Below are 54,118 nucleotides of genomic sequence, written 5' to 3'. Positions count from 1 at the left end.
CGCCCGGTTACATTCCGAACCCGGAAGCTAAGCCTTTCAGCGCCGATGGTACTGCAGGGGGGACCCTGTGGGAGAGTAGGACGCCGCCGAACAATCTTTCAAGGACCCCTGGTCCCAGCGTTCATGCTGGGACCAGGGGTTTTTTGTTTTTCCCGAAGCGCGTCGCCTGGTCGACTGCGCGAGAATGTCTGTGGTACCCGAAGACAGGAGTCACACCCATGTCCACCAACTCTCCCGACGATCGTCCGGAGCGCGAGCCGCGTCGCCGGGACGGCGGTGACAGGGGCGGTTACCGCGGTGGTCGTGACGACCGGTCCGGTTCCGGCGCACCTCAACGCGACAACGACCGCGGCGGCCGCCGTGACGACAACAGGCCGTCCTCCGGTGCCGGCACCGGTGGTGGCTTCCGTCGTGACGACCGGGGCGGCGACCGTGACCGTGGTCCGCGTCGGGATGACAGCCGGCCTTCCGGTGGTGGTTTCCGTCGTGACGACAACCGGGGCGGTGGCTCTGGTGGTGGTTTCCGTCGTGACGACAACCGGGGCGGTGGCTCTGGTGGTGGTTTCCGTCGTGACGACAACCGCGGTGGTGGCTCTGGTGGTGGTTTCCGTCGTGACGACAACCGCGGTGGTGGCTCCGGTGGTGGCTTCCGTCGCGATGACAACCGCGGTGGCGGCTCCGGTGGTGGCTTCCGCCGTGACGACCGCGATCGGGATCGCGACCGTGGTCCCCGTCGTGATGACGACCGTGGTGGGTACCGGGGTGGCTCGCAGCAGCGTGATGACCGTGGTGGCCGTCCCAGCGGTGGCTTCGAGCGGCGTGATGACCGTCCCCGTGGTCCGCGCCGTGATGACGACCGCCCCTCCGGTGGCGGCTTCCGCCGTGACGACAACCGGGGCGGTGGCTCCGGTGGCGGCTTCCGTCGCGATGACAGCCGGCCTTCCGGTGGCGGTTTCCGCCGTGACGACAACCGTGGTAGCGGCTCCGGCGGTGGCTTCGAGCGGCGTGACGACCGCCCTCGCGGTCCGCGTCGTGATGACGACCGTCCCTCCGGTGGCGGTTTCCGCCGTGACGACAACCGCGGCGGTGGCTCCGGTGGTGGCTTCCGGCGTGACGACAACCGGGGCGGCGGCTCCGGTGGTGGTTTCCGCCGCGATGACAACCGGGGTGGCAGCACCGGCGGTGGCTTCCGCCGTGACGACCGCGACCGTGATCGTGCGCCCCGTCGTGATGATGACCGTGGTGGCCGTCCCAGCGCTGGCTTCGAGCGGCGTGATGACCGTCCCCGTGGTCCGCGTCGTGATGACGACCGGCCTTCCGGTGGCGGCTTCCGCCGTGACGACAACCGTGGTGGCAGCACCGGCGGTGGCTTCCGCCGTGACGACCGCGATCGGGATCGCGACCGTGGTCCCCGTCGTGATGACGACCGTGGTGGGTACCGGGGCGGTCAGCAGCGGGATGACCGTGGTGGCCGTCCCAGCGGTGGCTTCGAGCGGCGTGATGACCGTCCCCGTGGTCCGCGCCGTGATGACGACCGCCCCTCCGGCGGCGGCTTCCGCCGTGACGACAACCGTGGTGGCGGCTCAGGTGGCGGCTTCCGCCGCGACGAGGGCGACCGGGACCGGGGCGGATACCGGGGCGGCCAGCGCGACGACCGGGACCGTGGTGGTTTCCGGGGCCGCGACGACCGGGACCGCGACCGCGAGCCGATCAAGCGGCTGCCGATTCCGGACGACGTCACGGGCGACGAGATCGACAAGGACGTACGCCAGGAGCTCATGAGCCTGCCGAAGACCCTTGCCGAGGACGTCGCGCGCAACCTGGTCATGGTGGCCCGGCTGATCGACGAGGAGCCCGAGGAGGCGTACGCCTACGCGCGCATCGCCCTCCGGCTCGCGTCCCGGGTGGCGGCCGTGCGTGAGGCGGCCGGGTTCGCGGCTTACGCGACGCAGAAGTACGCCGAGGCGCTCGCCGAGTTCCGGGCGGCCCGGCGGATGACCGGGTCCGTGGACCTGTGGCCCGTCATGGCGGACTGCGAGCGCGGACTCGGGCGTCCCGAGCGGGCGATGGCCATGGCCGGCGAGCCCGAGGTGCAGAAGCTGGACAAGGCCGGGCAGGTCGAGATGCGGCTGGTGGCCGCCGGCGCACGCCGGGACATGGGCCAGATCGACGCCGCCATCGTGACACTCCAGAGCCCCGAGCTCGCGTCCAACTCCGTCCAGCCGTGGACGCCGCGGCTGCGGTACGCCTACGCGGACGCGCTCCTGGAAGCGGGACGCGAGGACGAGGCGCGGGAGTGGTTCGGGAAGGCGCTGGAGGCCGACAAGGACGGCTCCACCGATGCGTCGGACCGGCTCGCCGAGCTCGACGGCGTCGAGTTCGTCGACGTCCTCGGTGGGGACGAGACGGACCCGGCCGGGGAGGCCGACGAGGCCGCTCCTCGTGCCGAGGAGCGCTCCGACGACCACGACGACGTTGACGTTGACGAGGACGACGACGAGGACGACGACGAGGACGGCCACGACGACGAGGACGACGTCGACCCGGACGATGACCAGGACGGTCCTGCGGACGGTTCGGTCAAGGCCTAGCGGCTGACGAGGAGGGGCGGCACTCCGATCGGAGTGCCGCCCCTCCTCATGTCGGTCGACGGATCAGTCGAGGGTGAGGCTCCGCATGACCAGGCCCGTGGCCGGCTTCGGGCCGAACGACGTCGACTTGCGGGGCATCCTGACACCCTGCCGGGCCAGGTCCCGGACGACCTCTTCGCGTACGGGATGCATCAGGACCGCCGTGGCGCCGAGGCGTTCGGCCTGTTCGACGGCTGCCGCGGTGTCGTGGATGTAGCCGATGTGCTCGGGCGCGTCGGGGATCCGCCACACGTCGTCGAGCAGCGCGGAGTGCAGGACCGTCGCGTCCAGGGTGCGCCAGGCGTCGGGGCGGTCCGTCCGGACGGTGCGGGCCAGCAGGGCCGGGTCGGGGCGGTCCACCAGATGGAAGCCGCCGTCGCCGGCCAGCAGGAACGCGTTGCCCTCGGTCGCCGCTTCGGCCAGCGCGTCGAGTGCCCGGGGGAGCGGCCCGTGGACCGGCTGGACGCGGAAGAGGCCGGTCAGCGCCTCCAGGGCCCGGGAGACCGGCAGCTTCCGCAGGAGCCGGTGGATGGCGCGGACCTGGAGCGGGTGGCGGGCCGTGTCGACGAGGAGCACCAGGCCGTAGCCCCACGGCCCCGGCGCGGGCTGCTCCCGCTGGAGCTGGAGATAGGTGGCCCACCGGTGGTGGCCGTCCGCGATGAGCGCCTGATGCCGGGCGAGGTCTGTCTTGATCTCGCTCCGCTCGGACGGATCCGTCACGGCCCAGAGGCGGTGACGGAAGCCGTCCTCCGTCGTGGTGGCGAGCAGCGGTTCCCGCAGGACCGTGCGGTCGATCACCGCTGCGGCCCCGGCCGGCGTGCCCTCGTCGCCGCGGTAGGTCAGCAGCAGCGGTTCGAGATGGGCCCCCGTCGTACGCATCAGCTCCGCGCGGTCCGCGACGACGTCGTCCATGACGTCCTCGTGGGGCAGCACGATGCCCTCGTCGGCAGGGGAGAGAGCCAGGGCGCCGATCACGCCCCGCTGGAGGATCTCGTCGTTCCGCTGCTCGTAGACGTACAGCACCGGGTCCGGGTCCGGGGCGATGACCCCCTCGGCCAGCCAGCGGTCCAGCGTGGCGGCGGCCTGCCGGTGCCGGTCCCGGGCGGTGTCGGCCTGGGGGAGGATGAGGCGCACGATGTTGTGCGGATCCGCGGACTCCAGGTGGTGCAGCCCGTCGGGCCGGACGACCACGTCGTACGGCGGCGAGGTCACGGCGGCAAGGCTGCCGACCCGCTCGGGGACGTATCGCAGTCCGCGGAACGGGATCAGCCGCAGCCCCTGGTCGACGGGACCTGAAGTGTTCATCAGGGCATCGTATGTGTGCAGAGGGCATGCGCGATGATCGGGGCAGAAGCAGGAAAGAGGAGCGATCCATATGAGCCACCAGCAGGACAGGTCCCGCCCGTCGGGGAGCAGCACGGCGCTGAGCGAGGCGTACGACACGGCTCTCCTGGACCTCGACGGGGTCGTGTACGCGGGCGGCGAGGCCATCGGCCACGCCGTCCCGTCGCTGGCCCGAGCGCGGTCCGGGGGCATGCATCTCGCGTACGTCACCAACAACGCGCTGCGGACGCCGGACGCGGTGGCCGAGCACCTGACGGAGCTCGGGGTGCCCGCCGAACCCTCCGACGTGATCACTTCCGCGCAGGCCGTCGCCCGGCTGGTCGCCGATCAACTGCCGCCCGGAGCCCGGGTGCTGGCCATCGGCGGCGAGGGGCTGCGGGTCGCGCTGCGGGAGCGCGGGCTGGTGCCGGTGGAGTCGGCGGACGACGACCCGGCGGCGGTGGCCCAGGGGTACGGCGGGCCGGACATGCCGTGGGGGCGGTTCGCCGAGGCGAGCTACGCGATCCGGCGCGGGCTGCCGTGGTTCGCGTCCAACACCGATCTGACCATCCCGAGCGCCCGCGGCATCGCGCCCGGGAACGGGGCCGCGGTCGAGGTTGTACGGATCGCCACCGGGGCCGAGCCGCAGGTGGCCGGGAAGCCGTTGCCGCCGATGCACCGCGAAACCGTGCTGCGGACCGGGGCCGAGCGGCCGCTCGTCGTCGGCGACCGGCTGGACACCGACATCGAGGGCGCGTTCAACGGCGGAGTGGACTCGCTGCTGGTGCTGACCGGGGTGACGGACGCGGCGCAGTTGCTGGCCGCTCCGCCGCAGCACCGGCCGACCTATGTGGACCGGGACCTGCGGGGGCTGCTGACCGGGCAGCCCGAGGTCGTGCCGGTCGGTGACGCCCACCGGTGCGGGGGCTGGACGGCGTCCGTACGCGGCGACGAGCTGGTCCTGGAGGGCGGGAGCGGGGGCGAAGGCGACCCGCTCGACGGGCTGCGGGCGCTCTGCGCGGCGGCCTGGGCCTTCGCCGGTGCGGGTGTGTGCGGGCTGGAGTCGGGGAAGGCCATCGCCGGGCTCGAGCTCTGAACCGGTCCCCGGCGCCGCCCTACGCCCCCTGCCCGAGAGGGTGTTGAGGTGGGGGCGGCGGCCAGGAACCAGCGGCGCGAAGAGGAAGATAGGCTAACCTAACTTGGTGCTGCTCGGTGGTCTGCCCGTGCCCGGCGCCGAGCCGCTCCGCCTCACCGACTCCGGGAGTACGACCATGCAGCGCCTCACCGCAGAATCGGTGACCCTCGGCTACGACCAGCGGGTCATCACCGAGAACCTCTCGGTGGAGATTCCCGACAACTCCTTCACCGTGATCGTCGGGCCCAACGCCTGCGGCAAGTCGACCCTGCTGCGGGCTCTCGCCCGGATGCTGAAGCCGAGCCGGGGACAGGTGCTGCTGGACGGTCAGACCATCCACCAGCTGCCCGCGAAGAAGGTCGCGCGGACGCTGGGGCTGCTGCCGCAGTCGTCCATAGCCCCCGACGGGATCACCGTCGCCGACCTCGTCGCCCGTGGCCGGTATCCCCACCAGGGGCTGCTGCGGCAGTGGTCGCCGGAGGACGAGCGGGTGGTCAACGAGTCGATGGAGTCCACCGGCGTCGCGGAGCTGGCCGAGCGCTATGTCGACGAGCTGTCCGGGGGTCAGCGCCAGCGGGTCTGGATCGCCATGGCGCTGGCCCAGCAGACGCCGCTGCTGCTGCTCGACGAGCCGACGACGTACCTCGACATCCAGCACCAGATCGATGTCCTCGACCTGTGCGCGGAGCTGCACGAGACCCAGGGCCGCACCCTGGTGGCCGTTCTCCACGACCTGAACCACGCCGCGCGGTACGCCACGCATCTCATCGCGATGCGGGAGGGCGAGATCGTCGCGGAGGGGGCGCCTTCGGAGGTCGTCGACGCGGAGCTGGTGGAGCGGGTGTTCGGGATGCGCTGCCAGGTGATCGACGATCCGGAGACGGGGACGCCGCTGGTCGTGCCGGCGGCGCGCAAGGCCCGCAAGACCGGGAAGGTGGCCGCCTGAGGGCGGTGGGAGGCCGCCGGCGGCGGCCCCGGCGGGCACCGGGTCCCTCGTGCGCCGGACGGGCTTGATCCCGCGGGCTCGGCCGCTACAGCAGGGATCTCAGTTTCAGCAGGTCCCGGAAGCCCGCCTCCAGGCGTACGCGGCCCGAGGCCCACGCCTTCGCGAAGTTCAGGTCGCCGTCCACCAGCGCCACCAGGTCGTCACCCGTCATCGCGAGCCTGATCTCGGCCTTCTCCCGGGGCGGCCCCTCGACCGTGTCCCGCACCTGGATCCGGCCATCGGCCAGCCGGCCGGTGAACGTGATGTCGAGGTCCTGGATGTGACAGCTCAGCGAGCGGTCGAGGGCAGCGGTGCTGCGCACGTCGCCCTCGGCGGCTGCGAGGTTGTCGGAAAGTCTTCTCAGTGCGCTGCGGCACTCCGCCATGGTCGCCATCGTGCTCGACGGTACACCGGCCCGTCGATGTAGCGTTTCGGCATGAGCGACTGGATGCCGGAGGCGGGAGCGCCGCCCGTGAGCACGCCCGAGAAACCGGTGACCGGGGAGCCGGTGACCGGAGAGCCGGAGCTGCCGCCGGACGGGCCCGTGACCGACGCGCCCTCCTTCGAGCCCGCGGCGCCCGCGCCCCTCGGGGTCGTGCGCACGCCCACCGGCCACGCGGCGGTGGACGCCCGGCTGGAGCGGCTGGCCGACGCGGACCACCTCCCGGCGGACGGGCACATCGAGGTGTACGAGGATGTACACCGTGGGCTGCGGTCCGAGCTGACCTCGCTGGACGACCGTCCCGCCGCGGTACCCGGTCCCGTACCCACGCCTTCGCAGAACACGCAGAACACGCAACACGTGCAGAACACGCACCACACGCATCACGACAACAGGAGCTGAGCCGAACGTGGCAGGAGTGGCACGTCGCCGCCTCGACGCCGAGCTGGTACGCCGCAAGCTCGCCCGCTCGCGTGAGCACGCGAGCCAGCTGATCGCCGCGGGGCGGGTCACCGTCGGCCGCACCACCGCGACCAAACCCGCCACCCAGGTCGAGACGGCCGCCGCGATCGTCGTCACCCAGGACGACGGCGCCCCCGACTACGTCTCGCGCGGCGGCCACAAGCTGGCCGGGGCGTTCGCCGCCTTCGTCCCGCTGGGGCTGGCGGTGGAAGGGCGGCGCGCGCTGGACGCGGGGGCGTCGACCGGCGGGTTCACCGACGTGCTGCTGCGGGCCGGCGCCCGGCAGGTCGTCGCCGTCGACGTCGGCTACGGGCAGCTCGCCTGGTCGCTGCAGTCCGATGAACGGGTCGTCGTCAAGGACCGTACCAACGTGCGGGAGTTGACCTTGGAGGCCATCGACGGGGAGGCGGCCGACCTGGTGGTGGGGGACCTGTCCTTCATTCCGCTGGGCCTCGTGCTGCCCGCCCTCGCCCGCTGCGCGGCGCCCGACGCGGACCTGGTCCTCATGGTCAAGCCGCAGTTCGAGGTCGGCAAGGAGCGGCTCGGCAGCGGCGGGGTGGTGCGCAGCCCGGAGCTGCGTGCCGAAGCGGTACGTGAAGTGGCGCGCCGGGCCTGGGGGCTCGGCCTCGGCGTACGAGGGGTGACGGCCAGTCCGCTGCCCGGCCCGTCGGGGAACGTCGAGTACTTTCTGTGGCTGCGGGCCGGCGCACCTGAGCTGGATCCCGCGGATGTCGACCGTGCAGTGGCGGAGGGGCCCCGGTGACGACGAATACGGCACGAACAGTCTTCCTTTTGGCGCACACCGGCCGTCCGGCCGCGATCCGCAGCGCGGAGCTCGTCGTGCAGGGGCTGCTGCGCAACGGGCTCGGCGTCCGGGTCCTGGCGACCGAGGCGGCCGATCTGCCGCTGCCGGACGCCGTGGAGACGGTCACGGACACCAGCCCCGCCGCCGTCGACGGCTGCGAGCTGCTGATCGTCCTCGGCGGTGACGGCACTCTGCTGCGCGGCGCGGAGTTCTCCCGCGCCTCCGGCGTGCCGATGCTCGGCGTCAACCTCGGTCGCGTCGGCTTCCTCGCCGAGGCCGAGCGCGACGACCTCGACAAGGTGGTCTCCCGGGTCGTCACCCGCGACTACGAGGTCGAGGAGCGCATGACGATCGACGTCCTCGTGCACAGCAACGGCGACGTCGTGCACACCGACTGGGCGCTCAACGAGGCGGCCGTGCAGAAGGTGTCGCCCGAGCGGATGCTCGAGGTGGTCCTGGAGATCGACGGCCGTCCGGTCACCGGGTTCGGCTGCGACGGGATCGTCTGCGCGACCCCGACCGGTTCGACCGCGTACGCCTTCTCGGCGGGCGGTCCGGTCGTCTGGCCCGAGGTCGAGGCGCTGCTGATGGTCCCGATCAGCGCCCACGCCCTGTTCGCCAAGCCGCTGGTGACCTCGCCCACGTCCGTGCTCGCCGTCGAGGTCCAGCCGCACACCCCGCACGGAGTGCTGTGGTGCGACGGCCGGCGGACCGTGGAACTGCCCGCCGGCGCCCGGGTCGAGGTACGGCGCGGGGCGGTGCCCGTACGGCTGGCGCGGCTGCACCAGGCGTCGTTCACCGACCGTCTGGTGGCGAAGTTCGCGCTGCCCGTCTCGGGGTGGCGGGGCGCGCCCCACTGACGGTGACCGACGCGGTCCGACGGCCCCCGTAGCCCTCGGGAATCCTCGGGAGAGTGAATCCGGGAGCGGGGGCCGTCGCGCGTCCGGCCCGGGACCTCGTAAGGTCATGTCCGTGTTGGAGGAGATGCGGATACGGTCGCTCGGAGTCATCGACGACGCGGTGGTGGAGCTGTCACCCGGTTTCACCGCGGTGACGGGTGAGACCGGCGCGGGCAAGACCATGGTCGTCACGAGCCTCGGGCTGCTGCTCGGTGGGCGCGCGGACCCCGCCCTCGTACGGGTCGGGGCCAAGGCCGCGGTCGTCGAGGGCCGGATCACGGTGTCCGAGGGCGACGCGGCGGCGCTGCGGGCCGAGGAGGCCGGGGCGGACCTCGACGACGGTGCGCTGCTCATCAGCCGTACCGTTTCGGCGGAGGGACGCTCACGGGCCCATCTCGGCGGCAGATCCGTGCCGGTGGGGGTGCTCACCGAGCTCGCGGACGAACTTGTCGCCGTGCACGGGCAGACCGACCAGCAGGGGCTGCTCAAGCCCGCGCGGCAGCGGGGGGCCCTGGACCGGTACGCCGGGGACGGGGTGGAGGTCCCGCACGCCAAGTACGCGGCGGCCTACCGGCGGCTGCGGACCGTCGCCGCGACCCTGGACGAGCTGACGACCCGGGCCCGGGAGCGGGCCCAGGAGGCGGATCTGCTGCGGTTCGGCCTGAACGAGGTCGCGGCGGTGGAGCCGCTGCCGGGCGAGGACGTCGAGCTGGCCGCCGAGGCGGAGCGGCTCGGGCACGCCGAGGCCCTCGCCTCCGCCGCCGCCCTCGCGCACACCGCGCTGGCGGGGAACCCGGAGGACCCGGAGAGCGTCGACGCGACGACCGTCGTCGCGGCCGCCGGGCAGGCCCTGGACGGGGTCCGGGCGCACGATCCGGCGCTGGCCGCGCTGGCCGACCGGATCGGCGAGATCTCGATCCTGATCGCCGACGTCTCCGGCGAGCTGGCCGGGTACGCCGACCAGCTGGAGGTCGACCCGCTGCGGCTGGCCGCCGTGGAGGAGCGCCGGGCCGCGCTGACCACCCTGACCCGTAAGTACGGCACGGACATCACGGCGGTGCTCGGCTGGGCCCAGGAGAGCGCCGGCCGGCTCACCGAGCTGGAGGGCGACGACGAGCGGATCGGCGAGCTGACCGTCGAGCGCGACGGGCTGCGGTCCGAACTCTCCGTACTGGGGCAGGCGTTGACCGACGCGCGGACGGAGGCCGCCGCCCGGTTCGCGGAAGCGGTGACCGAGGAGCTGGCCTCGCTCGCGATGCCGCACGCCCGGGTCTCCTTCGCTCTCCGGCAGATCGAGGCGGCGGACGAGGCGTCCGGCATCGACATCGGCGGGCGCAGCGTCCTCTACGGCCCGTCCGGCGCGGACGAGGTCGAGCTGCTGCTCGCCCCTCACCCGGGCGCCCAGCCCCGGCCGATCGCCAAGGGAGCGTCGGGCGGTGAGCTGTCCCGGGTGATGCTCGCGGTCGAGGTCGTCTTCGCGGGCTCCGACCCCGTGCCGACGTATCTCTTCGACGAGGTCGACGCGGGCGTCGGCGGCAAGGCGGCGGTCGAGGTCGGCCGGCGGCTCGCCAAGCTCGCCCGGTCCGCGCAGGTGGTCGTCGTGACCCACCTGCCGCAGGTGGCGGCCTTCGCCGACCGGCAGCTGCTGGTCGAGAAGACCGTGGACGGCTCGGTGACCCGCAGTGGCGTCACCGTCCTGGAGGGCGAGGACCGGGTGCGGGAGCTGTCCCGGATGCTGGCGGGCCAGGAGGACTCGGAGACGGCCCGCGCCCACGCCGAGGAGTTGCTGGCCACGGCCCGCGCCGACGGGTGAGGGCAGGAGCCCGGGAGCGCGTCGCCGGGGTGCTCGCGGTGGCGGCGGGAAGCCGAAAGGCGGCAACTTTGCGCCTCGATATTCACCCGTGAGGGTGGTGAGGTGTGGCCGGTTGTCGCCGCGCGTGCGGCAGCAACGTTACGGCGGTCCCGGAACGTGCGTACGGACTGGCATCCTTGGCGCTGTCCTTACCGCCGACTCCGGAGCCCCGGGGAGCCAATCAACGTGTCACAGCTGCGTACGGTCCAAGTCCTGGGCGGCGGCAGTGCGGGCAGCAGCGCGCACGTCGGGTCGCTCGCCGCCGGGCTGGTGGCGCGCGGGGTCCAGGTGACCGTCTGCGCCCCGCCCGCCGTGGACCGCGCCTACGACTTCACGGCGACCGGAGCCCGTTTCCTTCCGGTGCCCCGGCGCAGCGACCCGGCCGCCGTCGCCGCGCTGCGGGCCGCCTGCGTGGGCGCGGACGTTGTCCACGCCCACGGACTCCACGCGGCCGCCCGGACCGCCCTCGCGCTGAGCGGACGCGCCGTGCCCCTGGTCCTGACCTGGCACACGCGGCGGTACGCGGAAGGCGCCCGCCGCCAGATCCTGCACCTGCTGGAACGGCGCGCCGCACGCGCGGCGGCCGTGGTCCTCGCCCCCTCGTCGGACCTGGTGGACCGGGCCCGCGAGCGAGGCGCCCGCGATGCCCGGCTGGCCCCCGTCGCCGCCCCGCCCCCGCGCCCGGCCGGCGTCGGCGACGACGGCAAGGCTCGGGCCGAACTGGGCGCGGTGGACCGGCCGTTGCTGATGGCCGTCGGCAGCCTCGTACCGCATCACAGTTTCGGCACCCTGCTGGACGCGGCCCGCGTCTGGCGGCGCCTGGACCCCGTGCCGCTGCTCGTCATCGCGGGGGAGGGGCGCGACCGGGACGCCCTGCAACGGCGCATCAGGGACGAGGACCTGCCCGTCTCCCTCATCGGATGCCGGGACGGGGTCGGGGAGTTGCTCGCCGCCGCCGACCTGGCCCTGCTGCCGAGCCGCTGGGAGGGCCGCTCCCTGCTGGCGCAGGAGGCGCTGCGGGCCGGGGTGCCGCTCGTCGCCACCGCGGTCGGCGGCGTGCCCGAACTGGTCGGCGGGGCCGCCGAACTGGTGCCGTACGGCAACGCCGAGGCTCTCGCCCGTACGGTCGTGAGGCTGCTCGGGGACCCGCAGGCGCGGGCCCGGCTGGCCGAGGCCGGGCGGGCGCAGGCGGCGGGCTGGCCGACCGAGGACGACACGATCGCCCAGGTGCTCAGCGTCTACGACGAGTTGGCGCAGCCGCTGGCGACGGGGCGGGCGCGCTGAGCGGACCCGCCCGCCGGTCCGGGGCTCAGTTCGTGTGGCGGCGGGCCCGCAGCGCCAGGCTCAGGGCCAGCACCGTCTGCGGGTCGTCCAGGTCCGTGCCCAGCAGCTCGCCGATCCTGGCCAGGCGGTTGTAGAGCGTCTGGCGGTTGAGGTGCAGCTCGCGCGCGGTCTCCGCTTTGCGGCCCGCGTGCTCCAGATACGCCTGGAGCGTCGGCAGCAGCGGCGGGCGCGAGGTGCGGTCGTGCTCGCGCAGCGGACCGATCGCCCGGTTCACGAACGCCGCCAGGTCCGGATGGTCCCGCAGCCGCCACAGCAGCAGGTCGATGTCCAGCCGCCGGGCGTCGTACCAGGGCCGGTCGTCCAGGCCCTGCGCGGCCGTCGCCGTCTCCGATGCGTGCCGCAGCCCCGCGCCCGCCGCGGCCCAGCCGCCCGGGACGCCGACCACGACCACCGGCGGCTGCGATCCGGCCCGGTCGAGACCGGCCCGCTCCACCCCCGCCCGCAGCGCCGCCGCCACCCGGTCCGCGACCGCCGTGCGCTCGCCCTCCGAGCGCAGCCCCAGCAGCAGCGGAACCCGCCCCTCCACGGGCCGTACGCCGAGCAGCACCGGAACGCCGACCGAGGCCAGCTCCTCCAGGACCGCGCGGGCCAGCAGCGACCAGTTGCCCGACGGGGACAGCTCGGGGGCCAGCCGCATCACCACCGGGAGCAGCGGGGTGTCCCCGGGGCGGAAGCCGAGCACCCGGGCCTGGGCGGGGGCGTCCTCGGGGGCGATCCGGCCCTCGGCGAGGTCGGTGAGGAAGTCGCCCCGGCCCCGGGCCGCCAGCTCCTCCTCCTGCCGGGCCTGCATCAGGACGACCGCGAGGAGGCCCGCCGCGCGCTCCGCCGCCATCCGGTGCACGGTCGCCAGCGGCCCGGACACCGCGAGCAGCACCAGCCTCGCCCGTACCGAACCGGTCTCGGGGCCGCCGCCGGGCACGTCCACCAGCACCGCGCCGGTCGGCGGGCTCTCCCGGGCCGCCCGGTCGCCGCGCATGCCCTCCCAGACCTGGAGCGGGTCCGCGCCCACCGGCCCGGTACCGGTGGACGCCGCGTACAGGAGCTGGCCGTCGGGCGTCTCCAGGAAGACCGGGTTGGCGGTGAAGTCGGCGAGGATCCCGAGGACCTGCGGCACGCCGCCCCCGTCGAGCAGCGCCCGGGTGGCGCGCCGGTGCACCTCCTCCGCCTGCTGGAGCAGCGCGTAGTGACCGTTGACGATCTCGGTGTGCACCTCCTCGGTCACCGCGACGAACGGCACCTCGCGGTGCAGCTGGACCAGCGGAAGCCCGGCCGCGCGGGCCGCGTCCACGATGGAGGCGGGCAGCCGGCCGAAGCGCGGTCCGAGCTCCACCACCAGGGCGGCGATGCCCCGGTCGGCGAGGCGGCGGACGAAGGCGCGCTGTTCGGCGGGGCGGGCGCCCAGGCCCAGGCCGGTGGTCAGGAGCAGCTCGCCGCCCTTGAGGAGGGAGGCGATGTTCGGGACCTCGCCCGCGTGCACCCAGCGCACCGTGCGGTTCAGCCGGTCGGCGCCCGCCACCACCTCCGGGAGCCCGGCGCGCAGCCCCGGCAGCTCCAGCGCCCGCTGCACGGTGATTCCGCTGTGGCTCTCCACGTACCCGGCCCGCTTTCCCCTGGTGCCCTGCCCGTGTCCCGGGCGGTCGTCCGGTTCCGGACTGTCCTGTTCAGGACGCTACCGCCCGGGACGCGGGGTACGCATGGCAGGGGAGGAGGAAAGCCCGTGCTCAGGCCTGCGGCCGGGGCCGCGCTCAGGCTTGTGCTTCAGGCCCGTGCTTCAGGCCCGCGCTCAGGCGGCGTGGGAGGCCGTGGCCGTCGTGGACGCCCCGGACGCGATGCCGAACTCCGGGTGGACCCGCACCCACCGGGTGCTCGGTGCCGCGTAGTCGTCGTCGTTGGAGTGCACCGCGCGCGGGGAGTCGGCTGGCCCCTGTTCGAGCGCCACCGGACCTTCCGCTACCAGGGCGTACTGCGCTCGGTCACCTACACCCCGGGCGCGCCGGGTCCCGACGCGCCGGAGGCGGTGGCCGCGGTGCTCGAGGAGGCGGCAGCGGCCTTCGAGTGAACGGGCCCGGACAGCAGTCCCGCGAGCGTGCCCCGGCTGCGCCGCAGCGCGTCCATCCGCTCGTCCATCGCGGCCAGCTCGCCGTCCAGGATCTCCCGCAGCTCCGCACACCAGTCGAACCCCGGCTGCTCGCCCCGGGCGCACGGCAGCACCTCGCGGATCACCTCGGTGGACAGGCCGGCCCGCAGCAGCGCGCGGATCTTCGCCACGGCGAGGACCGCGTCCCGGTCGTAGGCGCGATAGCCGTTCGCCCCGCGCCGGGCCTCCAGCAGCCCCTGCGCCTCGTAGTACCGCAACGACCGCGCGCTGACGCCCGTCCGCCGGGACAACTCCCCGATCAGCATGTCTCCCCCGACCCTCCGCGCTTGACCTTGTCACCGGTGTCAAGCCCTAACGTCCGGACCATGAACGAAGATTCCCCGCACGTCGTGCACCTGAACGGCCGGCCGGCGACCACCGACGACCTCGCGCCGCTCGCCTTCGCCGGCCACGCCCACTTCACCGCGGTGCAGATCCGCGGCGGCCGGGTCCGGGGCCTCGACCTCCACCTGGAGCGGCTGCGGACCGCGTCGGTCGAGCTGTTCGGCCGGGCCCTGCCCGATGACCTGGTCCGCTCCCACCTGCGTACCGCACTCCGCGACGGTCCGGCGGACCTCTCGCTGACGGCCACGGTCTCCTCCACCGCCGGCGAGTTCACCGCGGCCGACGCGGACCTGGCGCTGCTGGTGCGGACCGGGCCGCCGTCGTCCGGCCCCGGCGGCCCGCTGGCGCTCGCCGCGGTCGGGCACGAGCGGTTCCTGCCGCACGTCAAGCACGTCGGAGAGGTGGCCAAGACGCATCTCCTGCGGCAGGCCGTCGCCGACGGCTTCGACGACGCGGCCTTCCTGGACCGGGAGGGCCGGTTCAGCGAGGCGACGATCTGGAACCTGGTGTTCTGGGACGGCGAGGCGGTGGTGTGGCCCGAGGCCCGGATACTGACCGGCACCATGATGGGCGTCGTCCGTCGGCGGCTGGACCGGCTGGGAGTCCCGCAGCGGAGCGCCGCGATCACTCCGCAGGACCTGCCGGCTCTCGCCGGTGCGGCCGTGATGAACTCCTGGACGCCGGGCGTGGCGGTCCTGCGGATCGGCCCGGCCGAGCTGCCGGCCGCACCGCGGTTCCTGGCAGCGCTCCACCGCGCCTACGAGGCCGAACCGCCCACCGCACTCTGAGTCGACGCGCGCCTGAAGGCACCGGTGGCCGCACCCGGAGGAACCGGGGCGGCCACCAGGAGGACGAACCGTGCCTCAGCCCACGTACGCGCCGCTCGCCGTCAGCCGCAGCGCCGTGTCGATCAGCGGGACGTGGCTGAAGGCCTGCGGGAAGTTCCCCACCTGGCGCTGGAGGTTGGAGTCCCACTCCTCCGCGAGCAGCCCCAGGTCGTTGCGGAGCGACAGCAGCTTCTCGAACAGCTGGCGCGCCTCGTCGACCCGGCCGATCATCGCGAGGTCGTCGGCCATCCAGAACGAGCAGGCCAGGAACGCGCCCTCGTCGCCCGCCAGACCGTCGACGCCCGCGTCCTCGCCCTCCGTCGGATAGCGCAGGATGAAGCCGTCCTCCGTGGACAGCTCCCGCTGGATCGCCTCGATGGTGCCGATGACCCGCTTGTCGTCCGGCGGCAGGAAGCCCATCTGCGGGATGAGCAGCAAGGAGGCGTCCAGCTCTTTCGACCCGTAGGACTGGGTGAAGGTGTTGCGCTCCTTGTCGTAGCCGCGCTCCAGGACGTCCCGGTGGATGTCGTCGCGCAGCTGGTGCCACCGCTCCAGCGGGCCCTCGACGTCCCCGGACTCGACCAGCTTGATCGTCCGGTCGACCGCTACCCAGGCCATCACCTTGGAGTGCACGAAGTGCCGGCGCGGCCCGCGCACCTCCCAGATGCCCTCGTCGGGCTCCTCCCAGTGCTTCTCCAGATACTCGATCAGCTTGAGCTGGAGGCCCATGGCGTAGTCGTTGCGGGTGAGCCCCGTCATGTGCGCCAGGTGCAGGGCCTCGGTGACCTCGCCGTACACATCGAGCTGGAGCTGGTTGGCCGCGCCGTTGCCGACGCGGACCGGGCCGGAGTTCTCGTAACCGGGCAGCCAGTCCAGCTCCGCCTCGCCGAGCTCGCGCTCGCCGGCGATGCCGTACATGATCTGGAGGTTCTCCGGGTCGCCCGCCACCGCCCGCAGCAGCCACTCGCGCCAGGCGCGGGCCTCTTCCCGGTAGCCGGTGCGCAGCAGCGAGGAGAGGGTGATCGCGGCGTCCCGCAGCCAGGTGTAGCGGTAGTCCCAGTTCCGTACGCCGCCGATCTCCTCGGGGAGCGAGGTGGTCGGCGCGGCGACGATGCCGCCGGTCGGGGCGTACGTCAGCGCCTTCAGGGTGATCAGGGAGCGGACGACCGCCTCCCGATAGGGCCCGTGGTACGTGCACTGATCGACCCATTCGCGCCAGAACAGCTCGGTCGCCTCCAGGGACCCCTCGGGGTCGGGGAGGGCGGGCGGCTCGTGGTGCGAGGGCTGCCAGCTGATCGTGAACGCCACCCGGTCGCCGGGACCGACGGTGAAGTCGGAGTAGGTGGTCAGGTTCTTGCCGTAGGTGTCCGCCTCGGTGTCCAGCCAGACGGAGTCCGGCCCGGCGACGGCGACTGTGCGGTTGTCGACCTTGTGCACCCAGGGCGTCACCCGGCCGTAGCTGAAACGCATCCGCAGTTCCGAGCGCATCGGCACCCGGCCGCTGACGCCCTCCACGATCCGGATGAGCTGCGGCGCGCCGTCACGCGGGGGCATGAAATCGGTCACCCGTACGGTGCCGCGCGGCGTGTCCCACTCCGATTCCAGGATGAGGGAGTCGCCGCGATAGCGCCGCCGGTCGGCGAAGGCTGGTTCTGTTCCTTCCGCTCTCGCGGGGCCCAGGCGCCAGAAGCCGTGTTCCTCGGTGCCCAACAGGCCCGCGAAGACGGCGTGCGAGTCGAAGCGGGGCAGGCACAGCCAGTCCGCTGTGCCGTCCCGGCAGACCAGGGCTGCGGTCTGCATGTCTCCGATGAGTGCGTAATCCTCGATGCGCCCGGCCACGTGCGTCTCCAGTCGAACGGCCATGTCGCCCCGTCAAAGGGCGCTTACTGCGGGTCAAGGGGGTCGTAGGGTCTTTCACCCGGGAAGATCCGACGAGTTCCTGTACCGGTGGGCGGCCTGGGTGGTGCCGCCGCCCGGCCGTCTCGGCAGCGAGTGTTTGAGCAGGATACGACGCACCACGAAGATCCGCGCGACGGTCTTCGCAACATCTCTGAGCTGATCGGGTGGGACGTGAAGTGCCTGAGGTGATGGTGTGACGTCCCTGTGCAGGGTGTGGCCGGAAGCAGCCTCCCGCCGTCGCTGTTACCCTGGTAGCCCGTGGACCGGTGGTCGTTCGCGACAGCGCACGAGGCCCCCGAACCGCAGCGACGGCACCCCCGGAATCCCCGGTTCGGCTGCCGGTACGCACCTCACAACCGCGACCACGGGAGCCCCCTTTGGCTATGCAGCCCACATCCACGACGACCAAGCACATCTTCGTCACCGGGGGTGTCGCCTCCTCCCTCGGCAAGGGTCTGACTGCCTCCAGCCTGGGTGCCCTGCTCAAGGCACGGGGCCTGCGGGTCACCATGCAGAAGCTCGACCCCTACCTCAACGTCGACCCCGGCACGATGAACCCCTTCCAGCACGGAGAGGTGTTCGTCACCAACGACGGCGCCGAGACCGACCTGGACATCGGCCACTACGAGCGTTTCCTCGACGTCGACCTCGACGGCTCCGCCAACGTGACCACCGGCCAGGTGTACTCGCAGGTCATCGCCAAGGAGCGGCGCGGCGAGTATCTGGGCGACACCGTCCAGGTCATCCCGCACATCACCAACGAGATCAAGCACCGCATCCGCCGCATGGCCACCGACGACGTGGACGTCGTCATCACCGAGGTCGGCGGCACGGTCGGCGACATCGAGTCGCTGCCGTTCCTGGAGACCGTCCGCCAGGTCCGCCACGAGGTCGGCCGGGACAACGTCTTCGTCGTGCACATCTCGCTGCTGCCCTACATCGGCCCCTCCGGCGAGCTGAAGACCAAGCCCACCCAGCACTCGGTGGCCGCCCTGCGCAACATCGGCATCCAGCCGGACGCCATCGTGCTGCGCGCCGACCGCGAGGTCCCCACCGCCATCAAGCGCAAGATCTCGCTGATGTGCGACGTCGACGAGACCGCCGTGGTGGCCTGCCCGGACGCCAAGTCGATCTACGACATCCCCAAGGTGCTGCACACCGAGGGCCTGGACGCCTATGTCGTGCGCAAGCTCGACCTGCCGTTCCGGGACGTCGACTGGACCACCTGGGACGACCTGCTGGACCGGGTGCACAACCCCGACCACGAGGTCACCGTCGCGCTGGTCGGCAAGTACATCGACCTGCCCGACGCCTATCTCTCGGTCACCGAGGCGATCCGGGCCGGCGGCTTCGCCAACAAGGCCCGCGTCAAGGTCAAGTGGGTCACCTCCGACGACTGCCGGACCGCCGCCGGCGCCGCCGAGCACCTGGGCGACGTCGACGCGATCTGCATCCCGGGCGGCTTCGGCGAGCGCGGTGTCGACGGCAAGGTCGGCGCCATCCGCTACGCCCGCGAGAACAGGGTCCCGCTCCTCGGGCTCTGCCTCGGCCTCCAGTGCATCGTGATCGAGGCGGCCCGCTCGCTCGCCGAGATCCCCGACGCCAACTCCACCGAGTTCGACGCCGCCACCTCCCACCCCGTCATCTCGACGATGGAGGAGCAGCTCGCCTACGTCGAGGGCGCGGGCGACCTCGGCGGCACCATGCGGCTCGGCCTCTACCCGGCCAGGCTCGCCGAGGGCTCCCTCGTCCGCGAGGCCTACGACGGCCAGCCGTACGTGGAGGAGCGCCACCGCCACCGCTACGAGGTCAACAACACCTACCGGGCCGAGCTGGAGAAGAAGGCCGGACTGGTCTTCTCCGGCACTTCGCCGGACAACAAGCTCGTCGAGTACGTCGAGTACCCGCGCGAGGTCCACCCGTACCTGGTGGCCACGCAGGCGCACCCGGAGCTGCGCTCCCGGCCGACCCGCCCGCACCCGCTCTTCGCGGGTCTGGTGAAGGCCGCCGTCGCGCGCAAGGTCGCCGCGGGGGACCGCGCCGGCGCGTAACACCGAGGCACTACGGTTGACCGGGGTACGGATCCTGCGCGGATCGGTGCCCCGGTTTCCTTTTGGTTCGTGGGAGGACGTACATGGGTATCCAGGACACGCCCGAGGAGTGGCAGGTCACCGCGACCGTGACCCCCTTCACCGGCAACAAGACCAGCGTCCGCACCGACCAGGTGGTGATGCCCGACGGCTCCGTCCACGGCCGTGACTACCAGGTCCACCCCGGCTCCGTGGCCGTTCTCGCGGTCGACGAGGACGACCGGGTCATCGTTCTGCGGCAGTACCGCCACCCGGTACGCCACCGGCTCTGGGAGATCCCGGCCGGACTGCTCGACATCCCCGGCGAGAACCCCCTGCACGCCGCCCAGCGCGAGCTGTACGAGGAGGCGCACGTCAAGGCCGAGGACTGGCGGGTGCTGACCGACATCTACACCACGCCCGGCGGCTGCGACGAGGCGGTGCGCATCTTCCTCGCCCGCGAGCTCTCCGAGGCGGAGGGCGAGCGGTACGCGGTCTCCGAGGAGGAGGCCGACATGGAGCACGCCCGGGTGCCGCTGCCCGAGCTGGTCCGCTCGGTCATCGCGGGCGATCTGCACAACAACTCCCTGGTCGTCGGCGTGCTCGCCCTCACCGCCGTCCTCGCGGGCGACGGCGTCGACTCCCTGCGTCCCGCCGAGGCGCCCTGGCCGGCCCGCCCCTTCGAGGCCTGAGTCGCGTGAGCGCCCGGCGGGCTGACATCCCGTCAGGCGCTCACCCTCCCGATCGTACGAAATGAAGAAACGCTGATCCGATCGGGCGATGTCGGGCCGTGCTCCGCCCCGCTCCGCAGTGATCGTCGTCACCGCTGAACTACGCTCGAAAGGTCCCGACCGGAGTCCCGGCGGGCACCGCGTGCAGCGAAGTGGGAGCGTGGCTCGTGACCGATCAGGCGGTGGACACCAGCGGCCCGGCAAAGGCCCCGGGGACCGAGGAGCCGTCCGGCGCCGCCCCACCCCGATTCTTCGGCCGTGAACGCGAGTTGAAGGCTCTGCGGGCGGACATCGAGCGCGCCGGTCTCGACACCCTGGCCGGCCGCAAGACCCCCCGCGCCCGGGTCCTGCTCATCGCCGGCCGCCCCGGCTCCGGCCGCAGCGCACTCGCCGAGGAACTGGCCGGAGCGCTCACCGGAACCGACGCCGCCGGGGCCGCCGCGACCGCCGCGGGCGCCCTGCCCTGGACCGTGCCCGGCACGGGGTCCGGCGACTACCCCGACGGTGTGCTCCGGGTCGGCCTCACCGATCCCGGCGGCGAGAGCGTCCCCACCGAACGCACCGCCGGCGAGATCCTCGGCCTCCTCGGAATCGCGGTCCCGCCCGGCGCCGACCAGGACGAGCTGTCCGAGATGGTCCGAGAGGCCCTCGCCGTACGCCGGCTCGTCCTGGTGCTCGACGACGCGGCCGACGCCGAACAGGTCGACCCGCTGCTCCCGGAGAACCCGGACTGCCTGGTCCTCGCCACCGCGACCGGACCGCTGACCGGCATCCCCGACGTACGGCCCTGCACGCTCGGCGGACTGGAGGCGGGTGCGGCGGTGCGGCTGCTGGCCCGCGCCATCGGGCAGGTGCGCATCACCGTCGACCCCCGCACCGCGGAGAGGCTGGCCGAGGAGTGCGGGGGACAGCCCGCGGCGCTCACCCTGATGGGCGGCCTGCTCGCCGCCCACCCCATGGCCTCGGTCGCCGACGTCGCCAAGCAGCTGCACGAGCTGCCCGACGCCGGGGAGCAGCAGTCCGCCGGGGCCCGCCCGCTGGCCCGAGCGTTCCGGCTCGTCCACGACTCCCTGCCGCAGGTCGCCGCCCGGATACTGCGACTGCTGGCCCTCGCCCCCGCCGGACTGGCCGACGCCCACACCGCCTCGGCGCTGGCCGGCTGCTCGGTCTCGGCCGCCCGCTCCACCCTCGACGACTTCGTGAAGCTCGGACTGCTGCGGACGGACGGCGCGGCCCACCCCGAGTACGCGGTGCCCGGCTGCCTCGCCCCGATGCTGCGGGCCCTCCTGGAGGACCGGGACCGGCCGGCCGAGATCCAGCTCGCCCGCGCCCGGATGCTGGAGCGGACCGTGCGCCGGCTCCAGTCCTGCCGTGCGATCACCGAGCCGGAGGGCTCCACCGCCCGCCGCAAGCTCGCCGGACTGCCCCGCTCGCTGCGCTTCCCCAGCGCGGAGGAGGCGGGGGCGTGGCTGCGGGTCCGCCAGCCCGCCCTGCTCGCCTCGGCCCGGCTCGCCGTGGCGGACGGCGAGCTCGACACCCTGGCGCGGCGCCTGGTGGCGGCCCTGGTGCGGGCCCTGGCCGCGCACCGGGGGACGGAGGAGGCGGCCCCCGAGCTGTACGGGCTGCACGGTCTCGTCCTGGATGTGGCGCTGCGCCGCGAGCTGCCCCGGGAGCAGGCGGCCGCCCTGCTGAACCTCGCCGACCTGGACGCCCGCACCGGCCGCACCCGGGACGCGCTGACCCGCTACCGGGCCGCGCTGGACGCCGGAAAGGCGGCGAAGGACCTGTACGCCACCGGCCGCGCGATGGAATCCGTCGGCGGCGCGTACGAGGAGCTGGGGGACTACCACCGGGCCGCCGACTGGTACGGCCGGGCGCTCTCCCAGCGGCTGACCCAGGGGGAGCGCGCGGACGAGGCCCGGCTCTACGGGCGGCTCGGCGCGGTCCACACGTACGCCGGGCGCTACGGCGAGGCGCTGCGCGACTGGCGAGCCGCCGCGGCGGGACACCGCAGGCTCGGCGATCCGGCGGCCCAGGCGCGGGCGCTCAGCGAGGCCGCCCGGGTCCAGGAGTACGCGGGCCGGCCGCACGACTCGTTGCAGACCTGCCGGGAGGCCGTCGAGCTGGCCCGGGGCGCCGGTGACGTGCGGCTTCAGGCCGCGCTCCAGCTGCGGCTGGCGGACACGCTGGACCGGCTCGGGGATCCGGCGGCGGCCAGGTTGCACCGGAATGCGGCCGATAGATTGCTGGGTGATGAGGCTTCTGCCTACGAAATCCGTAGTGCTTCGACAGAAAGTTAATGCTTTGTAAGGCTAGACAGCGTGAAGTCCTTCATTAGACTGGCTCTGCCGCGCTCCTTCGTGGCGTCTCCATTTATGATGTATATGTCCGGGTCTGCACCGCTGTGCCCGGATGACCCTCCGAGCCAAGGACCGTGATCGACGTGAAGGTCGGCATCCCCCGCGAAGTCAAGAACAACGAGTTCCGGGTGGCGATCACCCCCGCCGGAGTGCATGAGCTCGTCCGCCACGGCCACCAGGTCGTCATCGAGAAGGACGCCGGCGTCGGCTCGTCCATCACGGACCAGGAGTTCGTCGCCGCCGGCGCGCGGATCCTGCCCACCGCCGACGAGGTCTGGGCCGCCGCCGACCTGCTGCTGAAGGTCAAGGAGCCGGTCGCCGAGGAGTACCACCGCCTCCGCAAGGACCAGACGCTCTTCACGTACCTGCACCTCGCGGCCTCCCGTGAGTGCACCGACGCGCTGCTGGCCTCCGGCACCACCGCCATCGCCTACGAGACGGTCGAGACCGCGAACCGCGCGCTCCCGCTGCTCGCCCCGATGTCCGAGGTCGCGGGCCGCCTCGCCCCGCAGGTCGGCGCGTACCACCTGATGCGCTCGGTCGGCGGCCGCGGCGTGCTGCCCGGCGGCGTGCCCGGCACGGCGGCCGGCAAGGCCGTCGTCATCGGCGGCGGCGTCTCCGGCTGGAACGCCACGCAGATCGCCGTGGGCCTCGGCTTCCACGTCACGCTGCTCGACCGCGACATCAACAAGCTGCGCGAGGCCGACAGGATCTTCGGCACCAAGGTGCAGACCGTCGTCTCCAACGCCTTCGAACTGGAGAAGGCCGTCGTCGAGGCCGACCTCGTCATCGGCGCCGTGCTGATCCCCGGAGCCAAGGCCCCGAAGCTGGTCACCAACGAGCTCGTCGCCAAGATGAAGCCCGGAAGTGTACTTGTCGACATCGCAATCGATCAGGGTGGCTGCTTCGAGGACTCGCGTCCGACGACCCACGCCGAGCCGACCTTCCGGATCCACGACTCGGTCTTCTACTGCGTCGCCAACATGCCCGGCGCGGTGCCCCACACCTCCACCTACGCGCTCACCAACGCGACGCTTCCCTACATCGTGGAGCTCGCGAACCGCGGCTGGGTCGACGCCCTGCGCCGTGACGCCGCGCTCGCCAAGGGCCTCAACACCCATGAGGGCCAGGTGATTTACCGTGAGGTGGGCGAGGCGCACGGTCTCCCGCACGTCGAGCTGAGCACGCTCCTCGGCTGACGGGTCAACCTCCTCCGTCAACATCGGGACTCCGGCCGGACCTTGCCGAGCAAGGTCCGGCCCGACGTGTATCGGGCCCTGTGAGGCCCTTGCGCAACTCGCGCTGAACGTAACCCTTTACCCGTTTCGTGCAGCGGTGAAATGTGCGGCTTGGTCGCTGTGCACCCTTGACAGCGGGGTGTTCGATTGCCGACACATCCGGTCGGGTCCGGCGGATTGTGTTGCTGCGGACCGGTGACACGCCATAGAGTCGCCAATCGTCGGCATGGTGCCACGCTGACCTATCGATAAGTTTCCTGGTCACGTCCAAGGAGGTAAGACGACTTGTGAATGAGTCGACAATTACTCCCGGGGGTGGTCAACCAGGGATGCCTGCACGGGGTCTGAGCCCGATCGGGCTCGAAGCTGTCGGCTCCGTCGCTGTCCGCACCTTCGCCACCCAACAGCACATGACGACAGCCCCCCAGATGATGGACGGCCTACACGTGAACGCCACGGCCGGCAACGAGAGCAGCCGGGAAACCGACCGCTTCGCCGACTTCGCCGAGGTGCCCGAGGGGCACTTCTACGACCCCGACGCCGAGTACGAGCCCGATCCGGAGTACGCGGCCACCCTCGCGCCCGACGCCGCGCGTCAGCGCCGCGAGCGCATCGGCCCGACCGGGCGGCCCCTGCCGTACTTCCCGATCCCGGGCCCGCTGACCAACCACGGCCCCGCGAAGATCATCGCGATGTGCAACCAGAAGGGCGGCGTGGGCAAGACCACGTCGACCATCAACCTGGGCGCCGCGCTCGCGGAGTACGGACGCCGGGTCCTGCTCGTCGACTTCGACCCGCAGGGCGCCCTCTCCGTCGGCCTCGGGGTCAACCCGATGGAGCTCGACCTCACCGTCTACAACCTGCTCATGGAGCGGGGCATGACGGCGGACGACGTCCTGCTCAAGACCGCGGTCCCCAACATGGACCTGCTGCCCAGCAACATCGACCTCTCCGCGGCCGAGGTGCAGCTCGTCAGCGAGGTGGCCCGCGAGTCCACGCTCCAGCGCGCCCTGAAGCCGCTGATGGCCGACTACGACTACATCGTGATCGACTGTCAGCCCTCCCTCGGCCTGCTCACCGTGAACGCCCTGACGGCCGCTCACAAGGTCATAGTGCCGCTGGAGTGCGAGTTCTTCGCGCTGCGCGGGGTGGCGCTGCTCACCGAGACCATCGAGAAGGTCCAGGAGCGGCTCAACCCGGAGCTGGAGCTCGACGGCATCCTCGCCACCATGTACGACTCCCGTACGGTGCACAGCCGCGAAGTCCTGGCGCGCGTCGTCGAGGCCTTCGACGAGCACGTCTACCACACGGTCATCGGGCGCACGGTCCGCTTCCCGGAGACCACGGTCGCCGGTGAGCCCATCACCACGTACGCCTCCAACTCGGTCGGCGCAGCAGCCTATCGCCAGCTCGCCAGGGAGGTGCTCGCCCGGTGTCACGCCGAGTGAGTCTGCCGGGGGCCGACGAACTGTTCCGTACCACCGGAGGCGGGATGGGCCTCCAGCCGTCCTCCCCGGCGGAGCGGCGGCGCAAGGCGAACGGCGAGCCGCGGGTGCCCGCGCCCGCCGGGGAGAGCGATCCCTCCGGTCGGGCCGCCACCGCCGACCGCGAGGAGCACGCCGCGGCCGACTCCGACGGCGGCGACTCGCGCAGCCGCGGCGGCGAGAGCGACCGCTCCCCGTCCGCCAAGGCCGCCTCCGGTGAGCGCCCCGCCGCGTCCGGGGCCCCGGCCGAGCAGTCCCCGGCGGTCCAGCAGCAGCGCAGGCGCGGCGGCGGACGGGGCGCGAACCGCCGCCCCAGCGGCCGGGAACGCCACGACGAGAAGATCACGGTCTACGTCTCCGCCGAGGAGCTGATGGACCTGGAACACGCCCGGCTCGTCCTGCGCGGCGAACACGGCCTCGCCGTCGACCGCGGCCGTATCGTCCGCGAGGCGGTGGCGGTGGTCCTGGCCGACCTGGAGTCCCGGGGCGACGCGAGCATCCTCGTACGGCGGCTGCGCGGCCGCTGAGCGGTACGGCGCGGGTAGCCTGCCCCGCAGGACCCGCCGGCCGGCGGGACCCGTCCGCGCCGCCGCCCCACCCCTGGACCACCATGCCCACGCCCGACGACCCCGCCGCCCCGCGCCGCCGTGCCCTGGGGCGGGGGCCGGGGGCGGCAGCGGCGCCCGCGGAGGCGGCTCCGGAGCCCGCGGCGCAGCCGGAAGCACCTCCGGAGCCGGCGGCCGAGCCCGTCCCTGAGGCCGTTCCCGTACCGGAGGCCGATCCGGAACCGGAAGCAGCTCCGGAGCCGGTGGTCGAGCCCGACTCCGAGGACAGGCGCTTCACGGTCCGGCTGGTGAACTTCGAGGGCCCCTTCGACCTCCTCCTCCAGCTGATCTCCAAGCACAAGCTGGACGTGACCGAGGTCGCACTCTCCAAGGTCACCGACGAGTTCATGGCGTACATCCGCGCCATGGGCCCCGACTGGGACCTCGACCAGACCACCGAGTTCCTCGTCGTCGCCGCCACCCTGCTCGATCTCAAGGCGGCCCGGCTGCTGCCCGCGGCCGAGGTCGAGGACGAGGCGGACCTGGCGCTCCTGGAGGCGCGGGACCTGCTCTTCGCGCGGCTCCTCCAGTACCGCGCGTACAAGAGGATCGCCGAGATCTTCCAGGGCCGCCTGGAGGCCGAGGCCCGCCGCCACCCCCGTACCGTCGGGCTGGAGGACCAGCACGCCGAGCTGCTGCCCGAGGTGGTCATCAGCATCGGGCCCGAGGGCTTCGCGAAGCTCGCGGTGAAGGCGATGCTGCCCAAGCCCAGGCCCCAGGTGTACGTCGACCACATCCACGCCCCGCTGGTCAGCGTCCGGGAGCAGGCGGGTCTCGTGGTGGAGCGGCTGCGCGCGGCCGGGACGGCGATGAGCTTTCGAACGCTGACCGAGGACGCGCCGGACACGCTGACCGTGGTGGCCCGCTTCCTGGCCCTGCTGGAGCTGTACCGCGAGAAGGCCGTCACGCTCGACCAGGACGAGGCGCTGGGGGACCTGCTCGTGACCTGGTGCGGCGGGGCGGCGGCGGAGCCGGCGGTGACGGACGAGTTCGACCCCGAGCTCGGCGGAGCGGCCGAGGAGGAGGACGTACGGAAATGAGCGAGCAGCCCACGCAGCACGACGGCGGACCGGACGGGAGCGCGGTCGCCGCGCTCGATCTGAAGCCCGCCCTCGAGGCGGTCCTCATGGTCGTCGACGAGCCCGCCACCGTCGACCAGCTCGCCAAGGTGCTCCAGCGGCCCCGCCGGGCCGTGGCGGACGCGCTGCGGGAGCTGGCCGACGAGTACGCCGTGCAGCGCCGGGGCTTCGACCTGCGGTTCGTCGCGGGAGGCTGGCGCTTCTTCACCCGCCCGGAGTACGCGGCGGCGGTCGAGGGCTTCGTCCTGGACGGCCAGCACGCCCGGCTCACCCAGGCCGCGCTGGAGACCCTGGCGGTGGTCGCGTACCGGCAGCCGGTGAGCCGCTCACGGGTCTCGGCGGTGCGCGGAGTGAACTGCGACGGCGTCATGCGGACCCTCCTCCAGAGGGGCCTGGTGGCGGAGGCGGGCGCGGAACCCGAAACAGGTGCGATCCTGTACAGGACGACGAACTACTTTCTGGAGCGAATGGGCCTGCGCGGCCTGGACGAGCTCCCGGAGCTCGCGCCCTTCCTCCCGGAGGCGGACGCGATCGAGGCTGAGACGCTAGAGGGTGTGCCGTCGTTCGATCCGGACGCACCGGACACCCCGGATACTCACGCAGACGACAAGACGGAATTTTGATGCGAAGCAGTGGCAGGAACAGCGGAAGCGGCAGCGGCGGGAGCGGCCGGAGCAGCGGCGGCGGCGACCGGAACTCCCGGAGCGGTGGCGGCGCGGGCAGCGGCGGCCGCAGCGGCGGCGGGTCCTTCCGCCAGGGCCAGGGCGGCGGCCCGAGCGGACGCGGCGGCCAGGGTGGCCGTCCCGGCTCCCAGGGCGGCGGCCAGGGCGGTCGTTCCGGCGGTCAGAGCGGCGGCGGACGCGGCGGCAGCGGCCAGGGCGGTCGTCCCGGCGGCCAGGCCGGCCGTCCGGGCGGCCAGGGCGGCCGTCCCGGCTCCCAGGACGGGCGTACGAGCTACCAGGGCGGGCGCGAGGAAGAGCAGCGCCCCCGCCGTCCCCGCCCGGAGGAGCGCCGCTACGACGTGGGCAACGACGCCCCCGGCGCCCGAGCCGAGCAGGAAGGCCCCCGCAAGGGCCGCGGCTCGGCGGCGCGCGGCGGCGCCAAGGGCGGCCCGAAGCCCGCACAGGGCGGCGGTGGTCGCACCGGCGGTTTCCGCCGCGCCGCCCCCTCGCGTCCCCGTGAGCTCGACGCCAAGATCGAGCAGCGCAACCGTGACCGGTATGCGAACAAGCCCGAGATCAACCTCCCCAAGACCCACCCGGGCGCCGAGCAGGAGGGCGAGCGGCTGCAGAAGGTCCTCGCCCGTGCCGGCATGGGCTCGCGCCGGGCGTGCGAGGAGCTGATCGAGCAGTCCCGCGTCGAGGTCAACGGCGAGATCGTCGTCGAGCAGGGCATGCGCGTCGATGTGCACCAGGACGAGATCAAGGTCGACGGCCTCACGGTCGCCGCCCAGTCGTATCTCTTCTTCGCGCTGAACAAGCCCGCCGGGGTCGTCTCCTCGATGGAGGACCCCGACGGCCGTCAGTGCCTCGGCGACTACGTGACCAACCGCGAGACGCGGCTGTTCCACGTCGGCCGCCTCGACACCGAGACGGAGGGCATCATCATGCTCACCAACCACGGTGAGCTGGCCCACCGCCTCACGCACCCGAAGTACGGCGTGAAGAAGACCTACCTGGCCGCCGTCCAGGGCCCGCTGCCGCGCGACCTCGGCAAGCGGCTCAAGGACGGCATCCAGCTGGAGGACGGCTACGCCCGCGCCGACCACTTCCGCGTCGTCGAGAACACCGGCAAGAACTACCTGGTCGAGGTGACCCTCCACGAGGGCCGCAAGCACATCGTGCGCCGGATGCTGGCCGAGGCCGGCTTCCCGGTCGAGCGCCTCGTGCGGACGTCCTTCGGGCCGATCCCGCTGGGCGACCAGAAGTCCGGCTGGCTGCGCCGCCTGACCAACACCGAGGTCGGCATGCTGATGCGCGAGGTCGGCCTCTAGCCGCACCCGCACCCGTACGAAGGCCCGCGGCCGGTATCTGTTCCGTTTTTTCGAACAGGACCGGCCGCGGGCCTTTCGCCGTCCCTCTCCGGCCTTTATAGTCAGAGTGACTATTAAGAAGGAGGTGGGCGTGAGTCTCGCGGACATACTCGATCCCCTGCAACAGCCCCTGGTGACGGTCCTGGACACCCCGGTCAGCTGGACCGAGGTGCTGGGCTTCGGCAGCGGGGCGCTGTGCGTCTGGCTCGTGGCCCGCCAGCACCTCGCCAACTGGCCGATCGGCATCGCCAACAACCTCTTCTTCATCCTGCTGTTCGCCCAGTCCGGTCTGTACGCCGACGCCGGCCTCCAGATCGTCTTCATCACCCTCGCCGCGTACGGCTGGTGGACCTGGACCCACGGGGGTGGACCAGGGACCTCGGTCCTGCCGGTGCGCAGAACGACCCGCACCGAATGGACCTGGCTGCTCGCGGTGGGGGCGGTGGGGACGCTCGCGATCACCCTGCTGCTCTCCCGGGCCACCGACTCCACCGTCCCCTTCTGGGACGCGCTGACGACCTCCCTGTCGCTGATGGCGACGTACGGGCAGTGCAGGAAGCGCCTGGAGTCCTGGTGGCTGTGGATCGCCGCCGACGTGGTCTACATCCCGCTGTACGCGCACAAGGGGCTGTATCTGACCTCGCTGCTGTACGTCGGGTTCCTCGCGCTCTGCCTGGTCGGACTGCGCAGCTGGCACCGCGACCTGACCGCACGCGACGCGCGTACGCCGGAGGTGGCCGCCGCGTGAAGCGCTACGGACACGGTCTGGTCCTCGGCAAGTTCTACCCGCCGCACGCCGGCCACCACCACCTCGTCGAGACCGCCCGGGACCGCTGCGAACGGCTGACCGTGCTGGTCTGCGCCGCCTCCGTGGAGTCGGTCCCGCTCGCCGACCGCGTCGCCTGGATGCGCGAGATACACCCGGACGTCACGGTGGTCGGCGCGCTCGACGACACGCCCATGGACGTGCGGGACCCGGCCGTCTGGGACGCGCACATGGCCGTCTTCACGGCCGCCGTGCCCGAGCGGGTGGACGCGGTCTTCACCTCGGAGGCGTACGGGGAGGAACTGGGCCGCCGCTTCGGCGCGGACTCCGTCCTCGTCGACCCCGACCGCACCCTCTTCCCGGTCTCCGGCACCGCCGTGCGCAAGGACCCGGTCGGCTGCTGGGACTTCCTCCGGCCCCCGGTGAGGGCCGCGCTCGCCCGCCGGATCGTCGTCCTCGGCGCGGAGTCCACCGGCACCACCACGCTCGCGCGGGCGCTGGCCGACCACTACCGCGCACGCGGCGGAGTGTGGGCGCGGACGGCGTACGTCGCCGAGTACGGCCGCGAGCACAGCGAACACAAGCTCGCGTCCCTGCGCGAACGGTGGCCCGGGGCCGCCTGGGAGGACGTCACCTTCACCACCGACGACTTCCCGCTCATCGCGAAGACCCAGAACGACCGGGAGGAGGTCGCCGCACGCGCCGGCTCCCCGGTGCTCGTCTGCGACACCGACTCCTTCGCCACCACTGTCTGGCACGAGCGGTACGTCGGCGGCCGCAACCCGCTCGTCGAGGAGATCGCCGACCGCACCGCCCACCACCTGTGGCTCCTCACCGACCACGAGGGCGTCGCCTTCGAGGACGACGGACTGCGCGACGGCGAGGAGCTGCGCCCCTGGATGACCGACCGCTTCCGCGCCGAACTCACCCGCACCGGACGGCGGTTCGTCGAGATGACCGGACCGCCCGAGGCGCGGCTCGCCGCCGCCGTCGCCGCCGTCGACGAACTCCTCGCCACCGGCTGGGACTTCGCCGCACCCCTCCCGGAGAAACGATGAGCACCCCCGCGGGCTACGACCCGCACGCCTACGCCCCGTTCGCGGTCACCGTCGACCTCGCGGTCTTCACCGTCCGCGAGGCCCGCCTGCACGTGCTGCTCGTCGAACGGGGCCAGGAGCCCTTCCGTGGCCGGTGGGCGCTGCCCGGCGGCTTCCTGCTGCCCCGCGAGTCCGCCGGGGACGCCGCCCGCCGCGAACTCGCCGAGGAGACCGGCCTGGGCCCCGGCACCGCCGACGCCCTCCACCTCGAACAGCTGCGTACCTACACCGACCCGGACCGCGACCCGAGGATGCGGGTGGTCTCCGTCGCGTACGCCGCGCTCCTGCCGGACCTGCCCGAACCGCGCGGCGGCGGCGACGCGGCGAGCGCCCGGTGGTGGGACGCGGGCTCCGCCGGTCCGCTGGCCTTCGACCACGACCGGATCCTCGCCGACGCCCACGACCGGATCGGCGCCAAGCTCGAGTACAGCTGCCTGGCCACCGCGTTCTGCCCCGCCGAGTTCACCCTCGGCGAGCTTCAGCAGGTCTACGAGACGGTCTGGGGCGTCGAGCTGGACCGCCCCAACTTCCGGCGCAAGGTCCTGAACGCGCCCGGCTTCGTCCAGGCCGTCGAAGGCCCGCCGCGCCGCACCGGCGGCCGGGGCAAACCGGCCGCCCTCTACCGGGCGGGCGACGCCACCGCCCTGCACCCGCCGCTCCTGCGCCCGCCGCAGCCCGGCGCTCCCCACTCCGCACCGGAAGGACGCGACACATGACCATCGCCACCCCGCCCCTCACCAAACAGGCGGCCACCGGCGTGCTGACCGGGCTCGCGCTCGGCGACGCGCTGGGCTTCCCCACCGAGTTCAACGACGTGCCCGCCATCCTGGCCAAGTTCGGCCCCTGGCGGCAGCTGCCCCTGCTGACGCCCGCCGTCGTCTCCGACGACACCCAGATGACGATCGCGCTGGGCCGGGGCATCCGCACGGCCATGGACAGCGGACTGCTCACTCCGGAGCGGCTGGTGGACCCGGTGCGCAGGGAGTTCGTCGCCTGGTACCACTCGCCCGACAACAACCGGGCCCCCGGCAACACCTGCCTCACCGCCTGCCGTCTGCTCGAGACCGGCCCGGTCTGGCAGGAGGCCAGCCAGACGCACTCCAAGGGCTGCGGCGCCAACATGCGGGTCGCCCCCGTCGGCCTCGTCCCCGGCCTGAGCGAGGAGCAGCGCGCCGGGGCCGCCCAGCTCCAGGCCGCCCTCACCCACGGCCACCCCACCGCCCTGGCCGCCTCCGACCTGCTGGCCCGTGCGGTGTTCCTGCTCGCCCAGGGCGCCGAACCGCTCGGTCTGGTCGGACAGTTGCGCAGCTACGCCTACGAGAACCGGGGCCGCTACCACACCCGCTGGCTCGGCGACCTCTGGCGCCGCGCCGGCGACGCCACACCGCAGTCGTACATCCAGCGCGGCTGGGACGAGTGCCTGAGCGCGCTGGCGGCCGTCCAGGACGCCCTGCGCGCGCCGTCGCCGGAGACCGACCCGTGCGAGCGGACCGGGGACGGCTGGGTCGCCGAGGAGGCCCTCGCCTCCGCCCTGCACTGCTTCCTGCTGTTTCCAGAGGAGCCCGTCACCGCCCTGCGCCGGGCCGCCTGCACCCGGGGCGACTCCGACTCGATCGCCTGCCTGACCGGAGCGCTGGCGGGGGCGCACCTGGGCGCGGCCGCCTGGCCCAAGGAGTGGTCCGAGCGCATCGAGTACCGCAGCGACCTGCTGTCCCTCGCGGCACTCTGGGACGCTTGATCCATGACTGCCGCCACCGACGATCCGCTGACGAGAGCGGGGCTGCCGGTCACCGACCTGCGCCCCGACCTCTCGAACGCCCCCGGCCCGCTGGCCTTCGCCACGGTCTCCGGCGCCCATCTGTACGGCTTCCCCTCCCGGGACTCGGACGTGGACCTGCGGGGGGTCCACGTCCTGCCCGCCGAGGACCTGGTCGGGCTGCACGAGCCGGAGGAGACCCGCACCCGGATGTGGGAGCGCGACGGGGTCGAGCTGGACCTCGTCACCCACGATCTGCGCAAGTTCGTCCGCCTGATGCTCCGGCCGAACGGCTACGTCCTGGAACAGCTGCTGTCCCCGCTGGTGGTGCACACGAGCGCGCTCCACACGGAGCTGACCGCGCTTGCCCCGGGCGTCCTCACCCGCAACCACGCCCACCACTACCGGGGCTTCGCCGGTACGCAGTGGCGGCTGTACGGGAACACCGGCGAACTGAAGCCGCTGCTCTACACCTTCCGGGCGCTGCTCACCGGCATCCACCTGATGCGCTCCGGAGAGGTGCGGGCCCATCTGCCCACCTTGCTCACCGAGGCCGCTGCCCCCGCGTACCTGCCGGACCTGATCGCCGCCAAGGCCGACGCCGAGCACGGCGCGGCGACGGGCCTGGACGCGGAGAAGGTGGGCCAGGACGTGACGGAACTCCACCGCGTCCTGGACGAGGCGCAGACCCGCTCCCGGCTGCCGGACGCGGTGACCGTCCTGGAGGACCTGCACGACCTCGTCGTACGCGCCAGGCTTGCCCGGGGCGACTACCAGTAGTGACGCCTGCCGCCGACCGCGTGCCCGACGGCCCCCAGGACCCACAGCACGGCCCCCGCGACCAGGAGGATGATCCCGATGGTCCAGAGGATGGAAAGGCCGGCCAGCAGGCCGATCACCAGGAGAATGATGCCGAGGACGATCATGAGATCCTCCAAACGATCCCGACTGACTCGATTATGCGCCTTGTTGCACCGTTTTGTCGGGTGAGGGCTCCTCGCGTGGGCGGCCCGTGACCGGGTACGAGAGGGCGACCGTGTTCCCGTCCGAAGGTCTGGTGGTTGTCCATGTCCTCCTCGCTCGTCGAGACCGTCGACATCAAGGCTCCCGTGGCCGTCACGTGGGCCCTGTGGAGCGATGTCACCCAGTGGCCGAGGTTCCTGAGCCACGTCCAGATCGTCGAACCGCTCGACGAGCGGCGCTTCGCCTGGCAGCTTTCGCTGCCCGGCGCGGACAAGCGTTTCGTCGCGGAACTCACCGAGGTGGTCACCGAGGACCGCATCGCCTGGAGGACGACCGAGGGAGTCCACCACGCCGGAGTGGTCACCTTCCACCGGCTCGACGACACGTCGAGCCGCGTCGCCCTGCAGATCGAGTACGACCCGCAGGGATTCATCGAGCACCTCGGGGCGCTGACCAACCTCGACTCCGCACTGGCCAACTACGACCTGGGCGAGTTCCAGAAGCTGGCCGAGCTCACGGCCGCGTCCGGTGGTCCCCGGACGGTGTGAGCCGACTCGGTCCCCAAGCGCGCTGCGCCGAGGCCCGCCGGGTCCGGACGAGGAAGTCCTCCACCGCCGCCCGGTCGGGGCCCGGAGGCAGCGGGGAGCGGGTCACCGCTGCGTCGTTCTCCTCGCCGAGGCGGTTCATCCGGCGTTCCACCTCCGGCCAGGCCACTTCGCCCCGCTTCACCGCGAGCAGTTCCTCCCGGGCCTCGCCGACGTCGATGCGCAGCTCGCCCGTGCGCAGCAGGTCGCGGCTGCTCGCCAGCAGCCGCAGCAGATGCATCGCGTGCTTCCAGCGCGGCGCCCCGTGGACGCGTACGTCCGCCTCCAGCTTCCTGCGCTGACCCAGGGCGTACCGGACGAACGTGCCGTGCGCGAGCCGCGACAGGAACGCCCCGCGCAGCGCGAGCAGTTCGCGGCCGGTGCCGTCCACGGTCTCCACCAGCGGGGAGTGCAGGCACTCCAGCACGTTCGGGTTGGCCCGCAGCGCCAGCTCGCAGAAGCGTTCCAGCTCCCAGGAGAACTGCTCCGGCGCGGGGCCCTCGACATGCGTCGGGGGCTTCGCGAAGCGCCAGAACAGCGGGGTGGGCGCGAGGAACACCCCGCGCCGGTCCGTGTCGCTGTCCTCGGTGGCCAGCCCGAACGCGCGCGAGCCCATCACACAGGCGTAGACCGTGTGGTCGCGTACGAGCGCCTCGTCGGCAGCGGTGATCATGGCCGCGAGGCTACCGGTCCGGGTTCCGGTCCCGGTGGTGTTTTCCGGGCCGGCCACGGTCCTGGTCCAGGTCTCAGGCCAGCCTGATCACTCCCCCTGAGACGCTGATCCGCTCGGGCGGCAGCGGCCGGGTCGCCGGGCCCGTCTCGACCGCCGCGTCCGTGATGCTGAACCTGCTGCCGTGGCAGGGGCAGTCGATGGTGCCGTCGCGCACCGTCGAGACGAGACAGCTCGCATGGGTGCAGACGGCGGAGAACGCCCTGAACCGGCCCTCCTCCGGCTGGGTCACCACCACCTTGCGCTCCTTGAAGACGGTGCCGCCGCCGACCGGGATGTCCCCGGTCCTGGCCAGCTCCACGCCGGCCGAGGCGTCCGGCGAGGCTCCGTCCGACGCGGTCGGGGCGCCGCTCGCGTCCCCTTCCCCCTCACCGCCTCCGCCGGACGATCCGCAGCCGGTGGCCAGGGCGGCGGCACTCGCCGCACCCGCGGCCAGCACCGTCCTTCGCCGTGCGTTCATGGGCTCTCCTTCGTGTGGCAGGGGTGGAGCGGCGAATGCAGGCCATCGTCGCGGCGGTGGGCCTCCGGGCGAAGCAACCGGGCGGACCGTGCGCCCGCCCGGGTGGCGGAAGGGGGCACTTCCCCTCGATTTCCTGTACAGTTGTCCAGGAAATCGACCAGGAGGCCCTTCGTCATGCATGTCGCAGCTCAGGTTCTGGTGGCGCTCGTCGCGGTCATCCATCTCTACTTCCTGGTCCTGGAGATGTTTCTCTGGGACACCGAACGCGGCCGCAAGGCCTTCGGCACGACCGCCGCCTTCTCCCGGGAGAGCGCCACGCTCGCCGCCAACCAGGGCCTCTACAACGGCTTCATGGCCGCCGGACTGATCTGGAGCCTCTTCGCGAGCGATCCCGTCTCCCACCAGACGCAGATCTTCTTCCTCGTCTGCCTGATCGTCGCCGGTGTCTACGGAGCGATCACCGTGAGCCGGAAGATCCTCTTCGTCCAGGCCGGGCCCGCCGCGCTCGCGCTCGCCCTCGTCCTCGTCGCGGGCTGAGGCCGGTGGTCCCCGCGGTCACGGACGGCAGCGGCGACCCGCGCACCGCGCGTACCCGGGCCAGACTCCGCGCCGCCCTGCTCGCCGCCTGCGAGGAGCGGCCGCTCGACCGGGTCAGCGTCTCGCAGGTGGTCCGGGGGGCCGGGATCGGCCGGGCCACGTTCTACCTCCACTACGACGACCTGCACGCTCTCGCCGTGGACGCCTGCGCCGAGATCGTCACCCGGGCGGTCGAGGCCCTGCACGCCTGGGACGGTGCGCCCCCGGGACCGCACGATCCACCGGCCCCGCTCGGCGCCCTGCTCGCGGAGATCGGGGCCCGCGCGCCCGTCTACCGCAGCCTGCTGCGGGAGGGCGGCGGCGGGCCGCTCGGCGAACTGCTGCACGCCGAGCTCCGGCAGCGCAGCCTCGACGAGCTGCGCGCCCGCCGCCCGGGAGACCCCGGCCAGGACCTCATCACCGCGAGCGCCGTCGCCGGGCTCTTCACCGGAGTCCTCGCCGACTGGGTGCACGGGCGGACCGCAGCCGCCCCCGACCTGCTCGCCGCCCGGATCTGGCGGATGCTCCTGGCCGTGCACGCCACCGCCCGTCTCACGGACGGAACACCGCGATCAGGTCCGCCGCGGCCGATCTAGGCTGAGGCGAGCAGCCGGCCGCGCCACCGAGCGCCGGGCCGGCGACGCGGACGCGGACGAGCAGCGAGGGAGTACGACGTGGCGGTACGAGCGGTCCGGGGCGCCGTCCAGCTGGACCGGGACGAGGCCGGGCACATGGACCAGCGGGTCGGTGAGCTGCTGACAACCGTCCTGGAACGCAACGAGCTCGTCGCCGACGACCTGATCAGCATCTGGTTCACCGCCACCCCCGACCTGCGCAGCGACTTCCCGGCCGCCGCCGCCCGCGGCCTCGGGATCGTCGACGTACCCCTGATCTGTGCCCAGGAACTGGACATCGACGGGGCCATGCCCCGGGTCGTCCGTATCCTCGTGCACGTCGAGACCTACCTCCCGCGCGCCGAGATCAGCCACGTCTACCTCGGCGCCACCGCCGCCCTGCGCAAGGACATCGCCCAGTGAGAACTGCCCTCGTCATCGGTACCGGGCTCGTCGGCACCTCCGCCGCCCTCGCGCTGGCCGGCCGCGGCGTCCACGTGCACCTCGTCGACCACGACCCCGCCTCCGCCCGCACCGCCGCCGCGCTCGGCGCCGGTACGGACGAGGCGCCGGAGGGCCGCGTCGACCTGGCGATCGTCGCCGTGCCGCCCGCGCTCACCGCCTCCGTCCTCGCCGGGGCCCTGCGCGACGGGGCGGCCCGCGGCTACCTCGACGTCGCCAGCGTCAAGGGCGGTCCGCGCCGCGAGCTGGAGGCGCTCGGCCTGGACCTCACCTCCTACATCGGCACGCATCCGATGGCCGGCAAGGAGCGCTCCGGTCCGCTCGCCGCCACCGCCGATCTCTTCGAGGGCCGCCCCTGGGTCCTCACCCCGACCCGGGACACCGACACCGAGGTGCTCAACCTCGCGCTGGAGCTGGTCGCCCTGTGCCGGGCCGTTCCCGTCGTCATGGACGCCGACGCCCACGACCGGGCCGTCGCCCTCGTCTCGCACACCCCGCAGCTGATCTCCTCGATGGTCGCCGCGCGCCTGGAGGAGGCCGACGAGACCGCCGTACGGCTGTGCGGACAGGGCATCCGCGACGTCACCCGGATCGCCGCATCCGACCCCCGGATGTGGGTGGAGATCCTCTCCGCCAACCCCGGCCCGGTCGCCGACGTCCTCGCCGGGGTCGCCGCCGACCTGGAGGAGACCGTGACCGCGCTGCGCGGCCTGCACTCCGCCGACGAGGAGAAGCGGCGCGCGGGCACCGACGCCATCGAGGACGTCCTGCGCCGCGGCAACGCGGGCCGCGTCCGGGTCCCCGGCAAGCACGGGGCCGCCCCCGCCGCCTACGAGACCGTGGCCGTCCTCATCGGCGACAAGCCGGGTGAGCTGGCCGCGATCTTCGCCGACGCCGGCCGGGCCGGGGTCAACATCGAGGACGTCCGCATCGAGCACGCCACCGGCCAGCAGGCGGGCCTGGTCCAGATCATGGTCGAGCCCAGCGCCGCCCCGGTCCTCGGCGTGGCCCTCCAGGAACGCGGCTGGTCGATCCGCGGCTGACCCCGCGCACACGACGGGAGAGCCCGGCCACCCCCGCCCGGGTGTCCGGCCTCCCCGTACGGGGTACAAGGGCCCGCCCGGCACTCGGTAACCTGGTACGAGGCCGTCCCGTGGCCCGTCCGTCCCCGCCCCGTGTACCAGGAAGGTGTCCACCACCGTGGAAACCGCACGCCCCTCCGTGATCGTCGCCATCGACGGGCCCTCGGGCACCGGCAAGTCGAGCACCTCCAAGGCCGTCGCCGCCAAGCTCGGCCTGAGCTACCTGGACACGGGCGCGCAGTACCGGGCCATCACCTGGTGGATGCTGAACAACGGCATCGACGTGAGCTCCCCGGACGAGATCGCCACCGCCGCCGCCAAGCCCGTGATCGTCTCCGGCACCGATCCCGCCGCCCCGACGATCACCGTCGACGGCGAGGACGCCTCCGGCCCGATCCGCACCCAGGAGGTCACCTCCAAGGTCAGCGCCGTCAGCGCGGTCCCCGAGGTGCGCACGCTCATCACCGCGCTCCAGCGCTCCATCGCCGCGGCGGCGACCGGCGGCATCGTCGTCGAGGGCCGGGACATCGGCACCACCGTGCTGCCCGACGCCGATCTCAAGATCTTCCTCACCGCCTCCCCGGAGGCCCGCGCCGCCCGCCGCAGCGGCGAGGTCAAGGGCTCCGACCTGACCGCCACCCGGGACGCCCTGATCAAGCGGGACGCCGCCGACTCCGGCCGCAAGACGTCCCCGCTCGCCAAGGCGAACGACGCCGTCGAGGTGGACACCACCGAGCTGACCCTCCAGCAGGTCATCGAGTGCGTCGTCACCCTCGTCGAGGGGAAGCGGGTCGCCGCGTGAGCGATGCCACAGGCGCGCCCACGCTGCGCGGAGCGGCCGTCGGGCGGTCCATCGGCATCGGCCTGATGTACGGGCTGTTCAGGCCCAGGGTCCTCGGCGCGTGGCGCGTGCCCGCCGCCGGACCCGTCATACTCGCGGTGAACCACTCCCACAACATCGACGGACCGATGCTGATGGGCACCGCGCCCCGGCCGGTGCACTTCCTGATCAAGAAAGAGGCGTTCGTCGGCCCCCTCGACCCGTTCCTGCACGGAATCGGACAGATCGAGGTGGACCGCCGGGTCGTCGACCGCACCGCCATCACCCACGCGCTCGGCGTGCTGGAGGACGGCGGCGTCCTCGGGATCTTCCCCGAGGGCACCCGGGGCGAAGGAGACTTCGCCTCACTGCGGGCCGGACTCGCGTACTTCGCGGTACGGGGCGGGGCGCCCATCGTCCCCGTGGCCGTCCTGGGAAGCACCGAGCGCCGCGGACGGTTGATAAAGGGGCTGCCCCCGCTGCGCAGCCGGGTCGACGTCGTCTTCGGCGACGCGTTCGACGCGAGCGCGGGCGACGGGCGGCGCACGCGCAAGGCGCTGGACGAGGCGACCCTGCGGATCCAGGCGAAGCTGACAGCCCACCTGGAAAGTGCCAAGCGCCTCACCGGGCGATAGGCGAGACTTGAGTAGTGGACCGCGCTGATCGCGGTCCATCGATGATGATGCAAAGAGGAACGGACTTCATGAACGACCAGATTCACTCCGACGGCTCGGGCCACGAGCACGGAGCACTTGGCGATGCCGAGTTCGCGGAGTTCATGGAGCTCGCCGCGCAGGAAGGCTTCGATCCCGAGGAGGTCGAGGGCGCCCTCGACGAGGCCGGCCACGGCCCGCTCCCCGTGCTCGCCGTCGTCGGCCGCCCCAACGTCGGCAAGTCGACCCTGGTGAACCGGATCATCGGCCGCCGCGAGGCCGTCGTCCAGGACAAGCCCGGCGTCACCCGCGACCGCGTCAGCTACGAGGCCGAGTGGGCCGGACGTCGCTTCAAGGTCGTCGACACCGGCGGCTGGGAGCAGGACGTGCTGGGCCTCGACGCCTCCGTCGCCGCCCAGGCCGAGTACGCCATCGAGACGGCCGACGCGGTCGTCTTCGTCGTCGACTCGACCGTCGGCGCCACCGACACCGACGAGGCCGTCGTCAAGCTGCTGCGCCGGGCCGGCAAGCCCGTCGTCCTGTGCGCCAACAAGGTCGACGGCCAGAGCGGCGAGGCGGACGCCAGCGCCCTGTGGTCGCTCGGCCTCGGCGAGCCCTACCCGGTCTCCTCGCTGCACGGCCGCGGCACCGGCGACATGCTGGACGCCGTCCTGGAGGCCCTGCCGGACGCCCCGGCCCAGAAGTTCGGCACCGCCCTCGGCGGCCCCCGCCGGATCGCTCTGATCGGCCGCCCGAACGTCGGCAAGTCCTCCCTGCTGAACAAGGTCGCGGGCGAGGACCGGGTCGTCGTCAACGAGCAGGCCGGCACCACCCGCGACCCGGTCGACGAGCTGATCAAGCTCGGCGGCATCACCTGGAAGTTCATCGACACGGCCGGCATCCGCCGCCGCGTGCACCTCCAGGAGGGCGCGGACTACTACGCCTCGCTGCGTACGGCCGCCGCCGTGGAGAAGGCCGAGGTGGCCGTCATCCTGATCGACTCCAGCGAGTCCATCAGCGTCCAGGACCAGCGCATCATCACCATGGCCGTGGACGCCGGGCGGGCCATCGTCGTCGCCTTCAACAAGTGGGACACCCTCGACGAGGAGCGCCGCTACTACCTGGAGCGCGAGATCGAGACGGAGCTCGCGCAGATCGCCTGGGCCCCGCGCGTCAACGTCTCGGCCCTCACCGGCCGGCACATGGAGAAGCTGGTCCCGGCGATCGAGACCGCGATCGAGGGCTGGGAGACCCGCGTCCCCACCGGCCGGCTCAACGCCTTCCTCGGTGAGATCGTCGCCTCCCACCCGCACCCGATCCGCGGCGGCAAGCAGCCGCGCATCCTCTTCGGCACCCAGGCGGGCACCAAGCCCCCGCGCTTCGTGCTCTTCGCCTCCGGCTTCCTGGAGCACGGCTACCGCCGCTTCGTCGAGCGCCGGCTGCGCGAGGAGTTCGGGTTCGAGGGCACCCCGATCCACATCTCCGTCCGGGTCCGCGAGAAGCGCGGCCGCAACAAGTAGCACCGGCCGGGGCGCGTAGCCCCGGGTACGACGAAGCCCCGGACCGCTCGCCTGTCGCGCGCGTGGTCCGGGGCTTCGTCGTACGGCTCAGGAGTCCCGCGACCCCGGTGGCAGCGCCGCGGGCCGGGGCCGCCCCGCGTGCCGCCCCACCCGCTGCCAGGAGCCGAGGCTCCCGGTGTGCTGGCTCTGCCCGCCGCTCCCGCTCTGGCCGCCCAGCCCGCTGTGCCCGCTGTGCCCGGAGGGGGCGGGGTGGCCGCTCAGCGGGGCCCGGGAAGCGAAGAACCCCGCGCCGAAGGCCGGGAAGTCGAGATTCTCCTCGCCGCTCCGGTCGCCCGGCAACGCCCGGAACGAGCGCCGGTACTCGGAGTACAGCGCGTCGTAGATCGGGGTGGGGGACACGCCCCCCGACGGATCCTGCGAAGGACGCATGGCAGGGATCTGACTCTGATGCTGGCGGGAGGAGTCGTATGAGTGCACGTAGGTGCCAACGACCTCACCGCCCGTCGGATGCGGCCCCGCCGGAGAAATCGCTGTTCGGCGGGGGTGTCCGAGCTGGGCGGACATGATCAGGTCCCGGCCAGCGGCATCGACGCGGCGACCAGGAGCCCGTTGACGGCGGCCTTCTCCAGAGCGTCCCGGAGCAGGTCCTCGCGCGGCTGCTGACCGATGGTGCCGGCCGGGGCGGCGAAGACGAGGACCGTCTGCGACTTGTTGACCGCGGCCCGCCAGCCGTCGGTCACCTGGAGCGGCTGGTGGGCCTGCCACCAGGCGACCGGGTTGCCGCCGCCGGCGCTCGGCTGGAGCACGGCGTGCAGCTGGCCCACCGCCAGCAGCACGGACCACCCCGGAAGGACCTCCGGCAGCCGGTTCATGTCGGGGGCGGGGCGAAAGCCCTGCTCCAGCAGCAGCTGGAGGAACTCGTCGCCCCCGCTGCCGTCGGTGCCGGGCCGGGCGACCGGGCCGGTCGGTTCGACGACCAGGGCCGGGCGGAGATCGTCCTCGATGAGGACGAGTCCGCTGGTGATGCCGAGGACGGCCTGTTCGGGCATGAGCCCCTCCGTAGTCTTCTGCTCGCTGCCGGTGATGCTGCGCACCGCGCCCTGGAGCTGGTCCTCCGCGACCTTGACGACCTGTGAGGGGATGCACGTCGCGTGGGCGAACGCGAGGACGGCGGTCTCGTCGCCGATGAACAGCACCGTGCTGGTGCGCTCCTGGTCGGAGTCGCCGGGGGTGCGGCAGGAGGTGCAGTCGTAACTGCCCGGGGCGTTGTCGCCGACGAGCAGCCGGTCGGCTTCGTCGTCGCCGATCTCGGCGCGTACGTCCTGACTGACGTCGAGCATGCGCGGCACGGGGGCTCCTCGAACTCGGTGCGTGGGCCGGGTGGTTCCCGGCTCATGAAGAGACAACGCGGGATCCGTGGCCGGGGTCACGCACCGGGGCGGACGGAAGTGCGGCACAGGTCGACACATCGGTACGTCGAGGAGTCGATGCACGGCCCGCCGCACCCGCCCGAAATCTTTTTACCCGGAGCCGGGCAACCGATCGGCGCCGCCCTACGTCAAGCTCGGAGGAAAGCGTTGGCGAAGGGATGGCGGGTAGTCGACCGATTTACCGCGCCGCCGGCCCGCGGGTGCGGTCCCGTCACTTCCGGGCCCCACGGCCATACGGATTCACGGATTCCGGAACCCGCAGGTCAGTGGTGGTTCCGGCGGCGGAACGGGGATCCTGTGCGTGATTTCGCGAACGCTCCGGGATTCCCGGTGTATTCCGGGCGGAAAACCGCCTCGAAGTACAGTCCTGACAGGTCAGGTCGACAGGGGGATACGGCGACACCATGCATATTTCTTTTCTTCTGCACAATGCCTATGGAATCGGAGGAACCATCCGGACGACGTTCACGCTCGCCCGTACGCTCGCCGAGCAGCACGACGTCGAGATCGTCTCCGTCTTCCGGCACCGCGACGCCCCGGTCCTCGGCGCGCCCGAGGGCGTGACGCTGCGCCACCTCGTCGACCTGCGGAAGAAGAGCGCGACCTACGACGGCGGTGCGGCCGAACACGCCCGGCCCGCGGTCGTGTTCCCGCGCGGGGACAGCAGGCACAAGCAGTACAGCAGGCTCACCGACGCCCGGATCGCCGCCCATCTCCAGGGGACCGCGGCGGACGTCGTCGTCGGCACCCGCCCCGGCCTCAACGTGCACCTCAGCCGCCAGACCCGCCGCGGACCGGTGCGCGTCGGGCAGGAGCACCTGACGCTCGACAGCCACAGCTACCGGCTGCGCCGCGAGATCGCCCACCGGTACACGCTGCTCGACGCGCTCACCACCGTCACGCGGGCCGACGCCGACGACTACCGCGGCCGGCTGAAGCTGCCGGGCGTGCGGATCGAGGCCATCCCCAACGCCGTTCCCGAACCCGCCTGTCCGCCCGCGGGCGGCGACCTGAAGTGGGTCGTCGCGGCGGGCCGGCTGCACCGGGTCAAGCGCTACGACCTGTTGGTGCGGGCCTTCGCCCAGGTGTCCGCGGCCCGCCCGGACTGGCGGCTGCGCATCTACGGTGGCGGGGACGCCACCGGCGACGAACAGGCGGCGCTGCGCACCCTCATCGACGAACTCGGCCTGCACAACCACGTGTTCCTGATGGGCTCGGCCAACCCGATGGAGGCCGAGTGGCCCAAGGGGTCCATCGCCGCCGTCACTTCGGACCGCGAGTCCTTCGGCATGACGATCGTGGAGGCGATGCGCGGCGGTCTGCCGGTCGTCGCCACCGACTGCCCGCACGGGCCCGCCGAGATCGTCGAGGACGGCGTCGACGGGCGTCTGGTGCCGGTGGGCGACCCGGACGCGATCGCCGCCGCGTTGCTCCAGCTGATCGAGGACGACGCGCTGCGCCACCGGATGGGCGGGGCCGCGCTGAGCGCCTCGGCCCGCTTCGACCCGGCGCGGATCGCCGAGCGCCACGAGAGCCTCTTCACCGAACTCGCCGCCCGCGGCGCCCAGGGGGGCGGGCACAGCGCCCTGCGCACCGCGCTGCACCGCACCCGGGGCAGCGTTCTCGACGGGGCCTACGCCCTGCGCTACAAGGCCGCCGACGTGCTCCGCAAGGGGAGGCCCTGATGAGCCCCACCGCCGTACGGGCCGACTGCGCCGCCGATCCGGCCGGGACGCTCACCTTCGACCTCACCGCCCCGGCCCCCGCCGCCGCGTCCGTGCTGCTCCTGCGGCGCCGGGGCGCGGCGGGCGGCAGGCCCGGCGGCACGGTGCGGATCCCGCTCAGCAGGTCCGGTCCCGGCCGGCTGCGGGCGGTGCTCCCGTCCTCCACCGAACTGCCCGAGGGACGCTGGGACGCCTATGTCGAGGAGCCGGGCTCCGAGACCGCCCGGACCGTGGAGCCGGGACTGCGGGACCTGCGGGCCCTCGTCGACCGCAGCCCGGACACCGGGGTCGCGAGCGTCAGCGCCCGGGTCCCCTACCCGACCGCCGACGGCCGGCTCGCCCTGCGCTGCTGGGTCCGCGCCCCGCACGCCGAGGCGGGAGCGGTCGTCGCCGGCCCGTCCGGCATGACGGTCCAGGGCGTGCTGTACGGCGTGGCCGTGGGGGAGGGGGCCGCCGTCGAAGCACGGCTGCCGGGCGACCCGGCCCGGACGCACCGCTTCCCGCTCACCTCCGCCGACGGGCCGTCCGGCGGCTTCGTCCTCACCCTGCCCTACGCCCCGCCGGCCGCCGGGCCGATGCCCGAGGCACAGCTCTGGCAGCTGTGGCTGGTCCCGGCGGAGGGCGCGGCCGGGGTCAGGATCTCCCGGATACTCGACGACGTCTGGTCGCGCCACAAGTCCTTCGTCTACCCGAGCGTCCCGGCGGCCCCCGGAGTGCTCGCCACTCCCTGTTACACCGCCGACAACGACCTCTGCCTCCGCCTGGAGCCGGGACCGGCGGCCCGCTGAGGGACCGGGGTTACGGACGGGGGCTGTCCGCATCCCCTGTCAGACTCGTGCGCATGTTGGAGACCTCGGCACGACTGCTGCGTCTGCTCTCGCTGCTTCAGGCCCACCGGGACTGGTCCGGCGCCGATCTGGCCGGCCGGCTCGGCGTCACCCCGCGCACCGTGCGCCGGGACGTCGACAAGCTGCGTGAGCTCGGCTACCCGGTGAACGCCAGCCGTGGCACCGGCGGCGGCTACCAGCTCGGGGCGGGGGCCGAGCTGCCGCCGCTGCTGCTGGACGACGACGAGGCCGTCGCGGTCGCCGTGGGCCTGCGCACGGCCGCCGGACACGGCATCGAGGGCATCGGCGAGACCTCCGTACGCGCGCTGGCCAAGCTCGAACAGGTGCTGCCGAACCGGCTGCGCCGGCGGGTGAGCGCGCTGGGCGCGTTCACCGTGCCGATGCTGCGCGGCCCGGACGCCTCCGCGGTCGACCCCGGCGTGCTCACCGACCTGGCCGCCGCCTGCCGGGACGCCGAGGGGCTCCGGTTCTCCTACCGGACCCACGGCGGGAAAGCGTCGCACCGTACGGTCGAACCGCACCGTCTCGTCTGCACCGAGCGCCGCTGGTATCTGGTGGCCTGGGACCTGGACCGGGCCGACTGGCGCACCTTCCGGGTCGACCGGATCACCCCGACCCCGCCGCACGGCCCCCGGTTCGCCCCGCGCACCCCTCCCGCGGAGGATCTGGCGGCGTACGTCTCACAGGGCGTCGCGGTCTCCGCCTACGCGGCCCGAGCCGTGATCCTGCTGAAGGCCCCGCTGGCGGAGGCGGCCCGGCGGGTGTCGCCGTCCGCCGGGGTGCTGGAGGCCGTGGACGCGGACACCTGCCGGCTGACCACGGGCGCGCCGGACCTCACCGTGCTGGTGGTCCATGTGCTGATGATGGGGATCGATTTCGAGGTCGTCGAGCCTCCCGAGCTCACCGAGGTGATGCGGGAGGCACGGGACCGGCTCACGCGTGCGCTCGACGCGTGAGGGGAGAGGGGAGAGGTACGAGAAGCGTGCGGAAAGGAAAGGCCGGTTTAAGGGGACGGGAAATCCGGGTGTCCCCGCCATTCGACGACGCTCCCCCCGCCGATGGAAAAGAAGCAGGTCACCCCCATGATTCCGGAAGGCCGCCGGCGCCTCCCGCGCACCGGTGAACAGGAGCTCCCGTTATTGCGTGATGATGCTTCCGGCCGGTCCGTTCGGGTGAATAGGACCGCGTATACGCGTGTGGGGATCCTGTGACACAAGCGTGACCGGCACGGCATGTGGAGATGCAGGGGGAAGCCCTTCCGGCCCGGCCTTCCGTCACGGTCCGGGGCCGCCTACGGTGAAGGCATGGCATCTCTACCGACCCCTCCAGCACAGCCGGACGACGCCGCCGAGTCGTACGTCGGCCTCGCCGCCGACACCGCCGAGCGGCAGGCCAGAAGCCGCGGCTGGGACGCGGTCCGGGCCGTCCCCCCGGGCACGTTCCTGACCATGGAGTTCCGCCACGGCCGCATCAACTTCCAGGTGGAGGACGACACCGTGACGCGCTGCTGGGTGGGCTGACCCGGCGCCGCGCCGGCCCCCGACAGCCGAAGGCCCCGACCGTGGTCGGGGCCTTCGGCGTACGGGATCGAGGCGGTGCGGACCGTCCCGGCGGAGCGGTGTCAGCCGCCGGTCATCGGGCGGGCCGGGCTGCCCGCGCCGCGCGGGCCCCGCTCCGTGTGCGGCGGCGGGCGGCGGACGCCCGCCGGGGCGACCGGCATGCCGCCCGGACGTGCGGGGTGGCCGCCGTGGGCCCGCGCCCTGGCGCCCGCCACCGGATGACCCGCGGGGAGCACCGGCTCGGCCGGGGCCGTCACGGACTCGGCCGCGAGAGCCTCGGTGGCCATCGCCTGCGGCAACAGCACCGGCTGCGGACCGGCTCCGGTCACGGGCGCCGGACGGGCGCCGCCGCGACGCTCCCGCCACCGCTCGCGCATCGCGAAGATCCAGGTCTCGGTCCGGGCGATCAGCGGCTCGAACCAGGGCAGCGCCAGCAGGATGAGCAGCCCGGCCGCCCAGCCCAGCACGACGTCGCTGAGCCAGTGCGTACCGATGTACACGGTGGTGAGGCCGACGCCCAGCGAGACCGTCGCGGACACCGCCGACAGATAGCGCCTGGCGCGCGGCGTGGTGGCCAGATAGGCGAGGATTCCCCAGGTCACGACGGCGTTCGCGGTGTGCCCGGAAGGAAATATATCGCCGCCGGCGAACATCTCGGCCGAGCCGATCTGGGTCGCGTAGTGCGGGCCCAGCCGCCCGAGCCCCAGCTTGACCGCGCCCACCGTGACATTGAGCAGCAGCAGGGAGGTCCCGAGGACCAGCAGCGGCCGGAGCGTGTGCTGACGCCAGGAGCGCCAGCCCAGCCAACAGGCGACCATCACCGCTGTGGGGCCGCGCTGGCCGAGCACGACGTAGTAGTCGAGGAAGGCGTGCAGTTCGGGCCACTGCTGGTAGGGCCGGAACAGCATGACCTTCCAGTCCAGGGCCACCAGCCAGGACGTGATCAGCACCGCCCAGACGATGGCGAGATAGAACGCCAACGTCCCGCCGAAGAGGGCGATGCGGTGACGACTCATCCGCGGTGCCTCTATCTTCGGCGGTTCCGGCTCCCGGTCCAGCCGGGCAAAGATGTCGGTACGCACCCAATCGACGTTACAGCGAGTGAGTGTGTGAGCAGGCCAATCCGGCCGCTTTGTGATGACGATGTGATGTGGACTTTGTCTCGGAACGGCGTCTTTTCGGGTGCGCAGAACAATCGCTGTGATCTTGCGCCCAATTGCCGGACGGTTCCGTTCGTAAGCGTGTTTGATCTCTCGGAAAAGGAGGCGGACCGGAATCCGCCGCAATTGATCCCGCCATTCGGGGGAGGCGCGCGCCGTCGCGCCGCGGTCCGCGCGGCCCGCCCGCGGCCCCGCCGCGACGGGCTCCGGCGCCCCTCGGGCGGGAGCCCCCGATCCGGCCCGGCATGGCGTACGCCACACTGTGCGGCGGACCGGGGTATGACGTGGACCACGTGTGACCACACCGAACTCGCGTACGCTGACGGCTCACTCGCCCGTCGATGCCGGGCCCGAGGGACGCGCACTCCACGTCACCGCCGGTCCGCCGAGCGCGAGGGACTCATCGGGAGGTACCTAGATGTCCGGGACGACCACGGCCGGGGGCCGGCTGCGCAAAGCCGCCGACGACGCCAACCGCTGGGTCGTCCTCGTGGTCCTCTGCCTCAGTCTTCTGGTCGTCGCACTGGACGCGACCGTGCTCCACGTCGCCGTTCCGTCGGTCACCGAGGATCTGCGTCCCAGCGGCACCGCCCTGCTGTGGATCGTCGACGCCTACCCCCTCGTCTGCGCCTCCCTGCTCATCCTCTTCGGCACGCTGGGTGACCGGATCGGCAGACGGCGGGTGCTGCTCCTCGGCTACGCGCTGTTCGGCATCGCCTCCGCGCTCGCCGCGACGGCCGACACCCCCGCCGTCCTGATCGCGGCCCGCGCGCTCCTCGGCGTCGGCGGCGCGATGATCATGCCCGCCACCCTGTCGATCCTGCGCCAGGTCTTCCCCGACCGCCGGGAGCGGGCGCTCGCCATCGGCGTGTGGACCGCGGTCGCCGCCGTGGGCGCCGCCACCGGGCCGGTCATCGGCGGCTTCCTCGTCGAGCACTTCTGGTGGGGCTCGGTCTTCCTGATCAACATCCCGCTGATGATCGTGATCCTGCCGCTGGCCCGCTGGCTGCTTCCCGAGTCGCGCGGCGGCGACGACGGCCCGTGGGACGTGCTGGGCGCGCTGACCGCCGTGGCGGGAGTGCTCGGCGTCGTCCTCGGCGTCAAGCGCCTGGGCGGCGGCGCGGGACTCCTGGACCCGCTCTCGCTGGGCCCCCTGGCGCTCGGGCTCGTGCTCCTGATCCTCTTCGTGCGCCGGCAGAAGCGCCGCCGGCATCCGCTGATCGATATCTCGATGTTCGCCCGCCCGGCCTTCTCCACCGCCGTCGGCTGCATCGTGCTCGCCATGCTGGCGCTGGTCGGCCTCCAGCTGATCGCCGTCCAGTACCTCCAGCTGGTGCTGGGGCTGAGCCCGCTGGAGACCGGCCTGCGGCTGCTGCCGCTGACCTTCGCCGCGATGGCCGCGGGCGCCACCGGCTCGTACACCCTGCGCCGCGTGGGCCCCCGCCGGATGGTGGGCTGGGGCTTCGTCCTCACCGCCGCCTCGGTGCTGCTGCTCACCTCGATGGGCCAGCATGACCGGCCCGGCCTGCTGACCGCCGCGTTCGTCCTGCTCGGCTTCGGGCTGCAGACGACGCTCTTCGGGGCGTACGAGTCGATGCTCAGCGACGCCCCGCCGGAGCGGGCGGGCGGCGCGGCGGCGATCGGCGAGACCTCCTACCAACTGGGCGCGGGCCTGGGCATCGCCCTGCTGGGCAGTGTCATGAACGCCGCCTACGCCCCCGGCCTCGCCGGTCTGCGCGAGCAGGGCGTCCCCGCCCACGCCGGGGCGGAGGCCTCCCACTCGCTGGGCGAGGCCTATCAGGTGGCCGCGCAGCTCGGCGGTCCGATGGGCGACCTGCTGCGCTCCACGGCCCGGCACGCCTTCGTCGGCGGACTCCACGTCACGCTCTTCGTCAGCGCGGGGCTGCTGCTGCTCGGGGCGCTGGCCGCCCTGCGGCTGCCGAAGGTCATGGACTGTCCGCCGAAGGAGCCCTGCCGCCGGGGCGAGGCCGACGCGGCCGCACCCCGGCCCGCCGAGTCCCGGCCCTCCGAGTCCACGGCCCCCGGATACCGGGCGGCCGAAGCGGTCCGGCCGGCCGGACGGGACCGCCCAGCCCCGCGCCCGATCCTGCCCGCGCGGCGCGAGCCGGCCGAGGCGACCGGCTCTGGACGAGCGGCACACTGAGCCGTAACGTCAGCACGACGCCCTGACTACCACTGCTAGTTTTCGGAGGGCGGGCGTCTCCCGGTCCCTCCGAGCACCGTGCGAGCCGCCGGAGGCACCCTCATGTCCAGCACCGAGTCCGCGAAGCCGTCGAAGCTCCCGCCGTTCGACGCGTCGGATCCCCTCGGCATCGACGACCTGCTCGGCCCCGACGACCTCGCGATCCGCGACACCGTCCGCACCTGGGCCACCGACCGCGTCCTGCCGCACATCGCCGAGTGGTACGAGCAGGGCGAGCTGCCCGGAATCCGGGAGCTGGCCCGCGAGCTCGGCGCACTGGGCGCGCTCGGCATGTCGCTGGACGGCTACGGCTGTGCCGGGGCGAGCGCCGTCCAGTACGGGCTCGCCTGCCTGGAGCTGGAGGCCGCCGACTCCGGGATCCGCTCGCTCGTCTCCGTACAGGGGTCGCTCGCCATGTACGCGATCCACCGCTTCGGCTCCGAGGAACAGAAGCGGCGATGGCTGCCCGGCATGGCCGCCGGAGAGATCATCGGCTGCTTCGGCCTGACCGAGCCCGACCACGGCTCCGACCCGGCCGGGATGCGGACGTACGCCAAGCGCGACGGCGAGGACTGGATCCTCACCGGCCGCAAGATGTGGATCACCAACGGCTCGGTCGCCGGGGTCGCCGTGGTCTGGGCGCAGACCGACGACGGCGAGGACGGCCGGGGCATCCGGGGGTTCGTCGTGCCCACCGACGCCCCCGGCTTCGCCGCCCCGGAGATCCGGCACAAGTGGTCGCTGCGCGCCTCGGTCACCAGCGAGCTGGTCATGGACGAGGTGCGGCTGCCGGCCGACGCGGTGCTCCCGGAGGCGAAGGGGCTGCGCGGCCCGCTCAGCTGCCTGGGCCACGCGCGCTACGGCATCGTCTGGGGCGCCATGGGCGCGGCGCGGGCCAGCTTCGAGTCGGCCCTCGACTACGCGAGGAGCCGGGAACAGTTCGGCCGGCCGATCGGCGGCTTCCAGCTCACCCAGGCCAAGCTGGCGGACATGGCCCTGGAGCTGCACAAGGGCATCCTGCTCGCCCACCACCTGGGCCGCCGGATGGACGCGGGCAGGCTCCGGCCGGAGCAGGTGAGTTTCGGCAAGCTCAACAACGTGCGGGAGGCGATCGAGATCTGCCGCACCTCGCGCACGATCCTCGGGGCCAATGGGATCTCGCTGGAGTACCCGGTGATGCGGCACGCCACGAATCTGGAGTCGGTGCTCACCTACGAGGGAACCGTGGAGATGCACCAGTTGGTCCTGGGCAAGGCGCTCACCGGTCTCGACGCCTTCCGGTGACCACGACGCGTCCGAAGGGGCGCGCCGACCGGAGACGCTGACCGGATCTTTCCGGCGAGCGCCCTGCTCAGCTCTGGTTGAAGAAGCCGTCGGCCTTGCGGCCGGCGGCTTCGCCCGCCACCACCTGGGTGTCGGCGGGGGACAGCAGGAAGACCCGGGTGGCCACCCGGTCGATCGAGCCGCGCAGACCGAAGATCAGCCCGGCGGCGAAGTCCACCACGCGCTTGGCGTCGGCGGAGTCCATGGCCGTGAGATTGACGATCACCGGGACGCCGTCCCGGAACAGCTCGCCGATGGCACGGGCGTCCCGGAAGCTGTCCGGGGTCACCGTCGCGATCCGGCGGTCCCGCTCCTCGGCCACCTCCGCGGCCACCTGCACCCGCGGGTCGGTGACCCAGGCCTGGTTGCCCGTGCCGGTCTCCGCACCCTCGGCGTACTCGTCGTCGTAGTACCGCTCGTCGTTGTCCTCTACGAGGCCCAGCCAGGCACTCGCCTTGCGCACCGATCCCATGGACGCCTCCTCTCACCGCGGTTCCTTGGCGTTCCGCATCTCTTTCGTATCCCTATGGTCGTCCATGATGCGGATACCGCGCCAAGGGGATAGTCGGCGCGCAGGTGATTCGTGACGGTACTGGTGCAGAAGATGTGGCGGTTCGTCAGGGTTCCTCCTGCATAAGGCGGCTTGCAGAAGGAAAATATGATGCTCCGGGCCGTACGGGTGACCAGGGGGACGTACGGGTGAACGGGTCACTCGATACGATGCACGACGCTCCGGTGCACGAGCGTCGCGCACCGGTTGAACGGCTCCCGGGGGATCGTCGTGTTCGGAATCGTCAGGCCCTGCACCCATCGGCTCTCCGAAGGCCTCCGGGTCGAGTGGATGGCCCATCTCTGCGGTCTCTGCCTGGCCCTGAGGGCGGATCACGGACAGTTCGCCCGTATCGTCACGAACTATGACGGTCTGATCGTCTCGGTCCTGACGGAGGCTCAGGCGGGCCGCACGCCCGAGGGGCGGCGCACCGCGGGCCCCTGCCCGCTGCGCGCCATGCGCACCGCGCCGGTCGCCAAGGGCGAGGGGGCCAGGCTCGCCGCCGCCGTGTCGCTCGTCCTCGCCTCGGCCAAGGTCCGCGACCACGTCGCCGACCGGGACGGCCTGTTGGCCCGCCGCCCGGTCGCCGCCGCCGCGCGCCGGGTCGCCGCCGGGTGGGACCGGGCGGGCGCGCGGACCGGGGCGGCCCTCGGCTTCGACACGGCCCTCCTGGTCGACGCGGTCGACCGGCAGACCGGGATCGAGACGCTCGCCGGGCTCGGCACTCCGCTGCTGACGGTCACCGAACCCACCGAGACGGCCACCGCCGCCGCCTTCGCGCACACCGCCGTACTCGCCGGGAAGCCGCAGAACGCCGCGCCGCTCGCCGAGGCGGGCCGGCTCTTCGGCCGGCTCGCGCATCTGCTGGACGCCGTCGAGGACCGGGAAGCCGACGCCGCGTCGGGCGCCTGGAACCCGCTCACCGCCACCGGCACCCCGCTCTCCGAGGCGCGCCGGCTCTGCGACGACGCCCTGCACGGCGTACGGCTCGCGCTGCGCGAGGTGGAGTTCACCGACGGCAAGCTCGTCCATGTCCTGCTCGCCCACGAGCTGCGGCGCTCGGTCGACCGGGCGTTCGGCACCACCTCCTGCTCGCACGGGAACGGCCAGGGGCTGCTGGTGCCCGACGCGTCCTTCGGGCCGCCGCCGGGAAACCCGTACGGCCCGGCGCCCGGCCATCCCTACGGTCCGCCGCCCGGCGGCCCGGCCGCCCCGCCTCCGCCGCGGCCGCCGCGCGACCGGCGCGGGCTGATCGCCGGGTGCCTGGTGTGGGCCGGGCTCGCCTGCACCTGCCAGATGTGCTGCGGGAGCTTCGAGGACCCCTGGAGCCGCGAGCGGCGCGATGGCCTGTGCCGCCAGTGCGAGTGCGAAGGCTGCTGCGAGGCCTGTGACTGCTGCGGCCAGTGCGGCGAGGGCTGCTGCTGTTGCGGAGACTCCTGCGGCTGCGACTGCTGAGCCGGCGTCAGATCACTTCAGCTCGGGGGGCGAGATCTCGGACGTCTCGATCGCGGAGGCGGAGGTGCCCCACTTCTTCAGGATGCGGTCGTAGGTCCCGTCCTCCTTGAGCCGGTTGACCGCGGCCTGGAAGGCGGGGGTCAGCGGGCTGCCCTTCTTGAAGGCGAAGCCCACGTCCAGCCGCTTGAACTCGTTGAGGAAGCGCAGCCCCTGCTGTTGGCTCACCGCGTAGCGCAGCCCGTTGATGGTGGACATCACCACATCGCTGCGGTTCTGCTGGAGCGAGATCCAGACCGCCGCCTGATCGGAGTAGGTCTTCACCCTGTAGGGCTTCCTGCCCGCCTCCGCGCACCGGGGCAGCTGGTCCTGGAGCGTCACCTCGAAGGTGGTGCCCGCCCCGGTGGCCACGTCCAGCCCGCACAGCTGGGTGAGGTCGGTGACCTTCTTCAGCTTGCTGTCCTCGCGGACCGCGAAGCCCTGCCCGTCGTTGATGTACGTCACGAAGTCGATCGTCTCGCGGCGTGCGTCGGTGACGCCGAAGTTCCCCGTGCCCAGGTCGTACTTCCCGCTGCCGAGCGCCGGCAGGATCGCCTCGAAGGACGCCACCTCGCGCTTCAGCTCCAGCCCCAGCACCCGGGCGGCGGCGTCCGCGAAGTCGATGTCCGCACCGGCCGGCGTGGAGCCGTCCTCCTCGTAGAAGGCCCCGGGCGGGGCGCCGACGGAGGCGCCGATCCGCAGGGTGCCGGCCTCGCGGACCCCGGCGGGCAGCAGCTTCGCCGCGGCCTCGTCCTTGCGCACCTTCGACACCACGTCCGTCGTCGGGGTCTTTTCCTCGGCGGCCCCCCGGCCGGATCCGCCGCCCGCCGCGTCGGTCGGCTCGGCGCAGGCGGTGAGCGTCAGTGCGGCCACGGTGATCAGGGCGAACAGGGCGGTATGTCGGGATCGGGACATGGCTGTGCTTCTCCGGGTTCGTCAGGGTGCGCCGACCGCCCCCGGGCCACGGCGGCACGGGGGGACAGCGAGAGCGTTCAGCGGTGCGAGGGGAGGGCAACGCGGTGCGGTGAAGGTGAAGTCACGCGAGGAACGGGGCTCGAACGCCG

The 54,118-nt window shown here is 72.8% G+C and carries 53 protein-coding genes and 1 rRNA gene; 40 read left to right on the top strand and 14 right to left on the bottom strand.

What is annotated here, in order from left to right; all coding sequences use genetic code 11:
* The 3 genes from rrf to ACH4UK_RS25665 all read left to right on the top strand — a co-directional run.
* A 5S ribosomal RNA gene (rrf, locus tag ACH4UK_RS25675) occupies nt 1-92 on the top strand; the annotation flags it as partial.
* Nucleotides 93-303: 211 nt separating this feature from the next.
* Entirely contained in the window at nt 304-1,782 is a 1,479-nt protein-coding gene (locus tag ACH4UK_RS25670) for a hypothetical protein (RefSeq protein WP_398359928.1), read from the top strand.
* Nucleotides 1,779-2,591, top strand: a complete 813-nt coding sequence (locus ACH4UK_RS25665) for a tetratricopeptide repeat protein (protein ID WP_398359926.1) — start codon at nt 1,779-1,781, stop codon at nt 2,589-2,591. Before ACH4UK_RS25670 ends, ACH4UK_RS25665 begins: the two co-directional genes overlap by 4 nt.
* A 63-nt stretch (nt 2,592-2,654) precedes the next feature.
* On the opposite strand, the gene ACH4UK_RS25660 is transcribed toward ACH4UK_RS25665, so the two are convergent.
* A complete protein-coding gene (locus ACH4UK_RS25660; RefSeq protein WP_398359925.1) occupies nt 2,655-3,935 on the bottom strand; it encodes a DUF1015 family protein in 1,281 nt (426 codons plus the stop codon).
* A gap of 70 nt (nt 3,936-4,005) precedes the next feature.
* On the opposite strand from ACH4UK_RS25660, the gene ACH4UK_RS25655 reads away from it, so the two are divergent.
* A complete protein-coding gene (locus ACH4UK_RS25655; protein ID WP_398359923.1) occupies nt 4,006-5,049 on the top strand; it encodes an HAD hydrolase-like protein in 1,044 nt (347 codons plus the stop codon).
* 175 nt (nt 5,050-5,224) lie between these two features.
* Nucleotides 5,225-6,034: an ABC transporter ATP-binding protein gene (locus ACH4UK_RS25650; protein WP_398359958.1), complete on the top strand. Its 810-nt coding sequence runs from the start codon at nt 5,225-5,227 to the stop codon at nt 6,032-6,034.
* An 85-nt stretch (nt 6,035-6,119) separates the two neighbouring features.
* On the opposite strand, the gene ACH4UK_RS25645 is transcribed toward ACH4UK_RS25650, so the two are convergent.
* The gene (locus tag ACH4UK_RS25645) at nt 6,120-6,467 is read right to left on the bottom strand and encodes an SCP2 sterol-binding domain-containing protein (protein WP_398359921.1); all 348 of its coding nucleotides are present in this window, start codon (nt 6,465-6,467) and stop codon (nt 6,120-6,122) included.
* Between the two features lie 42 nt (nt 6,468-6,509).
* On the opposite strand from ACH4UK_RS25645, the gene ACH4UK_RS25640 reads away from it, so the two are divergent.
* From ACH4UK_RS25640 to ACH4UK_RS25620, 5 genes are all read left to right on the top strand, one after another.
* Nucleotides 6,510-6,917: a hypothetical protein gene (locus tag ACH4UK_RS25640; protein WP_398359919.1), complete on the top strand. Its 408-nt coding sequence runs from the start codon at nt 6,510-6,512 to the stop codon at nt 6,915-6,917.
* A gap of 7 nt (nt 6,918-6,924) precedes the next feature.
* Complete coding sequence (locus tag ACH4UK_RS25635; RefSeq protein WP_398359917.1) at nt 6,925-7,740, top strand: TlyA family RNA methyltransferase; 816 nt, start codon at nt 6,925-6,927, stop codon at nt 7,738-7,740.
* Nucleotides 7,737-8,642 carry an NAD kinase gene (locus ACH4UK_RS25630; protein WP_398359915.1) on the top strand — a complete coding sequence of 302 codons (906 nt, stop codon included), beginning with the start codon at nt 7,737-7,739 and terminating at the stop codon, nt 8,640-8,642. Before ACH4UK_RS25635 ends, ACH4UK_RS25630 begins: the two co-directional genes overlap by 4 nt.
* Nucleotides 8,643-8,748: 106 nt before the next feature.
* Nucleotides 8,749-10,494, top strand: coding sequence for a DNA repair protein RecN (gene recN / locus ACH4UK_RS25625; RefSeq protein WP_398359913.1), 1,746 nt, complete (start codon nt 8,749-8,751; stop codon nt 10,492-10,494).
* Nucleotides 10,495-10,719: 225 nt separating this feature from the next.
* Nucleotides 10,720-11,817 carry a glycosyltransferase family 4 protein gene (locus ACH4UK_RS25620; protein ID WP_398359911.1) on the top strand — a complete coding sequence of 366 codons (1,098 nt, stop codon included), beginning with the start codon at nt 10,720-10,722 and terminating at the stop codon, nt 11,815-11,817.
* Between the two features lie 25 nt (nt 11,818-11,842).
* Here ACH4UK_RS25620 and ACH4UK_RS25615 read toward each other — a convergent pair whose 3' ends face one another.
* The 3 genes from ACH4UK_RS25615 to ACH4UK_RS25605 all read right to left on the bottom strand — a co-directional run bounded on the left by ACH4UK_RS25615 (nt 11,843) and on the right by ACH4UK_RS25605 (nt 14,280).
* Nucleotides 11,843-13,468, bottom strand: a complete 1,626-nt coding sequence (locus ACH4UK_RS25615; RefSeq protein WP_398359910.1) for a PucR family transcriptional regulator — start codon at nt 13,466-13,468, stop codon at nt 11,843-11,845.
* A 192-nt stretch (nt 13,469-13,660) separates the two neighbouring features.
* The gene (locus tag ACH4UK_RS25610; protein ID WP_398359908.1) at nt 13,661-13,816 is read right to left on the bottom strand and encodes a hypothetical protein; all 156 of its coding nucleotides are present in this window, start codon (nt 13,814-13,816) and stop codon (nt 13,661-13,663) included.
* A gap of 38 nt (nt 13,817-13,854) precedes the next feature.
* A complete protein-coding gene (locus ACH4UK_RS25605; protein WP_398359907.1) occupies nt 13,855-14,280 on the bottom strand; it encodes a MerR family transcriptional regulator in 426 nt (141 codons plus the stop codon).
* 60 nt (nt 14,281-14,340) lie between these two features.
* Between ACH4UK_RS25605 and ACH4UK_RS25600 the strand changes: the two genes are divergently transcribed.
* Entirely contained in the window at nt 14,341-15,147 is an 807-nt protein-coding gene (locus tag ACH4UK_RS25600; protein WP_398359905.1) for an aminotransferase class IV family protein, read from the top strand.
* Between the two features lie 75 nt (nt 15,148-15,222).
* Here the strand turns inward: ACH4UK_RS25600 and ACH4UK_RS25595 are convergent, their stop codons facing one another.
* Nucleotides 15,223-17,025 carry a glycoside hydrolase family 15 protein gene (locus ACH4UK_RS25595; protein WP_398359956.1) on the bottom strand — a complete coding sequence of 601 codons (1,803 nt, stop codon included), beginning with the start codon at nt 17,023-17,025 and terminating at the stop codon, nt 15,223-15,225.
* Between the two features lie 443 nt (nt 17,026-17,468).
* On the opposite strand from ACH4UK_RS25595, the gene ACH4UK_RS25590 reads away from it, so the two are divergent.
* From ACH4UK_RS25590 to ACH4UK_RS25525, 14 genes are all read left to right on the top strand, one after another.
* Nucleotides 17,469-19,136 carry a CTP synthase gene (locus ACH4UK_RS25590; protein WP_398359903.1) on the top strand — a complete coding sequence of 556 codons (1,668 nt, stop codon included), beginning with the start codon at nt 17,469-17,471 and terminating at the stop codon, nt 19,134-19,136.
* Nucleotides 19,137-19,219: 83 nt separating this feature from the next.
* Complete coding sequence (locus ACH4UK_RS25585; protein WP_398359901.1) at nt 19,220-19,846, top strand: NUDIX domain-containing protein; 627 nt, start codon at nt 19,220-19,222, stop codon at nt 19,844-19,846.
* 206 nt (nt 19,847-20,052) lie between these two features.
* Nucleotides 20,053-22,185: a tetratricopeptide repeat protein gene (locus ACH4UK_RS25580; protein WP_398359899.1), complete on the top strand. Its 2,133-nt coding sequence runs from the start codon at nt 20,053-20,055 to the stop codon at nt 22,183-22,185.
* A gap of 143 nt (nt 22,186-22,328) precedes the next feature.
* The gene (ald, locus tag ACH4UK_RS25575) at nt 22,329-23,444 is read left to right on the top strand and encodes an alanine dehydrogenase (RefSeq protein ID WP_398359954.1); all 1,116 of its coding nucleotides are present in this window, start codon (nt 22,329-22,331) and stop codon (nt 23,442-23,444) included.
* Between the two features lie 368 nt (nt 23,445-23,812).
* Nucleotides 23,813-24,931 carry a ParA family protein gene (locus ACH4UK_RS25570; protein WP_398359897.1) on the top strand — a complete coding sequence of 373 codons (1,119 nt, stop codon included), beginning with the start codon at nt 23,813-23,815 and terminating at the stop codon, nt 24,929-24,931.
* Nucleotides 24,928-25,494: a hypothetical protein gene (locus ACH4UK_RS25565; RefSeq protein ID WP_398359953.1), complete on the top strand. Its 567-nt coding sequence runs from the start codon at nt 24,928-24,930 to the stop codon at nt 25,492-25,494. Before ACH4UK_RS25570 ends, ACH4UK_RS25565 begins: the two co-directional genes overlap by 4 nt.
* Before the next feature lie 83 nt (nt 25,495-25,577).
* Nucleotides 25,578-26,612 (top strand): segregation and condensation protein A, encoded by a 1,035-nt coding sequence (locus tag ACH4UK_RS25560; RefSeq protein WP_398359895.1) that lies wholly within the window; start codon nt 25,578-25,580, stop codon nt 26,610-26,612.
* Complete coding sequence (gene scpB / locus ACH4UK_RS25555; RefSeq protein ID WP_398359893.1) at nt 26,609-27,274, top strand: SMC-Scp complex subunit ScpB; 666 nt, start codon at nt 26,609-26,611, stop codon at nt 27,272-27,274. Before ACH4UK_RS25560 ends, scpB begins: the two co-directional genes overlap by 4 nt.
* Nucleotides 27,274-28,644, top strand: coding sequence for a pseudouridine synthase (locus ACH4UK_RS25550; RefSeq protein WP_398359891.1), 1,371 nt, complete (start codon nt 27,274-27,276; stop codon nt 28,642-28,644). The genes scpB and ACH4UK_RS25550 overlap by 1 nt, the downstream gene beginning before the upstream one ends.
* Before the next feature lie 130 nt (nt 28,645-28,774).
* The gene (gene pnuC / locus ACH4UK_RS25545; protein ID WP_398359889.1) at nt 28,775-29,431 is read left to right on the top strand and encodes a nicotinamide riboside transporter PnuC; all 657 of its coding nucleotides are present in this window, start codon (nt 28,775-28,777) and stop codon (nt 29,429-29,431) included.
* On the top strand, nt 29,428-30,507 hold the full coding sequence (locus ACH4UK_RS25540; RefSeq protein ID WP_398359887.1) for an AAA family ATPase: 1,080 nt from the start codon (nt 29,428-29,430) through the stop codon (nt 30,505-30,507). The genes pnuC and ACH4UK_RS25540 overlap by 4 nt, the downstream gene beginning before the upstream one ends.
* Nucleotides 30,504-31,262 (top strand): NUDIX hydrolase, encoded by a 759-nt coding sequence (locus tag ACH4UK_RS25535; RefSeq protein WP_398359886.1) that lies wholly within the window; start codon nt 30,504-30,506, stop codon nt 31,260-31,262. The genes ACH4UK_RS25540 and ACH4UK_RS25535 overlap by 4 nt, the downstream gene beginning before the upstream one ends.
* Entirely contained in the window at nt 31,259-32,284 is a 1,026-nt protein-coding gene (locus ACH4UK_RS25530) for an ADP-ribosylglycohydrolase family protein (RefSeq protein WP_398359885.1), read from the top strand. The genes ACH4UK_RS25535 and ACH4UK_RS25530 overlap by 4 nt, the downstream gene beginning before the upstream one ends.
* 3 nt (nt 32,285-32,287) lie before the next feature.
* Entirely contained in the window at nt 32,288-33,082 is a 795-nt protein-coding gene (locus ACH4UK_RS25525) for a DNA polymerase beta superfamily protein (protein WP_398359883.1), read from the top strand.
* On the opposite strand, the gene ACH4UK_RS25520 is transcribed toward ACH4UK_RS25525, so the two are convergent.
* Complete coding sequence (locus ACH4UK_RS25520; RefSeq protein WP_398359881.1) at nt 33,073-33,228, bottom strand: DUF6131 family protein; 156 nt, start codon at nt 33,226-33,228, stop codon at nt 33,073-33,075. The two genes, ACH4UK_RS25525 and ACH4UK_RS25520, sit on opposite strands and share 10 nt — an antisense overlap.
* 141 nt (nt 33,229-33,369) lie before the next feature.
* Between ACH4UK_RS25520 and ACH4UK_RS25515 the strand changes: the two genes are divergently transcribed.
* Entirely contained in the window at nt 33,370-33,813 is a 444-nt protein-coding gene (locus ACH4UK_RS25515; protein WP_398359879.1) for an SRPBCC family protein, read from the top strand.
* Here the strand turns inward: ACH4UK_RS25515 and ACH4UK_RS25510 are convergent.
* Both ACH4UK_RS25510 and ACH4UK_RS25505 read right to left on the bottom strand, forming a co-directional pair.
* A complete protein-coding gene (locus ACH4UK_RS25510) occupies nt 33,779-34,522 on the bottom strand; it encodes a DNA polymerase beta superfamily protein (RefSeq protein WP_398359877.1) in 744 nt (247 codons plus the stop codon). The two genes, ACH4UK_RS25515 and ACH4UK_RS25510, sit on opposite strands and share 35 nt — an antisense overlap.
* Before the next feature lie 73 nt (nt 34,523-34,595).
* Nucleotides 34,596-35,039 carry a Rieske (2Fe-2S) protein gene (locus ACH4UK_RS25505; protein ID WP_398359875.1) on the bottom strand — a complete coding sequence of 148 codons (444 nt, stop codon included), beginning with the start codon at nt 35,037-35,039 and terminating at the stop codon, nt 34,596-34,598.
* A 174-nt stretch (nt 35,040-35,213) separates the two neighbouring features.
* Between ACH4UK_RS25505 and ACH4UK_RS25500 the strand changes: the two genes are divergently transcribed.
* The 7 genes from ACH4UK_RS25500 (at nt 35,214) to der (ending at nt 40,766) form a co-directional block, all read left to right on the top strand.
* On the top strand, nt 35,214-35,576 hold the full coding sequence (locus ACH4UK_RS25500; protein ID WP_398359873.1) for a DUF1304 domain-containing protein: 363 nt from the start codon (nt 35,214-35,216) through the stop codon (nt 35,574-35,576).
* 5 nt (nt 35,577-35,581) lie between these two features.
* A complete protein-coding gene (locus ACH4UK_RS25495) occupies nt 35,582-36,211 on the top strand; it encodes a TetR/AcrR family transcriptional regulator (RefSeq protein ID WP_398359871.1) in 630 nt (209 codons plus the stop codon).
* A gap of 78 nt (nt 36,212-36,289) precedes the next feature.
* Nucleotides 36,290-36,652 carry a chorismate mutase gene (aroH, locus tag ACH4UK_RS25490; protein WP_398359869.1) on the top strand — a complete coding sequence of 121 codons (363 nt, stop codon included), beginning with the start codon at nt 36,290-36,292 and terminating at the stop codon, nt 36,650-36,652.
* Nucleotides 36,649-37,734: a prephenate dehydrogenase gene (locus tag ACH4UK_RS25485; protein WP_398359868.1), complete on the top strand. Its 1,086-nt coding sequence runs from the start codon at nt 36,649-36,651 to the stop codon at nt 37,732-37,734. Before aroH ends, ACH4UK_RS25485 begins: the two co-directional genes overlap by 4 nt.
* 145 nt (nt 37,735-37,879) lie before the next feature.
* The gene (gene cmk / locus ACH4UK_RS25480) at nt 37,880-38,575 is read left to right on the top strand and encodes a (d)CMP kinase (protein ID WP_398359866.1); all 696 of its coding nucleotides are present in this window, start codon (nt 37,880-37,882) and stop codon (nt 38,573-38,575) included.
* Nucleotides 38,572-39,228: a lysophospholipid acyltransferase family protein gene (locus ACH4UK_RS25475; RefSeq protein WP_398359864.1), complete on the top strand. Its 657-nt coding sequence runs from the start codon at nt 38,572-38,574 to the stop codon at nt 39,226-39,228. The genes cmk and ACH4UK_RS25475 overlap by 4 nt, the downstream gene beginning before the upstream one ends.
* A gap of 68 nt (nt 39,229-39,296) precedes the next feature.
* The gene (gene der / locus ACH4UK_RS25470) at nt 39,297-40,766 is read left to right on the top strand and encodes a ribosome biogenesis GTPase Der (protein WP_398359862.1); all 1,470 of its coding nucleotides are present in this window, start codon (nt 39,297-39,299) and stop codon (nt 40,764-40,766) included.
* 87 nt (nt 40,767-40,853) lie between these two features.
* On the opposite strand, the gene ACH4UK_RS25465 is transcribed toward der, so the two are convergent.
* Together ACH4UK_RS25465 and ACH4UK_RS25460 are read right to left on the bottom strand one after the other, a co-directional pair.
* The gene (locus tag ACH4UK_RS25465) at nt 40,854-41,195 is read right to left on the bottom strand and encodes a hypothetical protein (protein WP_398359860.1); all 342 of its coding nucleotides are present in this window, start codon (nt 41,193-41,195) and stop codon (nt 40,854-40,856) included.
* Nucleotides 41,196-41,332: 137 nt separating this feature from the next.
* Complete coding sequence (locus ACH4UK_RS25460; protein WP_398359858.1) at nt 41,333-42,115, bottom strand: hypothetical protein; 783 nt, start codon at nt 42,113-42,115, stop codon at nt 41,333-41,335.
* A 485-nt stretch (nt 42,116-42,600) separates the two neighbouring features.
* On the opposite strand from ACH4UK_RS25460, the gene ACH4UK_RS25455 reads away from it, so the two are divergent.
* The 4 genes from ACH4UK_RS25455 to ACH4UK_RS25440 all read left to right on the top strand — a co-directional run bounded on the left by ACH4UK_RS25455 (nt 42,601) and on the right by ACH4UK_RS25440 (nt 46,288).
* Nucleotides 42,601-43,881 carry a glycosyltransferase family 4 protein gene (locus ACH4UK_RS25455; protein WP_398359857.1) on the top strand — a complete coding sequence of 427 codons (1,281 nt, stop codon included), beginning with the start codon at nt 42,601-42,603 and terminating at the stop codon, nt 43,879-43,881.
* Nucleotides 43,881-44,708, top strand: coding sequence for a transferase (locus ACH4UK_RS25450; protein ID WP_398359855.1), 828 nt, complete (start codon nt 43,881-43,883; stop codon nt 44,706-44,708). The genes ACH4UK_RS25455 and ACH4UK_RS25450 overlap by 1 nt, the downstream gene beginning before the upstream one ends.
* 53 nt (nt 44,709-44,761) lie before the next feature.
* The gene (locus ACH4UK_RS25445) at nt 44,762-45,724 is read left to right on the top strand and encodes a helix-turn-helix transcriptional regulator (RefSeq protein ID WP_398359854.1); all 963 of its coding nucleotides are present in this window, start codon (nt 44,762-44,764) and stop codon (nt 45,722-45,724) included.
* Between the two features lie 348 nt (nt 45,725-46,072).
* Nucleotides 46,073-46,288, top strand: coding sequence for an I78 family peptidase inhibitor (locus ACH4UK_RS25440; protein ID WP_398359852.1), 216 nt, complete (start codon nt 46,073-46,075; stop codon nt 46,286-46,288).
* A 101-nt stretch (nt 46,289-46,389) separates the two neighbouring features.
* Here the strand turns inward: ACH4UK_RS25440 and ACH4UK_RS25435 are convergent, their stop codons facing one another.
* Complete coding sequence (locus tag ACH4UK_RS25435; protein ID WP_398359850.1) at nt 46,390-47,409, bottom strand: phosphatase PAP2 family protein; 1,020 nt, start codon at nt 47,407-47,409, stop codon at nt 46,390-46,392.
* 496 nt (nt 47,410-47,905) lie between these two features.
* Between ACH4UK_RS25435 and ACH4UK_RS25430 the strand changes: the two genes are divergently transcribed.
* Together ACH4UK_RS25430 and ACH4UK_RS25425 are read left to right on the top strand one after the other, a co-directional pair.
* Nucleotides 47,906-49,651, top strand: a complete 1,746-nt coding sequence (locus ACH4UK_RS25430) for an MFS transporter (RefSeq protein ID WP_398359849.1) — start codon at nt 47,906-47,908, stop codon at nt 49,649-49,651.
* Nucleotides 49,652-49,753: 102 nt separating this feature from the next.
* Entirely contained in the window at nt 49,754-50,974 is a 1,221-nt protein-coding gene (locus ACH4UK_RS25425) for an acyl-CoA dehydrogenase family protein (RefSeq protein WP_398359848.1), read from the top strand.
* 67 nt (nt 50,975-51,041) lie between these two features.
* On the opposite strand, the gene ACH4UK_RS25420 is transcribed toward ACH4UK_RS25425, so the two are convergent.
* Entirely contained in the window at nt 51,042-51,485 is a 444-nt protein-coding gene (locus ACH4UK_RS25420; protein WP_398359846.1) for a cell division protein SepF, read from the bottom strand.
* Between the two features lie 309 nt (nt 51,486-51,794).
* Here ACH4UK_RS25420 and ACH4UK_RS25415 point away from each other — a divergent pair, with 309 nt between their 5' ends.
* On the top strand, nt 51,795-53,018 hold the full coding sequence (locus ACH4UK_RS25415) for a DUF5685 family protein (protein WP_398359844.1): 1,224 nt from the start codon (nt 51,795-51,797) through the stop codon (nt 53,016-53,018).
* A gap of 12 nt (nt 53,019-53,030) precedes the next feature.
* Here the strand turns inward: ACH4UK_RS25415 and ACH4UK_RS25410 are convergent, their stop codons facing one another.
* The gene (locus ACH4UK_RS25410; protein ID WP_398359843.1) at nt 53,031-53,969 is read right to left on the bottom strand and encodes an ABC transporter substrate-binding protein; all 939 of its coding nucleotides are present in this window, start codon (nt 53,967-53,969) and stop codon (nt 53,031-53,033) included.
* Between the last annotated feature and the right edge of the window lie 149 nt (nt 53,970-54,118).

It is taken from the genome of Streptomyces sp. NPDC020884 (assembly GCF_044333935.1).
Classification (GTDB): Bacteria; Actinomycetota; Actinomycetes; order Streptomycetales; family Streptomycetaceae; genus Streptomyces.
The sequence above is the reverse complement of the archived record's forward strand: the minus strand, read 5'-3'. Positions and strand labels throughout refer to the sequence as shown.

Bases quoted from the DNA above. Each gene is read 5' to 3' on its own strand.
- ACH4UK_RS25665 (WP_398359926.1), top strand. From the start codon at position 1,779: ATGAGCCTGCCGAAGACCCTTGCCGAGGACGTCGCGCGCAACCTGGTC.
- ACH4UK_RS25660 (WP_398359925.1), bottom strand. From the start codon at position 3,935: ATGAACACTTCAGGTCCCGTCGACCAGGGGCTGCGGCTGATCCCGTTC.
- ACH4UK_RS25655 (WP_398359923.1), top strand. From the start codon at position 4,006: ATGAGCCACCAGCAGGACAGGTCCCGCCCGTCGGGGAGCAGCACGGCG.
- ACH4UK_RS25650 (WP_398359958.1), top strand. From the start codon at position 5,225: ATGCAGCGCCTCACCGCAGAATCGGTGACCCTCGGCTACGACCAGCGG.
- ACH4UK_RS25645 (WP_398359921.1), bottom strand. From the start codon at position 6,467: ATGGCGACCATGGCGGAGTGCCGCAGCGCACTGAGAAGACTTTCCGAC.
- ACH4UK_RS25640 (WP_398359919.1), top strand. From the start codon at position 6,510: ATGAGCGACTGGATGCCGGAGGCGGGAGCGCCGCCCGTGAGCACGCCC.
- recN (WP_398359913.1), top strand. From the start codon at position 8,749: ATGTCCGTGTTGGAGGAGATGCGGATACGGTCGCTCGGAGTCATCGAC.
- ACH4UK_RS25605 (WP_398359907.1), bottom strand. From the start codon at position 14,280: ATGCTGATCGGGGAGTTGTCCCGGCGGACGGGCGTCAGCGCGCGGTCG.
- ACH4UK_RS25600 (WP_398359905.1), top strand. From the start codon at position 14,341: ATGAACGAAGATTCCCCGCACGTCGTGCACCTGAACGGCCGGCCGGCG.
- ACH4UK_RS25590 (WP_398359903.1), top strand. From the start codon at position 17,469: ATGCAGCCCACATCCACGACGACCAAGCACATCTTCGTCACCGGGGGT.
- ACH4UK_RS25585 (WP_398359901.1), top strand. From the start codon at position 19,220: ATGGGTATCCAGGACACGCCCGAGGAGTGGCAGGTCACCGCGACCGTG.
- ACH4UK_RS25570 (WP_398359897.1), top strand. From the start codon at position 23,813: ATGCCTGCACGGGGTCTGAGCCCGATCGGGCTCGAAGCTGTCGGCTCC.
- ACH4UK_RS25560 (WP_398359895.1), top strand. From the start codon at position 25,578: ATGCCCACGCCCGACGACCCCGCCGCCCCGCGCCGCCGTGCCCTGGGG.
- scpB (WP_398359893.1), top strand. From the start codon at position 26,609: ATGAGCGAGCAGCCCACGCAGCACGACGGCGGACCGGACGGGAGCGCG.
- ACH4UK_RS25550 (WP_398359891.1), top strand. From the start codon at position 27,274: ATGCGAAGCAGTGGCAGGAACAGCGGAAGCGGCAGCGGCGGGAGCGGC.
- ACH4UK_RS25535 (WP_398359886.1), top strand. From the start codon at position 30,504: ATGAGCACCCCCGCGGGCTACGACCCGCACGCCTACGCCCCGTTCGCG.
- ACH4UK_RS25530 (WP_398359885.1), top strand. From the start codon at position 31,259: ATGACCATCGCCACCCCGCCCCTCACCAAACAGGCGGCCACCGGCGTG.
- ACH4UK_RS25525 (WP_398359883.1), top strand. From the start codon at position 32,288: ATGACTGCCGCCACCGACGATCCGCTGACGAGAGCGGGGCTGCCGGTC.
- ACH4UK_RS25520 (WP_398359881.1), bottom strand. From the start codon at position 33,228: ATGATCGTCCTCGGCATCATTCTCCTGGTGATCGGCCTGCTGGCCGGC.
- ACH4UK_RS25515 (WP_398359879.1), top strand. From the start codon at position 33,370: ATGTCCTCCTCGCTCGTCGAGACCGTCGACATCAAGGCTCCCGTGGCC.
- ACH4UK_RS25510 (WP_398359877.1), bottom strand. From the start codon at position 34,522: ATGATCACCGCTGCCGACGAGGCGCTCGTACGCGACCACACGGTCTAC.
- ACH4UK_RS25505 (WP_398359875.1), bottom strand. From the start codon at position 35,039: ATGAACGCACGGCGAAGGACGGTGCTGGCCGCGGGTGCGGCGAGTGCC.
- ACH4UK_RS25500 (WP_398359873.1), top strand. From the start codon at position 35,214: ATGCATGTCGCAGCTCAGGTTCTGGTGGCGCTCGTCGCGGTCATCCAT.
- der (WP_398359862.1), top strand. From the start codon at position 39,297: ATGAACGACCAGATTCACTCCGACGGCTCGGGCCACGAGCACGGAGCA.
- ACH4UK_RS25465 (WP_398359860.1), bottom strand. From the start codon at position 41,195: ATGCGTCCTTCGCAGGATCCGTCGGGGGGCGTGTCCCCCACCCCGATC.
- ACH4UK_RS25455 (WP_398359857.1), top strand. From the start codon at position 42,601: ATGCATATTTCTTTTCTTCTGCACAATGCCTATGGAATCGGAGGAACC.
- ACH4UK_RS25450 (WP_398359855.1), top strand. From the start codon at position 43,881: ATGAGCCCCACCGCCGTACGGGCCGACTGCGCCGCCGATCCGGCCGGG.
- ACH4UK_RS25445 (WP_398359854.1), top strand. From the start codon at position 44,762: ATGTTGGAGACCTCGGCACGACTGCTGCGTCTGCTCTCGCTGCTTCAG.
- ACH4UK_RS25440 (WP_398359852.1), top strand. From the start codon at position 46,073: ATGGCATCTCTACCGACCCCTCCAGCACAGCCGGACGACGCCGCCGAG.
- ACH4UK_RS25430 (WP_398359849.1), top strand. From the start codon at position 47,906: ATGTCCGGGACGACCACGGCCGGGGGCCGGCTGCGCAAAGCCGCCGAC.
- ACH4UK_RS25425 (WP_398359848.1), top strand. From the start codon at position 49,754: ATGTCCAGCACCGAGTCCGCGAAGCCGTCGAAGCTCCCGCCGTTCGAC.
- ACH4UK_RS25420 (WP_398359846.1), bottom strand. From the start codon at position 51,485: ATGGGATCGGTGCGCAAGGCGAGTGCCTGGCTGGGCCTCGTAGAGGAC.
- ACH4UK_RS25410 (WP_398359843.1), bottom strand. From the start codon at position 53,969: ATGTCCCGATCCCGACATACCGCCCTGTTCGCCCTGATCACCGTGGCC.